This is a genomic window from Rhodococcus sp. WB1, from assembly GCF_001700945.1.
GTDB classification, from domain to species: Bacteria; Actinomycetota; Actinomycetes; order Mycobacteriales; family Mycobacteriaceae; genus Rhodococcus; species Rhodococcus aetherivorans.
The window spans coordinates 737,990-794,522 of record NZ_CP015529.1 but is presented as its reverse complement, the minus strand read 5'-3'; the positions used below and the strand labels follow the sequence as shown (position 1 = coordinate 794,522).

Annotated in this window: 59 protein-coding genes (2 of these 59 cut by a window edge); 14 read left to right on the top strand and 45 right to left on the bottom strand. The window is 67.1% G+C overall.

Annotated features, from left to right (window positions below; all coding sequences use genetic code 11):
• The 5 genes in view from A4U64_RS03710 to A4U64_RS03690 are tightly spaced (at most 39 nt apart) and all read right to left on the bottom strand, a layout consistent with a single transcriptional unit that may run on beyond the window.
• Positions 1–235: the 5' end (the start) of an O-antigen polymerase gene (locus A4U64_RS03710; RefSeq protein WP_157127566.1), read on the bottom strand. 1,265 nt of this gene lie to the left of the window's left edge; only the first 235 of its 1,500 coding nucleotides appear in the window; the start codon lies at positions 233–235; its stop codon lies beyond the left edge, outside the window.
• Positions 235–1,368 (bottom strand): glycosyltransferase, encoded by a 1,134-nt coding sequence (locus A4U64_RS03705; protein ID WP_144415043.1) that lies wholly within the window; start codon positions 1,366–1,368, stop codon positions 235–237. The genes A4U64_RS03710 and A4U64_RS03705 overlap by 1 nt, the downstream gene beginning before the upstream one ends.
• Positions 1,365–2,519, bottom strand: coding sequence for a glycosyltransferase (locus tag A4U64_RS03700; RefSeq protein ID WP_050035766.1), 1,155 nt, complete (start codon positions 2,517–2,519; stop codon positions 1,365–1,367). The genes A4U64_RS03705 and A4U64_RS03700 overlap by 4 nt, the downstream gene beginning before the upstream one ends.
• A gap of 36 nt (positions 2,520–2,555) precedes the next feature.
• Positions 2,556–3,884 carry a UDP-glucose dehydrogenase family protein gene (locus tag A4U64_RS03695; protein WP_050036421.1) on the bottom strand — a complete coding sequence of 443 codons (1,329 nt, stop codon included), beginning with the start codon at positions 3,882–3,884 and terminating at the stop codon, positions 2,556–2,558.
• A gap of 39 nt (positions 3,885–3,923) precedes the next feature.
• Entirely contained in the window at positions 3,924–5,465 is a 1,542-nt protein-coding gene (locus A4U64_RS03690; RefSeq protein WP_231772548.1) for a sugar transferase, read from the bottom strand.
• Positions 5,466–6,268: 803 nt separating this feature from the next.
• On the opposite strand from A4U64_RS03690, the gene A4U64_RS03685 reads away from it, so the two are divergent.
• Positions 6,269–7,213 carry a UTP--glucose-1-phosphate uridylyltransferase gene (locus A4U64_RS03685; RefSeq protein WP_050035767.1) on the top strand — a complete coding sequence of 315 codons (945 nt, stop codon included), beginning with the start codon at positions 6,269–6,271 and terminating at the stop codon, positions 7,211–7,213.
• 31 nt (positions 7,214–7,244) lie between these two features.
• On the opposite strand, the gene A4U64_RS03680 is transcribed toward A4U64_RS03685, so the two are convergent.
• The 4 genes from A4U64_RS03680 to A4U64_RS03665 form a co-directional block, all read right to left on the bottom strand.
• Complete coding sequence (locus A4U64_RS03680; RefSeq protein WP_043797029.1) at positions 7,245–8,564, bottom strand: UDP-glucose dehydrogenase family protein; 1,320 nt, start codon at positions 8,562–8,564, stop codon at positions 7,245–7,247.
• Positions 8,565–8,657: 93 nt separating this feature from the next.
• Positions 8,658–9,905 (bottom strand): mannose-6-phosphate isomerase, class I, encoded by a 1,248-nt coding sequence (gene manA, locus A4U64_RS03675; RefSeq protein ID WP_050035770.1) that lies wholly within the window; start codon positions 9,903–9,905, stop codon positions 8,658–8,660.
• A 42-nt stretch (positions 9,906–9,947) separates the two neighbouring features.
• The gene (locus A4U64_RS03670) at positions 9,948–11,027 is read right to left on the bottom strand and encodes a sugar phosphate nucleotidyltransferase (protein ID WP_050035771.1); all 1,080 of its coding nucleotides are present in this window, start codon (positions 11,025–11,027) and stop codon (positions 9,948–9,950) included.
• Positions 11,028–11,144: 117 nt separating this feature from the next.
• Positions 11,145–11,792: a hypothetical protein gene (locus A4U64_RS03665; RefSeq protein WP_043797025.1), complete on the bottom strand. Its 648-nt coding sequence runs from the start codon at positions 11,790–11,792 to the stop codon at positions 11,145–11,147.
• Between the two features lie 259 nt (positions 11,793–12,051).
• Between A4U64_RS03665 and A4U64_RS28165 the strand changes: the two genes are divergently transcribed.
• Positions 12,052–12,228: a hypothetical protein gene (locus A4U64_RS28165; protein WP_157127565.1), complete on the top strand. Its 177-nt coding sequence runs from the start codon at positions 12,052–12,054 to the stop codon at positions 12,226–12,228.
• A gap of 61 nt (positions 12,229–12,289) precedes the next feature.
• Here A4U64_RS28165 and A4U64_RS03660 read toward each other — a convergent pair whose 3' ends face one another.
• The 5 genes from A4U64_RS03660 to A4U64_RS28455 all read right to left on the bottom strand — a co-directional run bounded on the left by A4U64_RS03660 (position 12,290) and on the right by A4U64_RS28455 (position 14,656).
• Positions 12,290–12,514, bottom strand: coding sequence for a hypothetical protein (locus A4U64_RS03660; RefSeq protein ID WP_144415044.1), 225 nt, complete (start codon positions 12,512–12,514; stop codon positions 12,290–12,292).
• A gap of 256 nt (positions 12,515–12,770) precedes the next feature.
• Positions 12,771–13,625, bottom strand: coding sequence for a hypothetical protein (locus A4U64_RS03655; RefSeq protein ID WP_050035774.1), 855 nt, complete (start codon positions 13,623–13,625; stop codon positions 12,771–12,773).
• 23 nt (positions 13,626–13,648) lie between these two features.
• Positions 13,649–13,801 carry a hypothetical protein gene (locus A4U64_RS28160; protein ID WP_157127564.1) on the bottom strand — a complete coding sequence of 51 codons (153 nt, stop codon included), beginning with the start codon at positions 13,799–13,801 and terminating at the stop codon, positions 13,649–13,651.
• Between the two features lie 163 nt (positions 13,802–13,964).
• Positions 13,965–14,270, bottom strand: a complete 306-nt coding sequence (locus A4U64_RS03650; protein ID WP_043797019.1) for a SelT/SelW/SelH family protein — start codon at positions 14,268–14,270, stop codon at positions 13,965–13,967.
• A gap of 224 nt (positions 14,271–14,494) precedes the next feature.
• Positions 14,495–14,656, bottom strand: a complete 162-nt coding sequence (locus tag A4U64_RS28455; RefSeq protein ID WP_006934360.1) for a hypothetical protein — start codon at positions 14,654–14,656, stop codon at positions 14,495–14,497.
• Positions 14,657–14,788: 132 nt separating this feature from the next.
• Between A4U64_RS28455 and A4U64_RS03645 the strand changes: the two genes are divergently transcribed.
• From A4U64_RS03645 to A4U64_RS03630, 4 genes are read left to right on the top strand one after another with little or no spacing between them, the layout of a single operon-like run.
• Complete coding sequence (locus tag A4U64_RS03645) at positions 14,789–16,762, top strand: hypothetical protein (protein WP_050035775.1); 1,974 nt, start codon at positions 14,789–14,791, stop codon at positions 16,760–16,762.
• Between the two features lie 12 nt (positions 16,763–16,774).
• The gene (locus A4U64_RS03640) at positions 16,775–18,244 is read left to right on the top strand and encodes an archaeosortase/exosortase family protein (RefSeq protein WP_006934367.1); all 1,470 of its coding nucleotides are present in this window, start codon (positions 16,775–16,777) and stop codon (positions 18,242–18,244) included.
• Positions 18,229–19,662, top strand: a complete 1,434-nt coding sequence (locus A4U64_RS03635) for a glycosyltransferase (RefSeq protein WP_029545632.1) — start codon at positions 18,229–18,231, stop codon at positions 19,660–19,662. Before A4U64_RS03640 ends, A4U64_RS03635 begins: the two co-directional genes overlap by 16 nt.
• Complete coding sequence (locus tag A4U64_RS03630) at positions 19,659–21,272, top strand: ArnT family glycosyltransferase (RefSeq protein ID WP_232334164.1); 1,614 nt, start codon at positions 19,659–19,661, stop codon at positions 21,270–21,272. Before A4U64_RS03635 ends, A4U64_RS03630 begins: the two co-directional genes overlap by 4 nt.
• Before the next feature lie 608 nt (positions 21,273–21,880).
• Here the strand turns inward: A4U64_RS03630 and A4U64_RS03625 are convergent.
• The 16 genes from A4U64_RS03625 to A4U64_RS03550 all read right to left on the bottom strand — a co-directional run bounded on the left by A4U64_RS03625 (position 21,881) and on the right by A4U64_RS03550 (position 39,446).
• Complete coding sequence (locus A4U64_RS03625) at positions 21,881–23,266, bottom strand: NlpC/P60 family protein (protein ID WP_232334163.1); 1,386 nt, start codon at positions 23,264–23,266, stop codon at positions 21,881–21,883.
• 49 nt (positions 23,267–23,315) lie between these two features.
• A complete protein-coding gene (locus A4U64_RS03620; protein ID WP_006930733.1) occupies positions 23,316–23,951 on the bottom strand; it encodes a hypothetical protein in 636 nt (211 codons plus the stop codon).
• A gap of 61 nt (positions 23,952–24,012) precedes the next feature.
• Positions 24,013–24,972, bottom strand: coding sequence for an MlaD family protein (locus tag A4U64_RS03615; protein WP_006930734.1), 960 nt, complete (start codon positions 24,970–24,972; stop codon positions 24,013–24,015).
• Positions 24,969–25,964, bottom strand: coding sequence for an MlaD family protein (locus A4U64_RS03610; RefSeq protein WP_084648597.1), 996 nt, complete (start codon positions 25,962–25,964; stop codon positions 24,969–24,971). The genes A4U64_RS03615 and A4U64_RS03610 overlap by 4 nt, the downstream gene beginning before the upstream one ends.
• Positions 25,961–27,052 carry an MlaD family protein gene (locus tag A4U64_RS03605; RefSeq protein ID WP_044475574.1) on the bottom strand — a complete coding sequence of 364 codons (1,092 nt, stop codon included), beginning with the start codon at positions 27,050–27,052 and terminating at the stop codon, positions 25,961–25,963. The genes A4U64_RS03610 and A4U64_RS03605 overlap by 4 nt, the downstream gene beginning before the upstream one ends.
• Positions 27,053–27,054: 2 nt before the next feature.
• Positions 27,055–28,062, bottom strand: coding sequence for an MlaD family protein (locus A4U64_RS03600; RefSeq protein WP_006930738.1), 1,008 nt, complete (start codon positions 28,060–28,062; stop codon positions 27,055–27,057).
• Positions 28,059–29,069: an MlaD family protein gene (locus A4U64_RS03595; protein WP_006930739.1), complete on the bottom strand. Its 1,011-nt coding sequence runs from the start codon at positions 29,067–29,069 to the stop codon at positions 28,059–28,061. The genes A4U64_RS03600 and A4U64_RS03595 overlap by 4 nt, the downstream gene beginning before the upstream one ends.
• Entirely contained in the window at positions 29,066–30,151 is a 1,086-nt protein-coding gene (locus tag A4U64_RS03590; RefSeq protein ID WP_029545647.1) for an Mce family protein, read from the bottom strand. Before A4U64_RS03590 ends, A4U64_RS03595 begins: the two co-directional genes overlap by 4 nt.
• Positions 30,152–30,155: 4 nt before the next feature.
• Positions 30,156–31,034 (bottom strand): MlaE family ABC transporter permease, encoded by an 879-nt coding sequence (locus A4U64_RS03585; RefSeq protein WP_006930741.1) that lies wholly within the window; start codon positions 31,032–31,034, stop codon positions 30,156–30,158.
• Positions 31,034–31,831, bottom strand: coding sequence for an ABC transporter permease (locus A4U64_RS03580; protein ID WP_232334214.1), 798 nt, complete (start codon positions 31,829–31,831; stop codon positions 31,034–31,036). The genes A4U64_RS03585 and A4U64_RS03580 overlap by 1 nt, the downstream gene beginning before the upstream one ends.
• 250 nt (positions 31,832–32,081) lie before the next feature.
• Positions 32,082–33,164 (bottom strand): ABC transporter ATP-binding protein, encoded by a 1,083-nt coding sequence (locus A4U64_RS03575; RefSeq protein ID WP_442971932.1) that lies wholly within the window; start codon positions 33,162–33,164, stop codon positions 32,082–32,084.
• A gap of 523 nt (positions 33,165–33,687) precedes the next feature.
• Positions 33,688–34,740: an alpha/beta fold hydrolase gene (locus A4U64_RS03570; protein ID WP_065922192.1), complete on the bottom strand. Its 1,053-nt coding sequence runs from the start codon at positions 34,738–34,740 to the stop codon at positions 33,688–33,690.
• 78 nt (positions 34,741–34,818) lie between these two features.
• Positions 34,819–36,522, bottom strand: coding sequence for a 4Fe-4S binding protein (locus tag A4U64_RS03565; protein WP_065922191.1), 1,704 nt, complete (start codon positions 36,520–36,522; stop codon positions 34,819–34,821).
• Between the two features lie 432 nt (positions 36,523–36,954).
• A complete protein-coding gene (locus A4U64_RS03560) occupies positions 36,955–37,590 on the bottom strand; it encodes a TetR/AcrR family transcriptional regulator (protein WP_006936621.1) in 636 nt (211 codons plus the stop codon).
• Between the two features lie 343 nt (positions 37,591–37,933).
• On the bottom strand, positions 37,934–39,175 hold the full coding sequence (locus A4U64_RS03555; RefSeq protein WP_065923399.1) for a cytochrome P450: 1,242 nt from the start codon (positions 39,173–39,175) through the stop codon (positions 37,934–37,936).
• Between the two features lie 25 nt (positions 39,176–39,200).
• The gene (locus A4U64_RS03550; RefSeq protein ID WP_065922190.1) at positions 39,201–39,446 is read right to left on the bottom strand and encodes a ferredoxin; all 246 of its coding nucleotides are present in this window, start codon (positions 39,444–39,446) and stop codon (positions 39,201–39,203) included.
• Positions 39,447–39,801: 355 nt separating this feature from the next.
• Here A4U64_RS03550 and A4U64_RS03545 point away from each other — a divergent pair, with 355 nt between their 5' ends.
• A complete protein-coding gene (locus tag A4U64_RS03545; RefSeq protein WP_065922189.1) occupies positions 39,802–40,680 on the top strand; it encodes an SDR family NAD(P)-dependent oxidoreductase in 879 nt (292 codons plus the stop codon).
• 122 nt (positions 40,681–40,802) lie between these two features.
• Here A4U64_RS03545 and A4U64_RS29035 read toward each other — a convergent pair whose 3' ends face one another.
• The 5 genes from A4U64_RS29035 to A4U64_RS03525 form a co-directional block, all read right to left on the bottom strand.
• Positions 40,803–40,931: a hypothetical protein gene (locus A4U64_RS29035; RefSeq protein ID WP_257785078.1), complete on the bottom strand. Its 129-nt coding sequence runs from the start codon at positions 40,929–40,931 to the stop codon at positions 40,803–40,805.
• Entirely contained in the window at positions 40,928–41,407 is a 480-nt protein-coding gene (locus A4U64_RS28450) for a cyclophilin-like fold protein (protein ID WP_065922188.1), read from the bottom strand. The genes A4U64_RS29035 and A4U64_RS28450 overlap by 4 nt, the downstream gene beginning before the upstream one ends.
• Positions 41,408–41,473: 66 nt before the next feature.
• A complete protein-coding gene (locus A4U64_RS03535; RefSeq protein WP_065922187.1) occupies positions 41,474–42,514 on the bottom strand; it encodes an NAD(P)-dependent alcohol dehydrogenase in 1,041 nt (346 codons plus the stop codon).
• A gap of 52 nt (positions 42,515–42,566) precedes the next feature.
• Positions 42,567–43,847, bottom strand: a complete 1,281-nt coding sequence (locus A4U64_RS03530) for a multidrug effflux MFS transporter (RefSeq protein ID WP_065922186.1) — start codon at positions 43,845–43,847, stop codon at positions 42,567–42,569.
• A gap of 79 nt (positions 43,848–43,926) precedes the next feature.
• Entirely contained in the window at positions 43,927–44,949 is a 1,023-nt protein-coding gene (locus A4U64_RS03525) for a zinc-dependent alcohol dehydrogenase family protein (RefSeq protein WP_065922185.1), read from the bottom strand.
• Between the two features lie 151 nt (positions 44,950–45,100).
• On the opposite strand from A4U64_RS03525, the gene A4U64_RS03520 reads away from it, so the two are divergent.
• Positions 45,101–45,994, top strand: coding sequence for a helix-turn-helix transcriptional regulator (locus A4U64_RS03520; protein WP_065923398.1), 894 nt, complete (start codon positions 45,101–45,103; stop codon positions 45,992–45,994).
• 102 nt (positions 45,995–46,096) lie between these two features.
• On the opposite strand, the gene A4U64_RS03515 is transcribed toward A4U64_RS03520, so the two are convergent.
• From A4U64_RS03515 to A4U64_RS03485, 7 genes are all read right to left on the bottom strand, one after another.
• Positions 46,097–46,375 (bottom strand): RNHCP domain-containing protein, encoded by a 279-nt coding sequence (locus tag A4U64_RS03515; protein ID WP_230304521.1) that lies wholly within the window; start codon positions 46,373–46,375, stop codon positions 46,097–46,099.
• Positions 46,376–46,501: 126 nt separating this feature from the next.
• Positions 46,502–46,852, bottom strand: coding sequence for an RNHCP domain-containing protein (locus tag A4U64_RS03510; RefSeq protein ID WP_044475973.1), 351 nt, complete (start codon positions 46,850–46,852; stop codon positions 46,502–46,504).
• 381 nt (positions 46,853–47,233) lie between these two features.
• Positions 47,234–48,295 (bottom strand): beta-mannosidase, encoded by a 1,062-nt coding sequence (locus tag A4U64_RS03505; RefSeq protein WP_065922184.1) that lies wholly within the window; start codon positions 48,293–48,295, stop codon positions 47,234–47,236.
• Between the two features lie 112 nt (positions 48,296–48,407).
• Entirely contained in the window at positions 48,408–49,169 is a 762-nt protein-coding gene (locus A4U64_RS03500) for an ABC transporter permease (RefSeq protein ID WP_006936634.1), read from the bottom strand.
• On the bottom strand, positions 49,166–49,993 hold the full coding sequence (locus tag A4U64_RS03495) for an ABC transporter ATP-binding protein (RefSeq protein ID WP_065922183.1): 828 nt from the start codon (positions 49,991–49,993) through the stop codon (positions 49,166–49,168). Before A4U64_RS03495 ends, A4U64_RS03500 begins: the two co-directional genes overlap by 4 nt.
• Positions 49,994–50,016: 23 nt before the next feature.
• Positions 50,017–50,367, bottom strand: coding sequence for a DUF1048 domain-containing protein (locus A4U64_RS03490; protein ID WP_006936642.1), 351 nt, complete (start codon positions 50,365–50,367; stop codon positions 50,017–50,019).
• On the bottom strand, positions 50,364–50,693 hold the full coding sequence (locus A4U64_RS03485; protein WP_006936644.1) for a PadR family transcriptional regulator: 330 nt from the start codon (positions 50,691–50,693) through the stop codon (positions 50,364–50,366). Before A4U64_RS03485 ends, A4U64_RS03490 begins: the two co-directional genes overlap by 4 nt.
• A 406-nt stretch (positions 50,694–51,099) precedes the next feature.
• Here A4U64_RS03485 and A4U64_RS03480 point away from each other — a divergent pair, with 406 nt between their 5' ends.
• The 3 genes from A4U64_RS03480 to A4U64_RS03470 all read left to right on the top strand — a co-directional run bounded on the left by A4U64_RS03480 (position 51,100) and on the right by A4U64_RS03470 (position 53,874).
• On the top strand, positions 51,100–52,296 hold the full coding sequence (locus A4U64_RS03480) for a fatty acid desaturase family protein (RefSeq protein WP_006936645.1): 1,197 nt from the start codon (positions 51,100–51,102) through the stop codon (positions 52,294–52,296).
• 125 nt (positions 52,297–52,421) lie between these two features.
• Positions 52,422–53,240 carry a hypothetical protein gene (locus A4U64_RS03475; RefSeq protein ID WP_232334162.1) on the top strand — a complete coding sequence of 273 codons (819 nt, stop codon included), beginning with the start codon at positions 52,422–52,424 and terminating at the stop codon, positions 53,238–53,240.
• Positions 53,241–53,283: 43 nt separating this feature from the next.
• Positions 53,284–53,874 (top strand): GNAT family N-acetyltransferase, encoded by a 591-nt coding sequence (locus tag A4U64_RS03470; RefSeq protein WP_065922181.1) that lies wholly within the window; start codon positions 53,284–53,286, stop codon positions 53,872–53,874.
• A 108-nt stretch (positions 53,875–53,982) separates the two neighbouring features.
• Here A4U64_RS03470 and A4U64_RS03465 read toward each other — a convergent pair whose 3' ends face one another.
• The 3 genes from A4U64_RS03465 to A4U64_RS03455 are packed head-to-tail and all read right to left on the bottom strand — an operon-like array spanning position 53,983 to position 55,482.
• Entirely contained in the window at positions 53,983–54,291 is a 309-nt protein-coding gene (locus A4U64_RS03465; protein WP_144415045.1) for a hypothetical protein, read from the bottom strand.
• A 43-nt stretch (positions 54,292–54,334) separates the two neighbouring features.
• Positions 54,335–54,976, bottom strand: a complete 642-nt coding sequence (locus A4U64_RS03460) for an RES family NAD+ phosphorylase (RefSeq protein WP_084648595.1) — start codon at positions 54,974–54,976, stop codon at positions 54,335–54,337.
• Positions 54,973–55,482 (bottom strand): hypothetical protein, encoded by a 510-nt coding sequence (locus A4U64_RS03455; protein ID WP_065922180.1) that lies wholly within the window; start codon positions 55,480–55,482, stop codon positions 54,973–54,975. The genes A4U64_RS03460 and A4U64_RS03455 overlap by 4 nt, the downstream gene beginning before the upstream one ends.
• Positions 55,483–55,732: 250 nt before the next feature.
• Between A4U64_RS03455 and A4U64_RS03450 the strand changes: the two genes are divergently transcribed.
• The 3 genes in view from A4U64_RS03450 to A4U64_RS28680 are tightly spaced (each overlapping or abutting the next) and all read left to right on the top strand, a layout consistent with a single transcriptional unit that may run on beyond the window.
• On the top strand, positions 55,733–56,083 hold the full coding sequence (locus tag A4U64_RS03450) for a hypothetical protein (RefSeq protein ID WP_006936658.1): 351 nt from the start codon (positions 55,733–55,735) through the stop codon (positions 56,081–56,083).
• Entirely contained in the window at positions 56,080–56,241 is a 162-nt protein-coding gene (locus A4U64_RS28685) for a hypothetical protein (RefSeq protein ID WP_232334161.1), read from the top strand. Before A4U64_RS03450 ends, A4U64_RS28685 begins: the two co-directional genes overlap by 4 nt.
• Positions 56,238–56,533, top strand: the 5' portion of a protein-coding gene (locus A4U64_RS28680; protein WP_232334160.1) for a hypothetical protein. The gene runs 196 nt beyond the window's last position; the window shows 296 of its 492 coding nt (coding positions 1–296); it begins with the start codon at positions 56,238–56,240; its stop codon lies beyond the right edge, outside the window. The genes A4U64_RS28685 and A4U64_RS28680 overlap by 4 nt, the downstream gene beginning before the upstream one ends.

The window sequence follows — 56,533 nt, the reverse complement described above, 5'->3', positions numbered from 1 at the left end:
CGCGACTTCGGATGCCCCGCGCTATCTGACGCAGGCAGATGAACGCATTAACCAAGCCAACAACGCTGGCTACATTCAGGTCCTGGACAAGGGTGTACCACAAGAAGAGCACACCCCCGAACGGCAGCAAGATGCTGAAGCCTCCGCCGGTTGCCCGGGTGGGGCCCGGTGCCTCTAAGGGTTCCGGGGATGAGACGACCACTCGCGCGCGTTCGACACGATCCAGGATGCTCATCAGGATGTCCCGTCGCCGGCGAGGAGTGCACGAGCTTGCTCGATTCTCCTCGACCACGAGTGACCATGCGCGAACCTCGATGACATCGCGGACTTCTCGACCGTCCAGTTCCGGAGTACGTCTGCCACCTCAGTCGCGAAGTTTTCGCTTTCAGCGATAACTACCCCTTCGGGGTCAGCGGCGACGACACTCTCAATCGGCGTGCAGACTACGGCCATTCCTGCCGCCATGTACTCGTACACTTTCAATGGGAATACGCCGCTCGTATACTCGTTCATGTGGTACGGGATGATTCCGACCTTAGCTCGACCGCAGACAGCGGCAAGTCGGTCGAGCGAGAGCTTTCCCAGATATTCGACGTTCGGATGGGACAACAATTTCTGCAAGCGGCTTTCGTCTGACACGCCGTCGATGCTCACCGGCCCGGCCAACCTCACTTTGATTCCGCGCTGGACAATGTCCTCCACGAGCTGGAAATTGACTTTGGTGGGTGTGAGGTTCCCGGCGAACACGACATGTTCGTCACGATCACACGACGCGGCTGACGAGAACTTCTCCACGTCAGCGACGTTCTCCCAGATCGCAGGACGGCTACCCAGCCCCGTGAGATGATTCGCAACACCCACGCTGCTCGCGATCACGTGGTCTGCTCGCGCAAGCAGTTGCTCCTCTGCGGCGAGCAACGCTTCTCGTGGTACTCCAGGAAGCGTGTGCAACAGGTCCACCGAGTGGTACACCACCGTCGAGTGGAGGTCCTCGAGGCCGTAGGTCAGGGGCGAGAAGGTCCACAGGACAGAGCCCGGGGCCGGATCCAGCTGACGCGCGAGCGTAGCACCGACGAGTCGCCTGTTGATCGCTCGCACAACACCGACGCCGTGGTACGGGATCACTTTCGGCGAGATGATCCGCACGTTCGAAACGGAGATCTCTCCATCGGAGCGCCGCAGACCCCTCCCGACCCGCGACGCGAGCCGCGCAACGTCCGCTTTGGATGCGGTCGGCGCACGCAATCCCATCGACTCGATATACGAGACGTTTGTGTGTTCGGCCAGGCCGACAGCGATGTACTGCTTGTTCGTCCACACCGAACTGTGAAAGTCCGCTGTGGAGAGCACGGTCACGTCAGGAATCAAGATCTACCACCTAGGCTGGACGTGTACGCCGCACTGTCGGGGAGCCGTTCGGGTCCGATCCATTCAGCGATGCTGCCCTTGAATCTGTGGGTATCGAATCGCATCGCCTGCTCGACACTGGCCTGCGGATCACAGGACGCGGCAACAACAGTCGCCTCACGCAACTCCGTGGCGTCGTCGGGATTGCACAAGGCGCCGGTCGTCCCATCGATCACAGTCTCGGACACCCCGCCAATTCGATTCCCTACCACTCGTGCTCCGGCCGCCATCGCCTCGACAGGCATGATTCCGAAATCCTCGACTGCCGTGAACACATAGACCGCACAACGTTGATACAACGCGTACAGTAATTCGTCACTGACTCGACCGAGGAAATAAACTGGAACAGTGGATGTTTCAGCCATCGCTTCCAGACGTCGCCGGTCAGGCCCGTCCCCGGCAACGACGACCGGGGTGTCCGTCAGCCTACCCGCGTCGATCGCCGCCTCGATGTTCTTGTACCGAACAAGTCTCGACGCTGCGAGTACGAAGTCGAGCGGCAAGGCATCCAGCTTCGCCCTATCGCTTGGAACCAGTTCGTCGGCCCAATCCGCCACGGATCGGATCCGCGCGACATCCACGGGAGGATAGATCACCCGCGCGTCGACCTGCCAACACTGCCGAATCCGCTCGGCAACGAACCGACTGTTCGCTGCAAGATCGGCGCCCTCCCGGGCGCGCGCTCGGTCGAGCGAACGGAACAGCGGCGCGACAGCACGCACGGGCATTGAGGAACCCCGTTCGTCCAACTCCGGCACCCACAGGTAGCGGGCGGGCGTATGGACGTACACAAAGCGATCAATGCTCGGTGCATTGGCGAACCGCACGTGGTGCGCAAAGAGATGACTGCTCACCAATGCCCACTCGACGTCGGAGCAACGCCTCGTACGCCAGATCGCCGGCATTATCGGCAGCGACAGTGCTTTGCTCCGGCGCAGCGGGGTCCGGGCAAGTGCGCTCTCGCGGATTCGCGTGGCGCCGAAACGTCCCGGTGCATCATCCCACAAGCAGATGACCGGCGCCGAGGGCATTAGCTCCGCGAAGGCTTTCACCACATTCTCCGCGCCTCCGGTGCGTTCGATCCATTCGTGTACTATCACACCGCGGTTCATATCCTCACACCCCCGTCATCCGTCACACACCGCTGATCACACTCGACCGAGTGCACGGAAGGTCCATCCTGCGTCTCGCCAGGTCTGCGCTTCGAGGCAGTTCCGTCCGTCGATGATGCTGGGCCGGCGGACCGCCGTCCGTAGAGCTTGCGGATCGAGTGCGACGAATTCCTTCCACTCCGTGAGTACGAGCACAAGGTCGGCGTTCACACACGCCTCGATCGCGGACGTCGCGTAGTTGAGTGTCGGGAAGACAGCGCGCGAGTTGTCCATCGCCTTTGGGTCGTACACGTTGACCGAGGCCCCCTGCAGTTGGATCTGGCCCGCGATGCTGAGTGCAGGGGAATCACGGACATCGTCCGAGTCTGGTTTAAATGCAGCACCGAGCACGGCAACGCTCGTGCCCAGCAGGGAGCCTCCGACGGCTTCACGGGCCAGCTCGACCATTCGAGTGCGCCGCCGCATGTTGATGTTGTCCACCTCGCGCAAGAACGTCAGCGCTTCGTCAGCGCCGATCTCGCCCGCTCGCGCCATGAAGGCACGAATGTCCTTGGGCAGACAGCCGCCCCCGAATCCGATTCCGGCATTCAGGAAGCGGCGTCCGATCCGCGCGTCGTAACCGATGGCGTCGGCAAGCACAGAGACGTCCGCACCGGCAGTCTCGCAGACCTCAGCCATCGCGTTGATGAACGAGATCTTTGTTGCCAAGAAGGCATTCGCCGCGGCCTTGACCAGCTCTGCTGTTGCCAGGTCGGTCACGAGGAACGGGGTATTCACACTCAGCAGGCGCGCGTACACCTCTCGCGCCACCTCTTCAGCTCGACCGGGTCGATCGCGGTCTACGCCCAGGACGAGCCGGTCCGGGTGGAGAGTGTCGCGGACGGCGTAGCCCTCGCGCAAGAACTCCGGATTCCAAGCTACGTCGATCTCCACACCGGCCGGCGCAAGCTGTCGGGCCCGGTGCCCAAGGCGTTCGGCTGTCCCGACCGGAACTGTCGACTTGCCGAAAATGACGCTCGCTCGATCTAGGAGCGGTGCCAGCGTCTCGACGACAGCATCGACGTAGGTAAGGTCGGCCGCGTACTCGCCTCGCTTCTGCGGCGTCCCCACGCCAATGAAGTGGACGTCGGCGAAGGCCGCGGCCTCCTCGTACGAAGCGGTGAACCGCAAGCGGCCGTCCTCGATATTCTGTTTGAGGACCTCCTCTAAACCCGGTTCATAGAAGGGCACTTCGCCTGATTCGAGCTTGGCAAGTTTTGAGGCGTCGACGTCGACACCCAGAACCTCATGCCCGAGCTCTGCCATACAGGCAGCGTGTGTCGCCCCCAAGTACCCGGTGCCGAATACAGCAATGCGACAGCTCATGGAGAACACTCCAACTTTCTCTGGAGAAGGACTTCGGAGTCAGTACGCGCCATCGCTCGCGACGACGGCCTTGATGGTCTTGCCGATGATCAGCACATCCGTAACCATCGACCAGTTCTCCACATACGACAGATCGAGCCGGACCGACTCATCCCACGACAGATCCGAACGACCCGACACCTGCCACAGTCCCGTGACACCGGGACGGACCAGCAGACGCCTCTTTACTCGCCCGTCGTAGTTCTCGACCTCGCGACGCAGTGGCGGGCGTGGCCCGACGACGCTCATCTCGCGACGAACAACGTTGATGAACTGCGGAAGTTCGTCGATGCTATAACGACGAATAATTCTGCCGACACGGGTAATTCGCGGGTCTTCGCGCATCTTGAATAGGAGCCCAGCACCCTCATTTCGATCCAGGAGTGTGGCCACCTGCTTGTCTGCGTCGGTCACCATTGACCGGAACTTGATCATGCCGAACGGCTCGCCGTCGAGGCCTATGCGTTCGGAGCGATAGAACACCGAGCCCTTGCTGTCGATCTTGATGGCGATGGCCACGAGAACGAACACGGGGGCCAGGAGCAGGAGAGCTGCGAGGGAGAACAGCAGATCGAATGCGCGCTTTCCGCTGCGCTTGGCGCCGTGGTAGCTGGGCTTCTCCACGTGGATGAGCGGCAGGCCGGCAACGGGCCGCATCTCCATGCGCGGTCCCGATACGTCGACAACGCCGGTGGCGACGACGAGATCCGCCTCGTACGGTTCGAGTTCCCAGACCAAGTCACGGATGCCTTCGTGCCCAAGGGTTTCGGTTGCCGTCACGACCACCGTGTCCGCGCCCGACTCGGCCAGGGCGTCCACAACAGATCGCTCGTCACCGTAGATGGCGATCTGGCTTCCGTCCACCTCGATGCACTCACCCCGAACGCCGGCATACCGCGGAACGCAGACGCCGACGACCCGGTAGCCGTCGGAAGCCTCGCGCTGGAAGGTCCTCGTCATGAGGCGTACCGCGTGCTCACCGCCGACCACGAGAACGGACGTCTGGAACTCACCACGGCTTCGCTTCTGTGCCACGACGCGGCGCCACATCCATCGGCTGAAGATCAGCAGGATGAGCCCGGTCGGCAGAGCGATTGCGAGGTAGCCGCGCGCCAAGTCGAGCTTGAAGACGAGTGAGATGATTGCAATAGCGCCGAAAAGCCTTAACGTTCCGGTAATCACGCGTTGATACTCTTCGTAGCCACTGCCGATGACGCGGCGTGACCGTGTGCGGAAGAGTACGAGCGTCCCGATCCATGCAACTGCGAGGCAGACCGACACGACGGCGTAGTTCTCTTCGCTGAACGATGTGGCCGCGAGTAAATCCGCTTCTCCGAAGCGCACGACGTGCGCAAGGACGACGGCCAGCACGACCATGATGTTGTCGGTCCAGAACAGACGCGTGACGTATGCGCTCTGCCACGACCGTCGGGTGTTGCCGGAGCGGTGTCCGACTAGATAGGGCTCATGCCGTGCCGGCGCATCCCGTGCGGAGTTGACCGTGGCTTGCGCCCGGTCCGACTGACCCACTGCTGCTTTCATTCTGTTCCCTCCCCGAGCCCGATACGGGCGTGGTGCCCATATCGATGCGATCACCTCAGGCGGAACATGCGTATGCCTTCGACGGTATGCGAATACCTCCCCGTACCGCACACATCTCAAACCTGCGCTTGCCCTCGGTAAGGAACATCTTGGGGCATTCGGCAACGACTTGCATCTCGACGGGTACACGACTGGGACTTGCAATCACGCCCCTTGACCAGCGAAGTTTCGCTACTTCTCAGTAACTTCTCAGCAAGTAGCAGGTCAAGCGGTATGTTCCAGCCAGAAGCGTTCCAGCTGTTCGAATGTGGGCGCTTCAGCGTTACGGTGTGAAACATCACATACCAACCGATGCCTCGCCCGGAAATGTGGACAGTTGGACGCACGACCAGTTTGTTCGAACGTGCAGACAGTAGGCGGCATACGTTGATACAGAACCGGTAATTGCCGCGCAAGTTTTCGGATCCCGGGACAGCGGTTCCTATGCATATTCACCGGCATGCCGGTGCAGACCGGAACCGTGCAGGACGTCCGATGCCAACGACATGACTTGACGTGGAGGAACCTTCGATGAACGTTCGGGGGCGTTCTCGTCCACAGCTCCGCCGTCGCATACAAGCGACGACGAATGTCGCGAATCTCGATCGATGAGTCTAAACTCTGCACAATCGCGCATTCCTGCGGAAACTCTCCCACACCGCGACAGTTCGGCGCGTACCTATTCCGACCGACATTCCTGATGGCGCGGGTACGTCCTACCGATGAGTATCCGATTTGCCCCAATCGAGAGACGAGGTGTCGCCATGGGCGAATTGATCGCCGAGAACCCGAGCGTGTACAAGACGGCGGTGGTGCCGGCTGCGGGTATGGGCACGCGGTTTCTCCCCGCAACCAAGACGGTGCCCAAGGAACTCCTGCCCGTCGTGGACACCCCCGGCATCGAACTGGTCGCCTCGGAGGCTGCCGAGTCAGGTGCGGGCCGCCTGGTCATCGTCACCGCGCCGGGCAAGGCCGGCGTTGTCGCGCACTTCGTCGAGGACCTGGTCCTCGAGAATCACCTGGCGGCGAAGGGCAAGCATCACCTGCTCGAAAAGGTGCGCAAGGCACCGAGATTGCTCGACGTCGAATCCGTCGTTCAAGCCGAGCCGCTCGGTCTCGGACATGCGGTTGGTTGCGCTGAGCAGGCCCTCGACGACGACGAGGACGCGATTGCGGTCCTCCTTCCCGACGATCTCGTCCAGCCCTGCGGCGTCCTCGAGGTGATGGCCCGTGTGCGCGCCAAGCGCGGCGGCACCGTCCTGTGCGCCATCGACGTGCCGAAAGCCCAGGTCAGTTCGTACGGCGTCTTCGAGGTCCAGGAGGTGCCCGGCGTCGCGAACCCGGATGTGATGAAGGTGCTCGGCATGGTCGAGAAACCGAAGCTCGAGGACGCGCCGTCCACCCTCGCCGCAGCCGGCCGTTACCTGCTCGACCGCGCGATCTTCGATGCGCTGCGCCGTGTAAAGCCCGGCGTGGGCGGGGAACTGCAGCTCACCGATGCCATCTCGCTGCTGATCGACGAGGGCCACCCCGTACACGTCGTCGTCCACCGCGGCTCGCGGCACGACCTCGGCAATCCCGGCGGTTACCTGCGAGCGTGCGTCGACTCGGCCCTGGCGAGCCCGGAGTACGGCCCGATGCTGCGATCCTGGCTGACGGACCGGCTCAAGCAGATCGATCCGGACGCTGCGACCGGCGCCCTGCAGTAGGACCCGGCCGCCGGCGGACCTGGTTACTCCGTCATCGGCCCATGCCGCGGTAGCGCCAGCCGTGGGAACGCCAGCGCTGCGCGTCGAGGCAGTTGCGCCCGTCCAGAACGGTGCGCGCCCGAACTGCTGCGCTGATCTCCTCCGGATCCAGTTCTTTGAAGTCTTGCCACTCGGTGAGTACCAGTACAGCGTCGGCACCTCGGCATGCCTCGGGGATGTCCGCCGCGTAGGTGAGGGTGGGGAACAGCCGTCGAGAGTTCTCCATTGCTTTCGGATCGAAGACCGTCACCGCTGCTCCCTGCAATTGGAGCTGTCCCGCCACGTTGAGAGCTGGGGAGTCCCGAACGTCATCGGAGTCGGGCTTGAAGGCCGCGCCCAAGACTGCGATCCGGGCGCCCAGGAGCGATCCGCCGCAGGCTTCTTTCGTCATCTCGACCATCGTGGTGCGGCGCCCCATGTTGATGCCGTCCACCTCCCGGAGCAGGTGCAGAACGTTGTTGGCACCAAGCTCGCCGGCCCGCGCCATGAACGCCCGGATATCCTTCGGCAAGCACCCACCTCCGAATCCGAGGCCGGCATTGAGGAATCGCCGCCCGATCCGGGCGTCGTAGCCGAGCGCATCGGCCAGCTCGACCACATCTGCGCCACTCGCTTCGCAGACCTGTGCGACGGCGTTGATGAACGAGATCTTTGTTGCCAAGAATGCGTTCGCAGCAGCCTTCACGAGTTCGGCCGTGGCAATGTTCGTGACCAGGAAGGGCACGCCCTCCGCGATCTGGCACGCGTAGAAGTCACGCAGTGTCGCTTCGGCTCGCCCGCCGCGACTAGGGTCGACCCCGACGACCAGCCGATCCGGGGCGAGAGTGTCCTGTACCGCGTACCCCTCGCGAAGGAACTCGGGGTTCCACGCCACCTCGACGTCGTCGCCGGCCGGTGCGGCGCTCCTGGCACGCTCTGCCAGTTGCTCGGCTGTTCCGACCGGCACCGTCGACTTCCCGACGATCAGCGTCGGACGGGTCAGGAGCGGGGCGAGCGCGTCGACGACCGCATGCAACTGGGACAGATCCGCGGCGAATTCGCCGCTCTTCTGTGGGGTGCCGACACCGATGAAGTGGATGTCCGCAAAGTCTGCCGCCTCGGCGTAGGACGTGGTGAAACGAAGCCGTCCGCATTCGAGGTTTCGTCGCAATACCTCGGAAAGGCCGGGCTCGAAGAAGGGCACCTCCCCTGCCTCCAGCTTCGCGATCTTCCCGGGGTCGATGTCGACGCCCAGGACGTCATGCCCCAGTTCTGCCATACATGCGGCGTGAGTGGCGCCCAGGTATCCCGTGCCGAAGACTGTGCAACGCATTCTCCCAGAGGTACTCAGCGGGCGTGTTCAGCACACCGATGCACGCTGAGTACTGAACCAACAATGTGTGAAGATTTGGCGCTGTCGGCCCACTCAGGTCGACTCCGACGGAACTGGCAGTGTTGCCGCGAACACCGTCGCGTGAGGACTCCTGGCCTGTACAACGAGTTCGGGGTCCGAGCCCGGAACCCACGCCGCTTCCCCCCGCTCGAGGTTCAGTATCTGATCGCTACACCGCAGCTGAGCTGATCCCTCCACGCAGAGCAGGATCCGTGACGCCGGGCCACCGAATGCAGCAGAGGTCGGTCTCGAAGTACCCGATAGATCCAATTCGGCGCGCACCAACTCGAACTCGCGCACCGGCGGTGCGTACAGGCATTCGTCCCTGTCGATGCGTGCACGTACCCATGGCACGTCCACCGATCCGAAGTCGAGCACGCGCAGCAGTTCCGGCACGTCCACGTGCTTGGACGTGAGCCCGCCGCGGAGCACGTTGTCCGAGTTCGCCATGATCTCCACGGCTGTGCCCCGCAGGTATGCGTGGAGGTTGCCCGCCGGCAGGAACAATGCGTCGCCCGGTTCCATGCTCACCCGGTTGAGCAGGAGCGACGCGATGACGCCCGGGTCCTCGGCGTAGGCCCGGCCTAGGTCGAGGGCGGTGCGTGCGGCAACGGTGAACTCGTCGTCCGAGCCGGCCCGCGCCGCCAGGTAGCGCTCGCACCCGGCCAGAACGGCGTCCGTCAACGCGACGAGAGACTTGGTCGGCAGCGTCATCCACGCGGTGAACAGGGCGCGCAGCCCCGTCGCGTCGAGGTGGTCGCCCAACTCCGACGCGTAGGGAGTCAGTTCGGGGACGCTCAGGTCACGAAGGAACTCGACCGTCTCGGTCGGGGCCCGAAAGCCGGCCAGCGCCTCGAAACGGCTCAGCGCCACGACCATCTCGGGCTTGTGGTTGTCGTCCCGATAGTTGCGGTGCGGTGCGCCCAGTGGAATTCCGGCGTCGTTCTCCCGCGCGAACCCCTCCCGAGCCTGCGCCCGGCTCGGATGCGCCTGCAACGAGAGCGGCTGCTCGGCCGCGAGGACTTTCAACAGGAACGGCAGCCGGCCGTCGAATTCTCGGGCACATTCCGATCCGAGCTGGCCTTCGGGATCGCGAGCAATGAGATCGAGCAGCGACACGGTGGTGCCGTCTTCGTCCACCACGGCCGGGGCCGCCGGATGGGCACCGAGCCACAATTCGGCTTCGGGTTCCTCGGTGGGCGCAGGCCGGCCGGTCAGCTCGGCCAGCGCGGTGTGCGAACCCCACGAATAGTTGCGAACGGCCCCGCGAAGCGGATACATCGAGCTCCTCCCCGGAACCGGATCAGCTTGTCCTACATGTCTCTACACGTCGGTGGAGAACCGGACCCCGCCGTCCGGCAGGACGACTCCCGGCCACACCCGCGCGCCGCGTAGCAGTTCACAGCGGGCTCCGACCTCGGCGCCGTCGCCGATCACGGCGTCACGAACCAGAGCACGCGGCCCGATCCGGGCACCGAATCCCACGATCGAGCGCTCCACCACCGCTCCCGCGTCGATGCGTGCGCCGTCGAACACCGCGACTCCGTCGAGCCGGGCTCCGCCACCGACCACGACGTCGCGGCCGACCACGGTTCCGCCGATCAGCATCGCCCCGGGGGCGACGCGGGCTGTCGGGTGTATGCGGGCCTCGCCGCGCTCACCGTCGAGCGCCGGCGACGGCGCAATTCCCCGGACCAGGTCGGCCGAGCCCTTGACGAAGTCGTCCGGCGTCCCCATGTCACGCCAATACGCGGCGTCGACGTGGCCGAACACGCGGGCGCCGTCGACGAGCAGCGCCGGGAATACCTCCCGCTCCACCGAGACGGGACGTCCGGCCGGGATCTTCTCGATCCACTCGCGACGGAAGACGTAGCAGCCGGCGTTGATCTGATCGGTCGGCGGATCCTGTGTCTTCTCCAGGAACGCCGTGACCCGTCCGTCCGCGTCGGTGGGCACGCATCCGAAGGCGCGTGGATCGGCGACGCGCACCAGGTGCAGCGTCACGTCGGCGTGGTTGACCTCGTGCGTGTGCAGGATCTCGCGCAGGTCGCTGCCGCCGAGAACGTCGCCGTTGAACACCATGACGTTGTCGGAGCGCAGGTGGGGCAGCACGTTGCGGATGCCGCCGCCGGTGCCGAGCGGCTCGGTCTCGGTGACGTACTCGATCTCCAGCCCCATGCTCTCGCCGCTACCGAAGTACTCCTCGAATACCTCGGCCTTGAACGACGTACCGAGCACCACGTGGGTGATGCCCGCGCTCCTGATCCGCGCGAGCAGATGCGTCAGAAAGGGCAGTCCCGCCGTGGGCAGCATCGGCTTGGGCGCCGACAGCGTCAGGGGCCGCAGACGCGTTCCCTTGCCTCCCACCAGGACCACCGCATCGGTCGCGGCTCCTCCGCCCATGTCCCTCCCCTATCGAACGCGCGCGCCCGGCGCGACCGTGCGCGAATGCAACTGCCACTCCCGGGAACCACGCGGTGGCGGCATCCCGTGGAGGATGCCGCCTGCGCGTGCCGAAGGTCAGCTCTGCGAGAGGTCCGGCAGCTGATCGCCGAAGAGATCGATCACGAGACCGATCAGCTCTTCGGGGGTGTCGATGACGTCGTCGGTCTCGGGCGCGGCGTCCGCCTGCGGAACGGTCCCCTCCGACTTGGTCGGGGCGGACTGCGCGGCCGGGGCCGCGGGTGCGGGAGCGGCGCCGTCGCCGGCGACGTTCACGACGATCGGGTTCTGGAACGGCGCGCCGGACTTCAGGCCGACGTTGTCCCACTGGGTGCCGGCGGCGTCCTGGCAACCCCAGTACACGTAGTAGGTGCCGGCCGCGATGGGCTGCGGGCCCTGGGAGACGGGCTGGCCGTCCTGGACGAAGGTGATGGCGGAGGTGCTGGTGTTCTCGACGGAGAACTTCGAGCCGGGCGCCTGTGCATCGGCGCGGCCCGACGGATCGGCGGCGTCGAGCCCGCTCTGCTTGGTCGACACGTAGGTCACGCAGGTGACACCGCCGGCGACATCCACCCCGGCGAAGTCGAAATCGACGGTGATCGAGCCGGGCGTGCCCGACGCCCCCACGGACGGGTTACCTGCCGCGGACGCGGTCCCCGGCGCGCACAGCGCCAGCGCTCCCACCCCGACAACGGCCACAGCGGTCTTCTTCAGAACGGATTGCATCAAAGCTCCCTCGAGTACGGCGATTCCGCGAGAAGTCGCGGCGTCCACTTCGACCCCCCGGTCGGAATGTTCCGAAACACCGTAACCCGAGGCGGCCTCACATGCGAGTTGGTCGGTCTGTTTCGAGCGGCGCCGCCCGCGCCTACACGCCGCGCCTCCAATCTGCACTCTCGGTGTCGTTTCAGCGGACTATTCCAGTCCACGTCCGTCGCCGCGGACGAAACGATGGACTCGGTCGGCATCGTTCAGGGTTCGACGGATGGACATCGTCGTGCGCCTGGTGGTCCTGTGGGCAGCGCTGTCGGTGCTGATCGCAGTTGTGGCCGGTGATGCTGTCCGGCTCCGGGAGGAACGGTCCCGCCCGACGCGCGCCGCCGAAGCGCCGGCCGAGCCGACCAAGCCCGAAACGATCGTCCGGACCTCGGTCGGAGTCTGAGCTCGGCAGCAGCGGCTGCGCGCGCCGGGATTGTGCACGAAGCTGCCGCAGCTCCCGGTCCCTACTCGGCCACGGTGAGGCGCGTCGACTCGGCAGCGCCAATCACCGCGCCCGACGTGGGAAGCGGAACGAGCGCGCACTGGCTGGACCCGGACGTGAGGGCACACAGCGCGGCGGGAAGAACGTAAGGAAGCAGATCGGTACTTCCGGTGTCCGCACTTGCGGTGGCCGGCACGGCGACCGTGATCGCGGCACAGCCCAGGATGCCGGCGAGAAGACGCTTCACGAAGACCTCGATTCGAAGAGGAAGGACCTGACGGTCCATTGAATCGGGCAAATCGCCAAAACATTACGTCTGCGAAATAGCGCTGCTCGAGAGATCGGTACCCGCCGTGCGCTCGCCGGGCTCCTATCCGTGCCCGGCTTGGTCCACCGGCGCCGCTGCGGAACGCAGGAAGCCAGCCGGCACGGTGTACTGATCCACGGGACCGATACCGGATAGTCCACGGTGCGGCCCCACCCGCGGTGCTCGGCCCTCCACGTCACGGCGTAGGTGCTCGCTCCCGCGAGAAGAAGACCGGGACCACGAGAACGACGATCAGGCCCACCCCGGCCAGGACAGCAGACCACGCATTCAAACGACCTTCCCGCTCCTCGAATTCGACACTCTGTTGCGCGGATTCCGCAATCGCCTTGTTTCTCTCGAGAACCGCCCGCCGAAATTCGTCCACTTGGATGAGGAACAGTTCGACCGCTCGGGGCTGCAGATCCGGGTCTGTCGCGGCCGGCACGGCCGGTGGGGTGGGCATGGCAGGAACTTCGGGAGGGCGCGGACTGCTGACGAAGGGTGCGACGATGAAGACGAGTCCCACCGCCAGGCTGAGCACACTCGCTTGAATGAAGTACCGCCGCTGCCCCGTCGCTCGATTGACCCACTCCATGAAGAAGATCAACCGCTGCATCTGGTGATTGTGCAGGGTGCCCGTCGGAGGGCGCAGCGTCGAGCGACTCGCAGGCATGAGGAAGGCCAGATAGAACCCGGAAAAGGCGACGGCCATACCCAGAAAGAGCGGGGCAAAGACCCCGCGCAGGGGTAGCGAATTATCGGTCACCGAAAACGCCACACCCAACACGCCGATATAGATGGTTCCGATGGCAGCGGCGGCGGTCTGCACGAACTTCGCACTGTCTCTACTTCGCTCGAAACCGCCCTTGGATGCGTCGTACAGGTTCTCCTGGAACAGCTTCCGCAGTTCGTACTCGGCAGCCCAGCCGGCCATCTGAAAGTCGGTCGTCGCCTTGTCGAGCGCGGCGCTGCGCTCCGCCTCCTCCGCACGCTCCGCCTCCAGCCGGAGTCTCTCGAGTTCCTGCGAGCGCCTCGCGGCAGGGCTCCACATTCTCACCAGTGCGACCGCGGATCTCAATCCGCGTCCTCGGGCGACTTCGACGGCATCACGTAGCTGTCCGGAATTCCCCACGCCCGCCCCTGGCAGTGCATATGCACGTCGCCTTGGAACTCCTCGGCCGGAAAGAACTCGTTCTCGACCTCGCACCACTTCCGACCGACAGGCATGGCCCGAGTGTGCTCCGAAATCGGTGGACCGATGTTGCACAGCCGCAACGAGTGGGTATCGATACAGAGCACCGCATGCGGACGAAGCCCGATAACACGAGCACGACTGGAAACTGGCCGGGTAGTTCTGCCGGTACCGGCGCCGGATACGGCCGTAGAAATCCTATTCCTGCGCCCGGCGCGCGGCGTCCCCGTGCCCCAGATCCCGCTCGGGATCCACGACGTCCCGCACCCGCTGCTTGAGCGTGACGATGTCGGGAAACCCACCGTCGGTCTTGCGGTCCCACACCACCCGATCACCGGCCGTAACGACGAAGATGCCGCCGGTGCCGGGGATGAGCGCGACCTCGCCCAGATCCGTGCCGAAGGTGTTGAGCAGCTCCTGCGCCATCCAGCCGGCGCGCAGCAGCCAGTTGCACTGCGTGCAGTAGGTGATGGTGATGCGGGGTGCGGTGCGCGGCTCGGTCACCGCCCGAGCGTATCGGTCGGCACGCCGCCCGAAAGGGGTGAGGCCCCGCCGATCGTGGTGGCGAAACGGCGGGGCCTCAGCGCGGGCCGGCGATGGGGGGTTACCGGCCTGCGAGCGTCGCCTTCGCAGGGGGGACAGGAAGGCGACACAGGAACACTAGTCCTCAAGATCGTTACTCGCGAGTACAAACACTAAAGCGCTGGTCAAAAGCATGTAAAGCGATGTCAGGGCTTGTTGGTGTGACGTTCGCTCTCGCGCTCGGCGCGCTGGATCTCGACGAGGGATTCCTCCATGTCGGCCACGCGCAGCACCTTGCCCAGGACCAGACCGACCGCCACCGAGACGAGCAGCCAGGCGCCCAGAACCGCCGCAACCCACCACCACATACCCACAGTGTGTACGAACTTGGTCGCCGATGGGTAACGCGCGGAGGACTGTGAGCGATATTGCGTCCACGCTATCGCGGCCGTGTCGCACTTGTCCCACATTTCGTACCGAACAACCGTAAAGTCCCCGATGTGCCGACCCAGACAATTCGCCGTGCCGGACACGCCATCCTCGTTCCCGCCCTGGCCGCGCTGACCGTGCTCGCCGCTGGCCCTGCCGCCGCGCAGGACCCCGTCGCGCCGCCCGGCGACGTCGTCTTCGGCACGCAGACGCTGGGATTCGGCAACACGGTTGCCTTCCGCGGCCACAGCGACACCGCGACCCTCACCGTCCCGGTGCCGGACGGGCTGCGGCCCGCCGCGCTCGACACGACGGTGCAGATGCCCGCCAACGTCGCCCGCGGCTGGATCGACGTCCAGTCGCAGGAGCTACTGCTCGCCCGCATCGACCTGCCCGCCGCCGGAACCCTCGTGCCGGTCTCGCTGCCCCTGGATGCGGCGCCGATCGCGGACCGCGCCGTCACCGTCACCCTGACCCTTCACCTGCTCCCGTTCGACGGGATCTGCCCCGAGGACTGGACGGATCGCTCGGTGGTGCTGCGCGACGGACGCGTCCGCTACACCGGGGCGGCGACCCCGCCGGCCGTGGTCGCCGACTTCCTGCCGCCGATCCTCGAGTCGCTGGAGCTGGCGCTGCCCGCCGATCCCACGCCCGCCGAGTCGGCCACGGCCCTCGATCTCACCGCGGCCGTCACCGCCCAGTACACGGGCCGGCCGCTGCGGGTGACAGTGCAGACCCTGCCCGGCGACGACGCGGTGCCGCCCGCCCCGGCCGGGCCGTTCACCCGGCAGATCGCGATCGTCGAGACCGACGGCGACGGTGCCGCCACCCTGGTCCAGGTGCCCGGCGGCGGTCCGGCGCTCGCGGTCACCGGCGACGCCGACGCCCTGCGCAACCAGGCCCGCCTCATCACGAGCGACATCTCGTCGGTCGCGGTGGCCTCGGCGGCGACGGCCGGCACGCTGGGCCGGCCGCCGCGGCTGTCCCCCGACGCGACGACGCTCGCCGAACTGGGCCTCGGCGCCCTCACCGACACCGGCGTCGGCGTGGTGGAGGTGCCGCTCGGCATCGACCAGACCCGTCTGGGACGGCCGTCCCACAATCTGCGGATCAACCTGCAGGGCTCCTACACCCCGCTGCCCACGACCGAGGGCGGCCTGGTGTCGGTGACAGTCGGCGACACCGTCGTCGACTCGTGGCCCGCCGACGCGTCCGGCCGTCTCGATCGGTGGATCACGGTGCCGGACAACGTTCTCGGACGGACCACCGACGTGGCGGTGTCCCTGCGCGCCACCGGCGGCACCCACCAGTGCGGCCTGCAGCAGCCGATGACGCTGACCGTCGACGCCGGCAGCCGCGTCACCACCGAGCCCGCCGACCCGCCGCTGCCCGGGGGCTTCCGGTCGCTGCCGCAGGCGCTGCTGCCGAAGGTGAACGTCGCCGCCACCGAGGCCGGGATCGCCGACACCGCCCGGGCCGTCGCGCTCGTGGCCGGGCTGCAGAGCCTGACCTCGGTGCCGCTCGATCCCGACTGGGTGAGCGTCGACGAGGCCGCCACCGGCGGCACCCCCGCCATCGTCGTCGCCGCCGACGGCCGCGTCCCCGACACCCTGGAACTGCCGCTCGCCGGGACACAGGGCCGCACCCTCGACCTCCTCGACCCGGCCACCGGGAACGCCACCACCGTCACCTTCCCCACCGACATCGAGTTCGCGTCGCTGCAGGTGGCGCGCGACGGCGACCGCACGGTCCTCGTCGCCGCCGCCACCGAGGTGCCCGCCGAACTCGACCGCACCCTCGGCTGGCTCGCCGCGACCCCGCAACGCTGGGCCGAACTCGACGGCGACGTGCTGTTCACCACCGCCGACCGCGACCCGGTCGAACTCGCGCTCACCGACCCGGCCGCCGAGCCCGGCACCCAGGAGTCGCTGGGCCGGACGACGGGCTGGGTGCTCGCCGGTGGCCTCGCCCTGCTGGCCGTGGGGCTCGTCGCCGCGGGCGTCACGGCCTTGCGATGGCGTCGCGGCCGGCCGCGCCCGCTCTGATCGGATGTCGCCATGAGCACCGTCACGACCGCCGAGCGCGCCGCACTGTTCGCGCACACCAGCGCACGGTGGACGGTGATCGTCGCCGCCACCGTGCTCGGGTACTGGTCGACGTGGGAGCAACTGCTCACGGAGATCTCCCGCGGCACGGGCGGCGGCTACGTCCTGCTCGTGCCGCCGTTCGCGGTGCTCGCCGCCGAGGGCGTCACCCGGCGCCGCCGCGGCGAGTTGCCGATCCACGACCGGCAGACCGACCGGATCGTCGGCGGCGCCGTCCTGCTGATCGCGCTCGCGGTCAAGTGGCTGCTGCTGCCGCGGTACGGGCCGAACTACCAGATGATGCACCTCGACGTGCTGTCGGCGTGGACGTTCGTGATCGGCGCGTGCGTGCTGCTGTTCGGCCTGCGCGTCGCCTCCCGGTACTGGCCGGTGTGGCTGCTGCTGCTGGGCACGTCGCCGTTGTTCTACCGGGCGGTGCTCGTGCAGCTCGGCGGCACCAAGTTCGCCGCCGGGTTCCTGATGGTGCTGCTGGGCGCGATCGCGATCGCCGTCGCGGTCGGCCGCACCCGGCGCCGCGCGCTGATCGGCTTCTCCGCGACGATGCTGCTCGGCCTGGCGCTGCTGTTCGCGGTGACCACCCGCTACCCGGACGCGCGGGTCGCCGTCGCGCAGATCGTGCCGTCGGGCACGGCGGCGCTCGTCGTCGGCGGCGCGTTCTACCTGTACCGGTATCGCGGCCTCGCGCCGCGCACGCTGCCCCCGAACCCGGTGTCGCCGCGGGAGGCGACGCGCTCGGCGCTGTTCCTCGTCGCCCCGGCCGCGCTGGTGCTCGCCGTGCTGCCGCTGCCGGATCAGCAGCTCACGCCGGTGTCGGTGGGCCCACCGCCGAGCGGCACCGTCACGCAGGTGGTCCCCACCGGTTGGTACCAGATCGACTCCATCGACTACGACTGGCCACGAAGGTATTTCGGCTCCACCGCGCAGCTGCGCCGGCAGATGATCCGGGCCGTCGAGCCGCGCGCCGACTGGGATCGGCTGTCGCGGCCGCGCACCGTCGCCGTGCAGACCCTGCAGGTGCGGCGGGTGGGGGTGTTCGAGGTGTATCCGGTGCAGACCTCCTACGATCTCGGGCGGGCGCGGGTGAGCCCGAAGATCCGGGTGGACCTCGGCCACGGCGTGCAGGCCGACTTCTTCACCGTCGTCGACGACGAGTTGCTGCTCACCTGGAGCCTGATGAACTTCATCTGGACGCGCGGCGACGCCCTCGCGCAGCGGGTGAGCCTGCTGACCGTCGACAACCACGAACTCGATGCGCCGTTCCCGCAGCCGACGCCGAACATGGCGTCGAACGGCCGGAATCTGCTGTCGGTGTTCCTGCGCGGGCGGGCGTCGGTGGAGGATTCCGATCCCGAGTACAAGGACTTGGACATGCTCACCGAGCTGGGCCGTGATCTGGTGGAGGCGCAGTGGCGCGGAATCTAGTCGACGAGGAGTTCAAGGCCGCCGCGCTGCACGACGCGGTGTACGGACTGCGGGAGAAGCGGCCGCTGTCGTCGGCGTCGGTGGCGTTCGTGCCGTGGCAGAAGTGGCTGACCCTCGGCCTGGTCGCCGCGGCGATCGTGGCGCTGGTGTTCGCGACGACGCCGACGCTGACCGTGCTGATGGCGGTGTGCACGGCCGGGTACATCGCGACGCTCGCGGACCGGCTGCTGCTGTTCTCCCGCGGCCTGGCGCGCGACGCGATCCTCACCGTCGACGACGACGTGGCGCGGGCCGTGCCCGGGCACGCGCTGCCGACGTACACGGTGCTGGTCCCGGCCTACAACGAGCCGGAGGTGGTGGGTGATCTGATCGCGGCGATGGCCGCGCTGGACTATCCGGCCGAGAAGCTGCAGGTGCTGTTGCTGCTCGAGGAGGACGACGCCGTCACCATCGCCGCGGCCGAGGAGGCCGGGCTCGGCGAGAGCGTGGAGATCCTGCTGGTGCCGGCGGCGGACCCGCGGACCAAGCCGAAGGCCTGCAACTACGGGCTGCACTTCGCGACCGGCGACATCGTCACCATCTTCGACGCCGAGGACCTGCCGGAGCCGCTGCAGTTGCGGCGCGTGGCGGTCGCGTTCGACCGGCTCGGCGACGACGTCGCGTGCGTGCAGGCGAAGCTGGCCTTCCACAACGGCACCCAGAACATGCTCACCGGCTGGTTCACCGCCGACTACGCGCTGTGGTTCAACTTCGTGCTGCCCGGCCTGATGCGCTCGAATTCGCCCATCCCGCTGGGCGGTACGTCGAACCACATCCGGCGCGCCGTGTTCGACGAGATCGGCGCGTGGGATCCGTACAACGTCACCGAGGACGCCGACCTCGGGGTGCGCATCGCCGAGTCGGGCTACCGTACGGCCGTATTGGACTCGACGACGCTGGAGGAGGCGAACAGCGATCCGATCAACTGGATCCGGCAGCGTTCCCGCTGGTACAAGGGATACCTGCAGACATGGCTCGTGCACGTGCGACGACCCGTACAACTGTGGCGGGGCATCGGTACGGTCGGGATGCTCCGGTTCACGACCCTGCTCGCCGGGACGCCGATCATCGCGTGCCTGAACATGGTGTTCTGGTTGATCACCATCGCGTGGCTGCTCGGGCAGCCGTTCCTGATCGAGGAGATCTTCCCCTGGTACGTGTACTTCCCCGCGCTGATCTCGCTGGTGTTCGGTAACTCCGCCGTGCTGTACATGAACCTGGTCGCGTGCCGGGAGACCGGCAACTCGGCGCTGTGGCTCGCGTGCCTGACGGTGCCGGTGTACTGGCTGATGATGTCGGTCGCCGCGATCAAGGGCACCTATCAGCTGATCCGCAATCCCTCCTACTGGGAGAAGACCTTCCACGGGCTGTCGTCATGAGGGGCGACTCGGCCCGGGTGTTCTGGCTGTCCTGCCTGCTCTATGCGGCGGTGGGGCTGTACCTGTCGCTGGATGTGGCCTATTTCCAAGGTGATTCGCTCAGCCGCGTCGCGGCCGCGCGCAGCACCCTGCACAGCCGCGACCCGCACCTGGCAGCCATCGGGTTCGTGTTCACGCCCCTGACCGCGCTGATGCAGTTGCCGCTCGTGGCGCTGTCGGACTGGTGGCCGGCGCTGACCCGGTGGGGCCTCACGGCCGTGGTGATGTCGGCGCCGTTCATGGCCGGGGCCGTCACCCAGGTCCACCTGTTCGCCCGCGATCGCGGCGCGTCGCCGTGGCTGGTGTGGACGGTGACGGCGCTGTTCGCGCTCAATCCGATGATCGTGTACTACGGCGCCAACGGCATGAGCGAGGCGCCGTTCCTGATGCTGCTGTGCTGGGCGACGCGCCGGCTGGTGCGGTGGATCAGCACCGACGACGTGCACGACCTCGCCGTCGCCGGGATCGCCGTCGGGCTGGCGTATCTGGCGCGCTACGACGCGCTCGCCGTCGGCGCGGCCGTCACCGTGCTCGTCGTCGCGGTGACGTGGTGGCGCACCCGCGTGTGGCGGGCGGCGCTGCTCGACGCGATCCTCGTCGCCGCCCCGGTGGCGTTGGCGTTCCTCGTGTGGGCGGCGACGAGCTGGCTCATCACCGGCGAAGCGCTGCAGCAGTTCTCGTCGTCGTACGGCAACGCGGCGATCCTCGAGCAGAGCGGCGGCGGCTCCACCGGGGGCCTGGGGGCGCTGGCGTTCTCCGTCGCCGAGATCCTGGTGCTCGGGCCGGCGCTGCCGCTGCTCGCACCCGTCGTCGCGGTGCTGGCGTGGCGCCGCCGGGACCTCGAGCCCGCCGTGCCGTTCGTCGTGCTGGGGGCGGTGCTCGCGTTCGCCGCCCTGTCGTACTTCCGCGGCATGACGTTCCCGTTCCTGCGGTTCTACCTCGTCGCGGTGCCGCTGGCGGCGATGTGGGTGGTGCAGCTCGCGCCCCGTGGCGGGCAGCTGCGGGCGCGCCGGCTCGGCGCGCATGCGACGGTGCGGCCGCAGGACCGCGGCACCCTCGCGCCGGTCGGGGCGCTCGCGCTCGCGGTGTCGGTGCCGGTCACGTTCGTCGCGATGGGCAACGCGACGCTGTCGCAGGAGCAGCACGCGCTGCGCACCGTGCTGTTCCCCGATCCGGACGACACGTCGCAGCTGCGGGACCAGGAGAACCGCATCATCGCGTCGTTCGGCACGGAACGTCGCATCGCGGACCATCTCGACGCGCTCGACCTGCCCCCGGGTTCGGTGGTGATGGACACCGTGTACGGGTTCGCGGTGCTCACCGCGACCGACCGGCCCGAGCAGTTCGTGATCCCGTCCGACGCCGACTTCACCCGCATCCTCAACGATCCGGCCGCGAACGGCGTGCGGTATCTGCTCACCGTGCCGAACGAGGGTCGCGGCGTCTCGGATGCGGTGAACCGCCGCTACCCCACCGTCTTCGAGACCGGCGCCGACATCGCGACCCTCGATCTGGAGATCCCCAACGACGGCGACAACCAACCGACCTGGCGTCTGTACCGGATCGGTTGACGCACCCGCAGGCCGCGTGCCACCATCGCTGCACCGACCCCGAAAACGGGGCGACCCCGGCCGGTGCGCCAACACCGAACCGGGGTCTGGGCACACGACAGATAGGGACTGTCATGCACCGTGAGGTGGATTGTATCCACACGCCGATCCCAGGCGTACATCCCCGGGAGTGGCCGGCGCCGCGCGCCGCGCACCCCGTCTACCGGCCCGGCGCAGCGTCCCGCGCCGCCGACGTGACCCGGACGAGTCCGCCGACGTCCTGACCCGTTCACCAGCCCTCGCACACGACTGTCACCAGCCGTGCCCGGGGGCCACAGGTGTTTTCCCTGCGTGCGTGCGAGGGCCGTTCCGGTGACCGAGGCGCACGCGGTCACGTCGTTTTCCGTGCGGGTCCGACGCTAACCAACCGCATCCGGCATTCCACCGTCCCGGTGAACGGCACCGGGCACCCGATCGAGCACGGGTCGACACGTCCGACCGGGTCCAGCTCAGCCGCTTGCCTTTTCGGCACGCGGCCATACGTGCTGGCCGAGACGCGGTATCGGGGCATGGTCCGTGGGTTTGCTTGGGGAAGGGGCCGACAAGTCAGCGACCCGTAGGGTCTCCGTTCAGAGCAGGCGCCGGGCCTTCATGCCGGGGAAGACCGCGCCGACGCGCACCACGTCCCCGAACGTCGGGGCGTGCACCATCTGACCGCCGCCGATGTAGATGCCCACGTGCCCCGGCCCGTCGGACTGCCAGTTGCCGAATACCAGATCCCCCGGCCGGGCCAGCTGGATCGGGATCTCGGTGCCGACCCGCCACTGCGTCTGCGAGGTGCGCGGCAACCTCACCCCGGTCGCCGCGTACACCGCGTACGACGTCAGGCCCGAGCAGTCGAACCCGCCCCCCGACGGACCGTTGACGTTGCCGCCACCCCACACGTACGGCAGCCCCAGATACCGGAACGCCAGGTCCACCACCCGGTTGCCGGTCTCGGTCATCCCCGGCAACCCGAGCCCGAAGAACGGCGAGAGCAGCCGCGCGAACACCATCTCCGTCGCCCGGATCTTCGCCACGTACGGCTTGGTCTGGTTCTCGTAGTCCGGCGACCCGGACGGCATCCCCCCGGACCGGCGCACCGCCCCCAGCCCGGCGTTGTACGCCGCCAACGTCAGGTCCAGGGTGTCCCCGCGCACCACCCCCTGCGCCTTCCACTGCTCGATCTGCCGGTAGTTGTCGCACAACAGATTCCCCGACGCCATCACCGGATCGGCGATGCCCAGCACATCGGCCCGCCCGTCCCCGTCGGCGTCCTTGCCGTAGGCATCCCAGGTTCCGGGCATGAACTGCCCCGGCCCCTTCGCCCCCACCGGCGAGACCGGGGCGCTGGGCCCGTACCGGAAGCCGTTCTCCGCCGAGTACAGCGCCGCCAGCACCGGCGCGCCGACCCCGTCGCACAACTGGCCGGCCTTGCGCAGCCACGGCGCAAACACCGCGATCGCGCCGATCGGCGCCAGGTTCGTCCCGGGCAGGATCGCCGGGATCGACGGCAACGTCACCGCGCCGCCACCCCACGCCGGACCCGGCGCCCACGCGTCGCTGCCCGTCGCCCCGGTGGCCGGCGCCCCGAACACCGACGGCCGTCCCGCCGGCGCGGCCGGCGCCGGCACCGACGGCACCTGTTCGAGCACGGCCTGCACCGGGTTCTCCACCGGCGCCGGCGGCGGTTCGAGCACCGCGGCCGCCTCCGCCGGCAGGTGCGGCATCAGCGCGTCCTTCGCCGCCGACGTCGCGTCCGCCACGGCCTGCTCCGCCGCCGGACGCATCGGCTCGGGCAACCCCGCCACCAGATCGGCGACCTGCCGGTCCAGAGTGCCGGCAGCCTCCTGCACCGCCTCGACTGCCACCCGGGCCTGGTCCTCGAGCGGCTGCGGCAGATCCATCCCCGAGACCACCACGCCGACCGCGGTTCCTATCGCCATCACCATGCTCGCCGGCTCACTCGACGACATCTCCGACCTCCTTCCACCGACCGCCGCCACCGACAATGCACGGCGCCCCTCACCTGGGTGTATTGCCGTCGCCCAGAGCCGATCCGACACCGCTGATTTCGGCGATCTTCCACTCGTCGCGGCTGTCCATGCTCAGCTTGTACGTCGCCGTCGATTGGATGCCCTCGGGGGCCTGGGCGTTCTTGGTCACCACACTCACGAAGCAATCGACCGTGTAGATGCCGTCCGGACCGGCTTCGGCTTTGGCCGTAATCGGCTGCGCCGTCGACGTCCACTGAAGCGGAACGATGATCTGCTCCATCGAGGTCGCCGCGCGAGTGAGCCGCTCCGAGAGTTCGGGGCTGGTTCCGGTGGTCAGCCGGGTTCGCCAGGTCTGCAGGTCGCGGAAGTCCATTTCGGCAGCACCTGTCGCGTATTCGAGCGCGGCCTGTTCGGCACGCTCGAGCGCGGCCGCCTCGGTGCGAACTCGGTCGAGTTCGCTTGCCTTGTCGCTCACCTGCCAGCCGAGGAGGGCCACGGCGGCGCACAGTGCCACCACGAGTCCACCGATGAGTATCTTCCCGGGTTGTAGCCGCACCGTGAACCCGGACCGCTGCGAATCCGCCTGCTCCCGCGGAGGGACACCGTCCTCGGCCGTACTGCGGTCGTTCTTATCGGTGGACTGATCGGAGGTGATCATCTGCATGGTGCGCCTCATTCCTGTTCGTATCGATCTGATGGGATGACGTGCCGGGACCGTCGGACGGTCAGTTGCCCGGCGCCTGCACGTGCACGGTCACTGCGTCCCCCGACGATGTGGAGGTCAGGGCATTGTCGAGCAGACGGCCGACGTCGATCGTGCGGACCGCCCTCGCGCCCTGAGAAACCGAAGGCAGAAGATCGACGCCGATGACCTCGAGGTCCGCGGCCGTCGCATCGAGGAACTTCTGCAGTTCACCGATGAACGGACTGGCACCGTGCGCGATACCGGCATTCAGCGGCCCACGATCGGCAGCGAACTTGATGCCGGCGAGCAGATCGCGGAACCCGCTTCCGAACTCGGCGAGGTGCGGCTCGGCGTTGTGCATCCCCAGGGGAATCGTCGTGCTGTCCAGCAGCAACGGTTGAACGGTCCGCAGCAGCGTGGTGAAACTGTCCGCGTTCTGGGCGAACGTGGCTGCCATCAGTTCCCCCGCCCGCGAAAGATTGCCCAGCACACGCGGATCGTCGGGCAGAGCGACATCCAGCGCCTCGAAGATCTGGCGCACGCCCTCCGGATCGACCTGCGTGAGCAGGCGGGTGAGGCGCTCGGACAACTCCTCGAACGTCGTCGGCACCACAACCTGGGTGGACGGCACGAACGCGCCGTCGTCCAGATACGGTCCGGCCGCCGACGCCGGCCACACGGCGAGATACGGTTCGCCGAGCGCCGACAGATTGTCCACGCGGAACGCACTGTCGGCGGGGACGGGATGGTTCCGGTCGTACTTCCACGACACGTCGATCGCGTCCGCTGATGCGGTGATGTCGGTGATCTCGCCGATCTCCACCCCGCGCAACAGCACCCGCGAGCCCTCCACCAGGCCGTTCGTGTCGGGGACCTGCACCCGTGCCGTGTAGACGTCCTCCATGAACCCTGTCCGCAGGCCCAACTGAGTCATGTACAGGAACGAGAGCACCGCTATCAGACCCATACCCACGATCGACCGCGCTGTACGCCGGCTCACTTCACAGCTCCCAACATGCGCAGGATGTTCTCGGCATCGGCAAGCAACTGATCACCGTCCGCCGCTTCCACCGAGACGATGTCCACCGAGGGATTCTGGGCAAACGGAATCAGTGTTGTCCGAAGGAAATTCGACACTTCTACGGTGGTCGAGGGCCCGCCCCGGGAGACGTCGGTGGTGTCGGCGAGCGATTCGAACATCGGGATCAGCCACAGTCCACCCTCGTACAGGCTTCCGACGGAAGGAAGGATCTGACCGATGTGCGACACGACATCCACCGCGAGCCGCCGCCAGTAATGCACGGTCGACGAGTCGAAGATCGTGGCGAGCGAGTCCGCATTGGCGTCCACGGTGACCGCAGTTGCATGCATTTCCACGAGCAGCCGGTCGATCTCGGCCGTCCGATCGCCGAGGTCGCGCAGGTCCACCGACACGATCGACGCAAGTCGTTCCACTTCCGGGACGGGCGGCATCACCGCGTTCACCCGGGCCATGACGTCCTCGACCCTTCGGATGCTGCCGCCGTTGACAAATGTCGCGAGCACGGCCATGGTGTCCTCGAGCTGCGGCGGCGACGTGGTCCGGCTCAACGGGACGGTGCTTCCCTCCTCGAGGTATCCCCCGACGACGGCGTCGGGGTCGCGGACGAGGGCGACATAGGTGTCACCCAACAGGGTGTTCTGCCGGACGATGGCCCTCGCGCCCGCAGGCACCCGCGTGTCCTGCCGGATCCCCGCGACGACGGCGACGCTGTCGTCCGCCACGTCGAGCTCGCGGACCTCACCGACTCGTACGCCGTCCATGATCACATCGGCTCCGGCCGGCAGATTCATGACGCTTTCGAACTCGAGCGAGATCTCGTACCCGTCCCCGACGCCACCGCGGACCGACGGCAGGTCCTCCGGCCGCAGCGAGCATGCCGAGGCGACGAGCGTCAGCAGCAGCGCTGTCGTCACCCGCGCCGTCCGTCCGAGGTCGATCCGTGTCTTCACTGTGCAGCCCCGTTCAGGAGGACGAGATCCATCAGACCCGTCGGCGAAACGCGAGCTCCTGATTCGGTCGGTGTGCAGCTACCCGGCCGGACGGTGTCGAGGAGTGCGCACAGCCGGTCGGCGTCCTCGTCGCTCAGTGTGATGGTGGGGGGCGTGTACTGCATCGTCAGCCCGCCGGCGTTCCGCGTCTGCTGATCCGCGACCGCCGCGAGCGACGGCACCGTCGCAACGAGGCTTTGGATCTCGCCCGTCCGCCCCGCGGCGAGTGCGATCGCGTCGGCGACCTGACCGTGCACGAACGGCCAGATGTCCCCGCCGTACTTGCGTTGGATGTCGTCCAAAGTGGCGACAAGCCAGCCGATTCCCACGCACACGTCGATGGTTCCGGGCCACAGGTCTATTCCCGCCACCGCCACGTCCGGCATCTGCTCCACGACGGACTTGATCGCTGCCCAGTCGGCGAGAGCCTGCTCGCTCAACGGCGCCATGTTCGCGATGGCAGTACCGATGTCGGCGACGAACTTGTCGGGGCTTTCCATGGCATCGGCGGCATGCAGCATCATCGACCGGGCGTTGTCGCCCTGTCCACGCAGAGCCTGGTCCAGGCCCGCGACGGCCATCTCGACGGTGTCCGCGCTCCCTTCGGGAGAAAGGGCCTCGATGAAGTCCGCCGCCGACCCCACGACCTCGGAGATGGCCTTGGGAGTCCGGCTGTTCTGCAGCGGAATACAGGATCCCGGTTCGAGCGTGGGGCCGGATGTGTCGTTGCCCACGAGCTCGAGGCTGCGGTCGGCGAGAATCGACTTGGATCGGGTCACCGCTTTGACATCGGCGGGAAGCGGGCGATCCCCGTCCGTCGAGAACGTCACCTCGACGTGACCGCCCTTCTCCACGATCGACTCGACCCGTCCCACCGGGAACCCCATCCGGGTGACCGGATTACCCACATACAGCCCGACCGCGTCCGGCATTTCGGCGCAGTACGACGGGGCGGGTTCGGCTCCGGCCGTGCGCGCGGCGGTGAAGCCGGCGCCGACGACGGCGGTCACTGCCAGGCCGATCGTTGCTACCTTCTTGACCTTGTTCATCGTCAGCACTGCCGTCCCGGAACCGGAATACAGATGTCCGATGCCATGAGCGTTCCTCCGCTGATCGTGGCCAGCCCCTCGGGCGTGAGCCAGTTCGCCAATTGCTCCCGGGCCGCAGTCAGGGCGTCGATCGAGGGCCCCATGGACGCGTTGAATTCCTCGATCATGGCGCGCACCTGAGTGATGGCCGCCGCGACCTCGTCCCGGTGGTCGAGGTAGTACTCCTCGTACGGTGCCACAGTCATCAGCACGTGCCCGAGCAGCCGGTACGCCTCGTTGAAGCCGGCATGGTTGGTGTTGTACGTCGAGAGCACCATGTCCATCTCACGGATCAGATGGAAGACGAGCTCGCGATTCGCGTTGAAGGTCTGCAGGTACTCCGAGGCGAGTCCCGTGACCGTCCGGACCTGCTCACGCTGCCGGTCCATGACACGTGCGATCGCCGTCATCCCCGAGATGATCGATCCCACCGAGTCCGGGTTCTGCTGTAGCGCCTCGGCGACCTGGACCAGATTCGCATCGATCGTGCCGCCGTCGACGTTGTCGGTGGTGTTGGGGGCCGCCTGGAGTACGTCACCGATCGAGTACGGGACGGTCACCTGTCCCACAGGAAGGGCCCCCTCGTCGAGCGGTCTCACGCCGAGCGGGACAAGCGTGATCGCGTAGCCCCCGACCGGGGTCAGCATCCGGACCTCGACCCGCGACTCGGTGCCCACCAACACGTCGTCCTCGACTTCCATCGAGACCCGGACGGTCGACTGTCCGAGCTCCATGTCCGTCACCTTGCCGACCGACACCCCGGCGATCCGCACGTCCTGGCCGACCGAGATGGCGGACGCGTCGGTGGTCTCGAAGGCCACCACCTTCCTGCCCGGGGGACTTATGTAGAGCACGGTCGTCGCGACGAGCGCGAGGACGGCCACGGCTACCACGCCGGCGCCGATGCGCATGTCGTCGGCGAGCCACGTCGCCAGACGGGCAGTACCGAACCGTGTCCGTGCGGACTTCACCGTGCGCTGCATACCACTACCCCGCTACCGTTGAGGAGAACGTCGACTTCGGTCGGCAGCTGGGCGACACCCTTGCTGCATCCTTCCCATCCGGGGGAATCCCCGACCGGGATCTGCAGTCCCGCCACCGAACTCGGTAGCAGCCGGAGAGCTTCCGCTGTCTCCTCGAGCGACGAGAACGCTTCGGCCACCATCTGCTCGACGTTCGCCCCCGGCTGCAGGCTGTAGGCGTCGAGCAGCCGTTTGATCGGTGTCAGGAACTCAGGGCCGTACGTGGCGGTCTTCGGAAACTCGTCGAGAACTGTCATCGCCTTCGCGATCGGGAAGCTCATCGAGCGGAGGAACTCCACGACCTCATCCGACCGGCCACCCATGGAGTCGGAAATCCGCGCGAGATTGGTCGTCAACGTCGCGATGACCTGTTCCCGGTCGGCCGCGAGATCGGCGAGCTTCTGCGCGTCGTCGAGCATCGGCTTCAGTCCCCCGCCGTCTCCTTGCAGCAGGGCGATGGCGTTCTCGGTGAAGGTGTTGATGTCCTCGGCACTCATGGTGTCCAGCACCGGCTGCAGACCGTTGAACAGCTCGGTGATATCGAACGACGGTCGGGTCCTGTCGAGAGGCAGAGTTTCGACGGGGACCCCGGAATCTTCCCCGAAGTCGGCATCCACATACCGCACGCCGGTGAGGTTCTGGTACTTGACCGCCAGAGTCGTGTCCGCGGTGAGAACGTATGGCTCCTGCAGCGAGAAACGGACCTCGGCGATGGTGCTGCCCTGGCGAGTCACCAGGTCGATGGCCTCGACCTTGCCGATCCGGACCCCACGCGTGCGAATGTCACCGTTGACCCCGAGACCTGACACATCGGAGAACTCCGCGGTGTAGGTGCGGGTGTCACCGGCCACGGGACTGCGCATGGCGCTGATCACCAGCACGAACAGCAGAGCCGAGACAGCTGCTGCTATCGCGAGTTTGAGGACGGTCGCGAGGAAGACGGCACGCGCGTTCATCGCTCTCCCCCGTTCGGTTCGGCCGGCGCGGCGGCGATCCCGAGCGGGGCCGCAAGCGCCGGAAATCCGTCGAGCACGACGCGCAACCGGAGGCGTTGCCCGTCTGGGGTGTCGACGAACGCGGAGTCGAATCGACCAACGATCTCCCGCGCCTGCTCCGGCGTCAGGCCGCCGTTGACGAGGTGCGGGAAGACATCCGACACTTCCACGACGATCTGCGTCAGCGGTGTCAGTTCCTCCCCGTGCGAGGCGAGCAGGGCACCGGCTTGGCCGAACAGCTGATTGGCGGCCAGCGTCAGGCCGGCGTTCGACTCGTCGAAGACGGCATCGTCCACACCAATCGAGCCGTCCGGCAGGCGGTTGTAGACGCTGTCGTAGATGTACATCAGTGCCTCGATCGCCTGATCGCTGAATCCTGGTGTTGCCGCGAGGATGTCGTTGAATCTCGTCATCAGCTCGCTCGGTGGCGCCTGCTGCGCCTGTGCGACACGGTCGGCGACCAGCACACCCGTCTCGATCCACGGTGCCAGTCCGTCGAGGTAGTGCACCGACTTGTCGAGCGACGTGACCATCCGGTCGGTCAGGGTTCCGTCGATGGTGAGCGAGCCCTGCTCGATCATCGTCGACATCGTGAAGTCGCCTCCTGGCGTCCGCTGCACTTCGGTGTCGGGCTCGAGGGGGTCGCCGCCGGGCATGACGACGATGTTCACTGCGGATGTTCCGAAGTAGTTCTCGGGACGGAAGTCCACCTCGAACGAGTCCGTCAGCCCGGCGACCTGGTGCTGATCGAGGACGAGCCGCATCTGCACCGAGCCCGCCTCGGTTCGGTCGAGCCGTTCGACCAGACCGACGCTCTGTCCCCGCAGGACCACCTTGGTTCCTTCCGTCACCCCCGGACCGACATAGGGGACCTCGACCCCGACGGCGAGCCCGTCCGGCGCGGTCATGCGTGGATACAGAGACGCGGTGGCGGTGACCACCACACCCGCCAGGCCGATCACTGCGACGCCGGCGACCGCCAATACTCGGGACTGATTCGCTGCGGATCCCCGCAGGAAGTCCTGGTTCCTGGAAGTGCTCATCCCATCATCCCTTGAAGACCAGTTCGGGGCTCAGACCCCAGATGGCGACCGTCATCAGAAAGTTCAGGACGACGATCGCGACGAGGCTCGCGCGGATCGCACGTCCGGATGCGGCTCCGACCCCAGCCGGACCCCCGGATGCGAAATACCCGTAATAGCAATGGATCATCGTGACGACACCACAGAAGATCAACGCCTTCACCACGGATGCGGCCAGGTCGGGCACATTCAGGAATTGGGCGAAGTAGTGGTCGTAGGTGCCCTCCGGCTGTGCGTGGAACGTCTTGACCACCAGACCACCGGTGACGAAGCTGACGACGAGAGCCATGAGGTAGCCCGGAAGCACGACGAGCATGCTTCCGATGAGCCGCGGTCCGACCACGAAGGGGATGGCTTGGAGTCCGATCGACTCGGTGGCATCGATTTCCTCCGAGATCCGCATCGAACCGATCTCGGCCGTCATGCGGCATCCGGCCTGGGCGGCGAAACCGATTCCCGTGATGATGGGGGCGATCACACGGACGTTGCCGAACGAGCCGATGATGCCGGTCAACGCGCCGAACCCCAGAAGGTCGAAGGCCATGAACGCCTGGATCGCGACGACGGCGCCCACTGCGATGCCGAGGAAGAACATCAGGCTGATCACGCCGCCGTCCACCACCAACGACCCGTTGCCCCAGGCCATGTTGTTCATCGTGGTGAGAGTTTGCTTGCGGTAGTGACGGGCAGTCTTGGGCAGCAGGTAGACGGTCTTGCCGACGAAGAGCGCGATCTGTCCGACTTCCTCGACGCTCGCCCGGATCCGGCGCGTCGCCGTGCCGGTGATGCGTACGGGGAACGTCGGCGCGGTCGCGCCGCGATGTGCTGGAGTATTCGTCGCCATCATGCCAACCGTGCCGGGAAGAACATCATCTGCAGCTGGCTCACGACAAGATTCGCCGCAAAGATGCAGAAGACGCTGAGCACGACCGACGCGTTGACGGCATTGGCAACGCCGGTCGGCCCGCCCTTTGCCTCGAGTCCCCGCAGTCCGGCGATCAACACCACCATCGCGGCGAAGATCACCGACTTCAGCACCGAGAACGCGAGATCCGTGGGCGTGGCGAACGCGCCGAACGACTGCCAGAAGCTGCCTGGGACGACGTCGTTCACGTTCGCGGAGATCAACAGGCCCGCCGAGACTCCCGCTGCGATGATGATGATGCACAGCATGGGAGCGATCGCGATCATCGCAAGGAATCGCGGGACTACGAGTCGCTGCACGGGGTCGATACCCATGACCCGGATCGCTTCGATCTCTTCGCGGATCGCTCGCGCGCCGAGGTCCGACGCGATAGCGGATGCGGCCGCACCGCTCATGAGCAACCCGGCGGCCATCGGCGCTCCCTGACCGACGACCCCGAGGCCGCTCGCCGCGCCGGCCAGTGAGTTCGCACCCACCTGGTTCATGATGCCGCCGACCTGAACGGACACCTCGGCTCCGATCGGGACGGCCATCAGCAGGGCGGGCAGCGCCGTCACCTTGAGTAGCTTCCACATCTGCTCGACCACCTCGCGTACCGACAGTCTCAGTGCAATGGTGTCCTCGATGCAGTAGCGCACGACGTTGCCACCGAGCCTCGCAGACCGGCCGATGGTTGCGAGGCTCTGGGTCGGTTTGTTCGTGACGTAGCCGCCGATCTTCCGGAGTACGACGTTCCGCCGCCAGGGGATCGGCTCCTGATCCCGACGCTCCGGCGGCGTCTCTGTCTCTACCGGCAGCGCCGGACCCGTCCTCACCGCTCCCCCATCAGGGGTTCGACGGCAGTCGTCCTACAGTCCCGCCTTCTCACAGGTCGGTACCTTTCTCGTTCGTGGCCACCCGGGGTGGCGCAACAGTTGCCGGCGTGAACTCGCCGCGGCCGGTCTCGACCGTGCGACTGGCGCCGCGTCACAGCGCTACTCGTGGGAGCACCGTCGTCGGGGCCTCTGATCCGATGAAATCGGACATTGTGTTCTCGTGTTCGAAGGATTCGAGGATGGCCTGCTGGGCGGCCTCGGGCAGGGTGTGCAGGATGTGCCGCACCCGCTCCTGCCGGCGGGCGACGGTCTGCCGCTCGGGCATCCCCGGGGTGGCCTTCATCTGCGGCACGATGCCCTCGACGTCCTCCACCCCACCGGCGTGGTGCCCGGCGTCGACGAGGGCCTGCTCCTGCGCCATCGTCGCCTCGTCCTTCTCCTCCGACATCCCGATCGGCCCGATCATCGTGCCGCCCAGGAACTGCATGACCACCGGCTCGTCACTGGTGAGCAGCACCTCGCGCGGACCGAACATCACCAGCTCCCGGCGGAACAGCATCCCGATGTTGTCCGGCACCGTCCGCGCCAGGTTGATGTTGTGCGAGACGATCAGGATCGTCGCGTCGATCTCGGCGTTGATGTCGATCAGCGTCTGGCTGATGTAGGTGGTGCGCACCGGATCCAGCCCCGAGTCCGGCTCGTCGACCAGGATGATCTGCGGATCGAGCACCAGCGCCCGCGCCAGCCCGGCCCGCTTGCGCATGCCGCCGGAGATCTCGCCCGGCAGCTTGTCCTCGGCGCCGAGCAGACCGACGAGCTCGAGCTTCTCCATCACGATCTTGCGGATCTCGGACTCGGACTTCTTGGTGTGCTCGCGCAGCGGGAACGCCACGTTGTCGTAGAGGTTCATCGACCCGAACAGCGCACCGTCCTGGAACAGCACCCCGAACAGCTTGCGGATCTCGTAGAGCTCCTTCGAGGAGCACTGCAGGATGTCGGTGCCGTCGATGACGATCGAGCCCCGCTCCGGCCGCAGCAGACCGATCAGCGACTTGAGGAACACCGACTTGCCCGTACCCGACGGGCCCAGCAGCGCCGACACCTCACCCGCCGGCAGCGTCAACGTCACGTCCTGCCAGATCCGCTGAGACCCGAAGGACTTCGTCAACCCCTCGACAGCTACTTCGACTCCCACGATTCTCCTCCCGTTCGCCGGCACGGCCTCCGAACGCATTGGTCACGATTGCAGGCTGCCGATTGTCTCGTCCCAATTGGACTCCCCCGGAGTGCTTATCGATCGAAACGCTCTTCGAACACTCCGGCGGGATGTGTGATCCAGACCTCGATTGCATGTAACTATGAGTCAGACTACGAAAATTGTCAATTGTTGGTCGCCGACGGCAGGCCATCCCGAACTAGTCCAATAAGTCTCTGCCGGAGCTGAATTGACCGGCACACCGCGAGCGGCACCTTCGTGCAGAACGACATCGGCTTGGCCACCACGGTATAGACGGAAGGCAACAGCAATAATGCACTCGCACAGCGCGATCGAATGTCATCTGTCCTTGTCGGAACGTTCAGCAAGCCGTCGCCGACCTCGATGAACCACAGCGCCGGACAGAGCGCGATCAATTATCCTGCAAACAAGGCATTATCGGCCGGCGTGGGACATCCCCGCAGAGGCCAGACGGGCATGTGCGCCTACGTAGCCCGTTCGCGGAGATGCCGGCAATCGAAGGAAATCTCGTCGCGGTTGTTCACCCGGCGCGCCTCCTGCCGGCGTCGTGGGCGAACCCGCGCTGGATGAGCCGGTCCAGCGCACCGACGACGACCTCGGGGAACTCGAGCTGGACCAGGTGCCCGGCCCCGCGGACCCGCTTGAACTCGACGTCCGGCAACGCCGCCGCGAGCTCCTCGGAGCCGGAGAACGGGATGATCATGTCGGCGTCCCCGCACAGCACCAGCACGGGCACCTGTCCGAGCACCGGCAACGCCGCCGACTCGTCGTGCAGTTCGAGGGTGCGCAGGAAGTTCACGATGGTCAGCACCGAGGTTTCCGCCAGCATCCGGTCGGAGAACTCCACCAGCTTCGGGCTGACCACCGTCCCGTAGGACGCGGCGCGCAGGATCGGCGCGATGATCGCCTTGGCGGCCCCACGGGCGTACTGCACGAACCCCGGCGCGGTGCGCGCCAGATGCCGGAACGCGTCGATCACCGGGTTCTCGAGGTTACGGCCGATGCCGGTCTTGGTCAGCCCGGCGGCGGTGGTGGCGAGCAGGCCCACCCCGACGATGCGTTCGTCGAACAACTCCGGGCGCTGGGCGGCCAGGGCGATGGTCGTCATCCCGCCCATCGAGTGCCCGACCACGACCACCGGGCCGGTGGGGACGACGGTGTCGATGACGGTGCCCAGATCGCGGCCGAGCTGAGCGATGGTGCAGGACTTCGACGTCGACACGGCGGATTCCCCGTGGCCGCGCTGGTCGTAGAAGACCATCCGCACGTCCTTGCCCCACCGCTCCTGCAGGTGGCGCATCTGCAGATGCCAGGACTGCATGCGCAGGCAGTACCCGTGCACGAACACGATCGTCAGCGGCGCCAGGGCCGAACCCACCTCCCGGACGGCGAGGTCGACGCCGTCCTCGGTACGGACGGTGCGCTTGGGCAGCGCGAGCATCGCGTCGAAGTCTTCCTCGCCGTAGATCTCGTGCGCGGGCAGGCCCGCGGTGCGCACCGCGTACAGCCCCGCGTTCGAGCCGAGCGTGGCCAGGCTCGCACCCAACAGCCCCAAACTGCCCAACAGCGTCATCGCTGCTCGCCTCCTCCGCCACCGACGTAGGTGCGAACTGCACGGGCCGGTGGATTGTGTCCCTGGTGGTCTCGTTCGTCAGGTGACAGCGACCCGCTCGGGTTCGCGGGTGCCGGCACGAACCTTGGACCCTTGCGCTACGTCCACCATGTCGTCTCTGCTCACGATCTTGACCCTGGGCCGTCCCGCACTTCTTCCCAGGTTCCGCTCGTGGTTGTCGATGTTCTTCCACCCCTTCAGGTCGAGCCGCTGAGGTTGCCGGAGGGCGACGAGATCGTCGAACTCGGCCGTTCCCGCTCCGGGAGTCGCCAGGCGGCCACCGACGAAGTCGGCAACGATGCGGCGCGCTGTCTCGATCGAACACAACTTGTTCGTTCCGATCACCCCGGTCGGTCCGCGTTTCAGCCATCCCGCCACGTACGCCCCGCGCACGGCCTGCCCTGTTCTCGGATCGACGACAGCTCCCGCATCGTTGGGCAGCACCCCGCGCACATCGTCGAAGGGCAGATTGCCGACCGTGGCGCCACGGAACCCGATGGAGCGCAGAATGAGTCCCGACTCGATGGTCTCGTAGAAGCCTGTGGGTTCGACCGTCGATCCGGCACCGTCGAGTGCGGCGACGTTCCGCTCGACACGGATGCCGGTCGCTCGCTCGGTACCCAGTATTTCCACTGGGGTACGGAGGAATTGGAGATGAATCCGGCGGTTGCCGGTGCCGGATTCAGTCGTGCCGTAACCATCGAGGACCGCATGCCTCATACGCGTGAGAGAGTCCTCTGCGTCCTTGCGATGCACGATCTCGGAGGTTGTGACGTCCACGCCGGCAAGGTTGCCGAGACCGATCAGCTCGGGGGTGCTGAAGGCGGCGCTGTCCGCGGCACGCCGCCCGAGCACGATCACCTCTCGTATTCGGCTTGCGGCAAGTGCTTCCAGGGCGTAGTCCGCGATGTCGGTCTTCATCAGGCGACTGACGTCACTGACCAGTATGCGCGCGACGTCGAGTGCTACGTTTCCGTTCCCGATCACGACTGCCCGGCTGCTGGAGAAGTCGAATTCGGCACCGGCGAAGTCGGGGTGGCCGTTGTACCAGGCCACGAATTCGCGAGCGGAGTGGACTCCCGGCAGGGCCTCTCCGAGAATTCCGAGGGCGCGATCGCCCGCAGCTCCGCTCGCGTATACGACCGCATGATGATGGGCGAGCAGTTCCTCGTGCGAAATATGCCTTCCGATTTCGACATTGAGGTACGCAATGCAGTTCTTCCGCCCTAGCGTCCGCGCGAAGGTCCCGACTACGTTCTTGGTTCGACCGTGGTCCGGTGCCACCCCGTAGCGGACGAGGCCCCCGATTACCGGCAGCTTCTCCACCACGGTGACCAGCACGTCGAGGCCTTTGGTGGCCGTCAGCTCGTCGGCGAGGTAACAGGCGGACGGTCCGCTTCCGACAATTGCGACGCGGAGCGTCTCGGACGCGGACCGGATCGTCGGCCGCTCCGCCCCGGGAAGTCCGATTTGCCTCGGTTGTATCGGATTGTCTTGGTAGTAGGCGGCGTTCAGGCCCGGAAACGCCTGCATCTCGGGCGTCATGTCCCCTTCCGGAACGATGGCGTCGACGGGGCATTCGTCCACGCACGCGCCGCAGTCGATGCACGTTGCCGGGTCGATGAAGAGCATCTCGGTGCGAGCGTAGGCCCGCTCGTCCGGCGTGGGATGGATGCAATCGACTGGGCACACCGAGACGCAACTGGCGTCGTTGCAGCATGGCTGCGTGATTACATGAGCCATTGGCGACCTGGCTTTCTGTCGGGCCGACTCGACCGCGACGGCAATGCCGTGAACAACAGGTGACAGATATCATATTTTGTCATTTGACCGAACGTCAACCCACGTGGGCCGGGACCTTTTCATCCGGAGCCGAGGGCCGGCTCGGTCGTGCCGCAGCACTCCGCGCCCGCGGTGCACGCGAAAGCCGGGTGACGCCTCTTCCCCGCCGGGGCTCTCACGCCACCCTTCCAGCCGAGACGTGGCTCGCTCTTACACATGACAATTTTCGTATTTCGTTATATCGCGTGGGTGCGAGCCACGCAAGAGGGACTTTCGCCTCTTGCGGGGTCGCTTAGAATTCGGGCCTGCTCACCGAGCGGCACTCCGGGGCGGACACGCGAAAGGCCCCGAAGCGCAGCGCGCCTCGGGACCCCTGCCGACAGTATTCGTGGTTCAGTTCAGACGAGCGTCGGCCGCAGACGTATCGGTGACGATTCCCGGCAGCATGAACTTGGTCAGCAGTCGTCGATGGTCGGCATCGTCTCCCTGGTCGAAGTCCATTCGTCCGACCAGTATCAGCTCTACCAGAGTTATCCACTCGGCGATCTCGTCGTCGGAAACCCCTTCGCGGACCTCCCCGCGCTCGCGCGCTTCGTCCATCAGCGGCGCCCACATCTCGTGCGTGAGCCGCTTGGCCAGGCCGGAGCTGCCGAGTAGCGCCGTCGCCATGTCCATGTGTTCGGGGCTGACGATCAACCGAATGATCGGGTCCTTCCGCCCCCGGTCCACCAGAAAGATGAGACCGTCGACCACCTGCTCGGCGAAGGTCTTCCGCTTTCGCAAATACGCACGTGCCTGGTCGAACAAACGGCGCGAGCGGACTTCGATGACTGCTGCGATCAAGGTGTCGCGATCGCGAAAATAGCGGTAGATCGTTGGCCGGGAGACGCCGGCCTCCTTCGCGACATCGTCCATGGTGGTCTTGACCACCCCGTACCGCTGGAAGGCCGTTTCCGTGGCCTCGAGGATCTGAGCACGCGCCTCCTCGGCGTCCTCACTGAGGACACTCCCGTTCCGTCGTCGCGCCATGCCGCCTCCCGCAAACTCGGCGAATCACCGATAAATTCGTGTTCATGATACAAGGGCCGGATTTCGTCCGCTGTCCCCACCTCATGCCTCTGCCGACCGTGGCGCAGGCGTGCGGACGAGCCGGTTCCCCGTCGCGGCGGCGCACGACGGATCAGTGAGCGGTTCACACCCGAGGCCGGTGGACATCTGCCTCGAATTGCAGACCGGAGGTGCTGTGGATATCGGTTCTGTGTTCGCAGCGACTCATTCGTTCCGGGCGTGCGGCGATGTCGATCGGTGACGTTCGAGCGGCGGGGCATGCGTGCGCATACCCCGCCGCTCGAGCGCCGACGTCGAACCGTTCTTACGCCTCCGGTGTGAATCGGATGGGCAACCGCATGCACCCCCGCACCTGGGTGGCGTGCAGGAGAGGCGGCTCCTCGGAAATCAGGTCGTAATCGGGAATCCGTCGGTGCAACTCCTCGAGGGCGAGCGACAGTTCGATTCGCGCCAGGTGGGAGCCCAGGCACCGGTGGGGACCCGAGCCGAAGGAGAGATGCCGATTCGGGTGACGTTCGAGCTGAAGCTCATCCGGGTCGTCGAATTCCTCGGCGTCACGGTTGGCCGAACAGAGCATGAGGATGAGCTGATCACCCTTCTTGATCTGCACACCACCGAGTTCGACGTCGCGAGTCGCACAGCGCCCGGGCACCACTGCGGCCTCGATCCGAAGGATCTCTTCGACGGCACTGGGTATCAGCGATTCGTCGGCGATCAGGGCTTCGCGCTGGTCCGGATTGTTGACCAGGTGAATAACGCTCCACGCCAGCGAACCCTGCACCGTGTGCAGTCCCGCGATGAGCAGCAGGAAGAACATGCGGTTGAGCTCTTCGTCGGTCAGCAGCCGCTTTCCGTCTTCGAGCTCGACCTCGGTATGAATCAGAGCGGACGTGACGTCCTCGCCGGGCATCTTCCGCCGCTGGTCGACCATGTTCTGGAAGTAGCCGAGCATCTGCATTCCGGCGGCCGCGCGCGCCTGCTGGGACTCCTCTTCGCCGGCACCCGGCTTCCCCATCAGGATGGTGTCGGTGGCCTCGGTGAACATCGGCGCGTCCGCGAGTGGCCAGTCCATCAGCGCCAGGAACACCCGGGCCGGCAACTCGTGAGCGAATTCGGAGATGAACTCCGCCTGTCCCCGGGCGGCGAATCCGTCGATGAGTTCGTTGATCACTCCACGGATCTGCTCGGTCAGTGCCTTCATGCGATTGGGTGAGAACAGCGGTTGCAGCGCCGTGCGATAGCCGGTGTGCTCCGGGGGATCGAGCTCGATCGGGATGAACTTGCCCATGCCGCCCGGTCCGGTAACGAGGTTGTTCGGGTAGCTCGAGAACGTCTCGGGATCGCGCAGGACTTCGTGGATCTCCTTGTAGCGCGTGACGATCCAATGTCCGCCATGCGCTGTCGAGTAGACCACCGGGCCCTTCGCCGCCAATTCGGCGGCCTTGTCCTGAACAGTGTCGACCGGGCCGGCCAACGACGGATCGTAGATGTCGAAGTCGACGACGAGCTCGTCAGGAGCGGCGCCGGCAGCTGTCGTGCTGGTCATGGTGAGTTCCTCGATCACAGTAGGGTCAATTGAATTCGATGCTCAGGGCGCGTTCCGGGCATACCAGGGCCGCCGCCTCGGCGGCGGCGATTTCCTGATCGGTACTCAACAACGCCTTCAGCACGACCGGATCTCCCGCGTCGTCGCAGTCGAGTATCTGCGGAGAACGGCCGTAGCACAGTCCGTGTCCGGCGCAGGCCGAACGGTCCACCACCAGTCGCGGCACTGCGGCTCCGCTCGGTGGGGCAAACCTGTTGTCGTGCAGTGTCATATGAGCTCCTTGCTCGAACAAGGGCCGCCTCCCTGCACGGACGGGTGTCGGCAGAGGACAGCAGGAGGTCTCACGGGAGCGACGGGGCGCGTGATAGCCATCCGGCGCGACCGGCCTCTCTGTGACTCACATTACGACCAGTTACATAATACGTCAATCGATATTTGTCATCTGTTGACTGTCCGTGCCACGGCTCCTATAGTTCGTGACACGTTCCACACAAAGCACCCGTGCGGACTCCCTCTCCCCACGCCTGGCGACCACCTCGTCCTCGTCGCCCGCAGCTCGGGGGCCATACGCGCCCAACAACTTCCGTCCATACATCGGACACGAACCAGAACGGGAAAGGACCATCATGGGACGCCTCCAAGACAAGGTCGCCCTCATCACCGGAGCGGGGTCCGGCCTGGGACGCCAGTGTGCTCAGCTCTTCGCTTCCGAAGGCGCAAAGGTGGCGGTGGTCGACATCGACCCCGAGCGCACCAAGGGAACCGTGGAACTGGTCGAGCAGCACGGCGGCGACGCCATCGCAGTGACCGCGGATGTGCGCAGGGAACAGCAGGTGATCGACGCCGTCGCGGCGACGGTCTCCGCCTTCGGCAAGCTCGATATCGCCTTCGCCAACGCCGGTGTGGTCTCCCGCGGTGGCGTGCCCTCGGTCGCCGGGGGTGAGCAGGTCGAATTCGAGGATCTGACCGATGCCGACTGGCAGGACGTGGTCGGCGTCAACCTCTCCGGTGTTTTCTACACCGCCAAGGCTGCGGTTCCCGCCCTTCGGGCCAACGGCGGCGGTGTCATCCTGGCGACCTCGTCCGCCTCCTCGTTCGTGGCGTACCACAGCATTGCGATGTACTCGGCCACGAAGGCGGGGGTGAACGGCCTGGTTCGGGGACTGAGCCTGGACCTGGGCAAGTACGGCATCCGGGTCAACGCGATCGCTCCAACGCACGGCATGTCGCCGAACTTCCTGGCGCCGGCCGGAACCCCGGTGGTGGGACAGTCCTACGAAGAGGTCGCCGGCCCCTGGGATCCCGGCATCTCCCCCATCCCCCTCAAACTGAATCGGCCACCGTCACTGATGGACAACGCCCGCGCAGCGTTGTTCATGGCCTCCGACGATTCGGCCTACATCTCCGGCGTCACGCTGCCCACCACGGACGGTGGCACGCTCGCTCGGGTCAGCATGTGGTTCCCCGAAGACCAGGGCACCCCGACCCTCGACACGGACGCCTGAGGCCGAAGGCGGCGAAGGATGGGACTGTGCGGTCCCACCCTTCGCTCCTTCGGAATCCCACTGCGTGCCCTGTGCGAGCACCCGCAGCAGTGCGGACAGCCCGGCGGCCGAACCGGCGACCCCTACGTGGAGTCCAGGTATGTCGTCACAACCAGGATCAAGATGGCAAATCCGAAGACCACTACGTCCTGACGGCGGGTACGGGTCTCGGACTGACGCTCCGGGCCTTCCACGTTCTTGCGAATGCTCATGGGCCGCTCCCCTCCTGGATCAGTCCCCCACGTACTCGATTCGCACCAGGAGGCCCCCCGGTCTGCTGCCCGATGACGTCCACTCCCCCGTCGAGGGTTCCCAGCCTCACGATGCCGTCGTGGTAGCTCTGGTCGCCGTAGTAGAGGACGAGGTCGTTCCACGGCGCGTAGTAGCCGATGCCCCCCGGGGCAGGGTCTGCGCCGGGTGGGGCGCCGGTGATCGACAGGGACGTGGGTAGCTCGGCGACCTTTTCCACGGATCCGAAGTCGGTCATGGTGAGGGTCAAAGGGAGCTGCGCGAGGAGGTCGCGACCGGCAGGGGTGTCCGACAGGCGTTGCCCGTCGACGATGAGTGCGATACGGATGCGGTCCCACTCGTCGTCGACGGTGGGCTCCGGAGGACTGCTGCACGCGGCTGCAAGGGTTACGAGAGCCAGCGACAGCGACACGTGCACTGCACGAAAGCGGGTGTCCATCGGGCTTCCTTCGGCGTGGTGGTTCGGGCGCGCCCGTGCATGCGCTCAGGTACTCCGGGCTGCAGATCAACCGAGGGTGGCGGTGTCGATGACGAACCGATAGCGGACATCGGACGCCAGGACGCGCTCGTAGGCGTCGTTGATCCGGTCCGCGGGGATGACCTCGACGTCGGCGCCGATGTCGTGTGCGGCGCAGAAGTTGAGCATCTCCTGGGTCTGGCGGATGCCACCGATCATCGAGCCGGCGTAGGAGCGGCGGCCGCCGATGAGGGAGAAGACGTTCAGGCTGAGGGGTTCGGCCGGTGCACCGACGTTGACCAGGGTGCCGTCCACCGCGAGCAGACCGAGGTAGGCGTCGACATCGATGGCGGCACTGACCGTGTTGACGATCAGATCGAAACGGCTCGAGAGCTGCTCGAATGTGGCCGGATCGCTGGTGGCGTGGTAGTGGTCGGCACCGAGCCGCAGGCCGTCCTCCCGCTTCTTCAACGACTGGGACAGCACCGTCACCTCGGCTCCGAGGGCGTGGGCGATCTTGACGTCCAAGTGCCCCAGACCGCCGAGACCGACGACGGCGACCTTCGTGCCCGGTCCGGCGTTCCAGCGCCGCAACGGCGAGTAGGTGGTGATGCCGGCGCACAGCAGCGGCGCAGCGGCCGCGAAGTCGAGCGTCTCGGGCACGGAGAGCACGAAGTCGGCGTCGACGACGACATGGGTCGCATAGCCGCCCTGGGTGGTGGTGCCGTCCCGGTCGACGCCCGCGTAGGTGGGGACCATGCCGTCGAGGCAGTACTGCTCGTCGCCGTTGCGGCAGTTCACGCACTCGCGGCAGGAGTCGACCATGCAGCCCACTCCGACGCGGTCACCGACCCGGTGGCGGGTGACGTCGGCACCGACCTCGGCGACGAGACCGACGATCTCGTGGCCGGGGACGAGCGGGTAGGGCTGGGGTCCCCAGTCGCCGCGGACGGTGTGGATGTCGGAGTGGCAGATGCCGGCGTACTTGATCTCGATGAGCACGTCGTTGGGTCCGACGTCCCGTCGTTCGATGACCGTCGAGGCCAGCGGCGCGGATGCGGACGAGGCTGCGTAGGCATGGACACGCATGGAGGCTTCTCCTCTGAGTGGAATTGCGGTGGTTTCGGGCCGGGCTGAAGGTTCAGGCGAACGCACGGTGTTCCGGCGTGCCGGCTGTCGGTGGGCGGAGCAGGACGTAGCCGACGAGGCCGAGCAGGGCTGCCGTGACGGTGACGACGCCCAGCGGCACCGCGGTCTCCGGGCCGGCCAGCCCGACGAGGGGTGCGGTGACGCCGCCGAATGCGAACCGGGCCAGCCCCAGCAGCGAGGCGGCCGAACCGGCCACCTCGGGGTAGTTCTCCAGCGCGAGGGACGTCGACGGCGGGGTCGTGACCGCCACCCCGCTGACCATCGTGAGCAACGAGACGACCATCGCGGCCAGCGGCAGGTGTGCGGTGGCGGTGAGCAGCACGCCACCGGCGCCGGCCACGACCATGATCAGACCGGCGACCAGGGTGCCGTAGACCGACCACCGCTCCGCGATGCGGCCGGCGAGGAATCCGAAGACCATGAATCCCAACGAGTTCAGCCCGAACGCATAGGAGTAGCCCTGCGGCGACAGGCCGTAGATGCCCTGCAACACGAACGTCGCGCCGCTGAGATAGGCGAACAGGGCGGCGTTGACGAACCCCGTGATGAGGACCGCGCCGAGGAAGACCCTCTCCGAGACCAGCCGGCGGAACACCCGCCCACTGTCGGCCAGGCCACCGGCTCGTCGACTACCCGGTGGCAGCGTCTCACGCAACACCCCAGCACTCGCGACGAGGATCACCACGCCCACGACGGCCAGGAACACGAAGGTGCCCCGCCAGTCGGTGATCTTCGTCAGCTGCCCGCCGACGACCGGACCGATGATCGCGGCCAGTCCGCCGAGGACGGTGAGCCGGCCGTAGTAGCGCAGCAGCCGGGCGCCGGAATACAGATCCCGACCGGCGGCCTGGGCAATGACGATGCCGACCGCACCGGTCAGCCCCTGCACCAGGCGCGCCGCGACGAGCATCTCGATGGTCGGGCTCACCGCACACCAGGCGGACGCGGCGATGAAGGCCCCGACTCCGATCAGCAGCGGACGACGGCGACCGAACCGGTCCGACAGCGGACCGGCGACGACCTGCCCGAGCGCGAGCCCGAGCAGGCAGGCGGTGACGGTCAGCTGTGCCGCGGACGTGCTCGCCCCGAGGTCGGCGGTGAGCGCGGGCAGGACCGGCAGGTACAGGTCCATGGAGATCGGGCCGAAGACGGTGAGCAGGCTCAGCACGACACCCAGTGCCCGGCCCGGCGGGGCGAGGTTCGAGGCGCGGGCGACCTCGCCCACGGTGGTCCGGCTGTCGTCGCGTCGGACGGAGGTCAGGGAGGCAGGCATGAACGAACGGTTCCTGATGAGTCGGGCGTCGGCCGCGCGGCAGACTCGGACGGTGGCCACCCACGGGTGACGATGGAGGTCAGGGGCGGAGCAGGACCTTGATGGCGCTTCGCTCGTCCATGGCCTTGTAGCCGTCGGCGGCCTGCTCGAGGGGCAACTCCATGTCGAACACCTTGCCCGGGTTGATTGTTCGGCTCCAGATCAGGTCGATCAGTTCGGGCAGATACTGCCGGACCGGGGCCGGACCGCCGTGCAGGTGCACGTGCGAGAAGAACAGCTCCTCCCCGGGCAGCTGCACGTCGTGGGCGACCCCGACGTAACCGACGTGCCCGCCGGGCCGGGTGGACCGGATGGCCTGCATCATCGACTCCTGGGTGCCGACGGCCTCGACGACCGAGTGCGCGCCCCGCCCGCCGGTGAGCTCCTTGATCCGGGCCACGCCCGCGTCACCTCGTTCGGTGACGATATCGGTGGCACCGAACTCGCGGGCCAGCCGCTGCCGGGGTTCGTGACGGCTCATCGCGATGATCCGCTCGGCGCCGAGCTGCTTCGCCGCGAGCACCGCGAGCAGACCGACGGCGCCGTCGCCGACGACTGCGACGGTCTTGCCCGGCCCGGCCTGGGCGGCGACGGCACCGAACCAGCCGGTGCCGAGGACGTCCGAGGCGGCCAGCAGAGACGGGATCAAGTCGGGTTCGGGCATGCCCGGAGTGGCCACGAGGGTGCCGTCCGCCAGCGGGACCCGCAGGAACTCTGCCTGGGAACCGAGGCTGCCCATGATCACCCGGTGGACGCACGAGCTCTGATACCCGGCGCGGCAGATCTCGCAGGTGTTGTCGGACGCGAAGAACGAGCCGACGACGAAGTCGCCGACCTTCACATTCGCGACGTCCGCTCCGATCTCCTCGACGATGCCGACGTACTCGTGACCCATGGGGATCGGGCCGTCGTAGGTTTCGACACCGCGGTAGGGCCACAGGTCCGAGCCGCACACACATGCCGCGGAGAGCCGGAGGATCGCGTCGGTGGGTTCGACGAGGGACGGACGGTCGCGTTCCTCGACACGGACGTCGCCCGGGGCGTACAGGATTGCTCCACGCATGACGGTGCTCCTTGTTCGCACGAGATCTGATGTGGGTGTCCCGGCTGTTTTCCGGGCCGATTCCATGGAACACCGCGCACCACCCGCGCGGGAGGTCGCGTTCATGGGGGGGTACAAGCACAACCTCCCACGACGCCGCACCGGACGTACCGTGGACGGCGTGGACAACCGCGCCGATATCCGCAGCTTCCTCGCCACCCGGCGGGCCCGGCTGACCCCGCAGCAGGTCGGGCTGCCCGCCGGCGGCGGGCGCCGCCGGGTCCCCGGATTGCGGCGCGAGGAGGTCGCTGTGCTGGCCGGGGTGAGCACGGAGTGGTACACCCGCCTGGAGAAGGGCCACATCGGCGGCGTCTCCGAGGACGTCCTCGAGGCGGTCGCCCGGGCACTGCAACTCGACGAGGCCGAACGCACCTACCTGTTCGACCTCGCCCGCGCCGCCCGGCCCACCCACCGCCCACCCCGCGCCCGCAAGCAGGCCCAGGTGCGGCCGAGGGTGCAGTGGATGCTCGACTCGATGACCTCCTCCGCCGCGTTCGTCCGCAACGGGCGCATGGACATCCTCGCCACCAACGCGCTCGGCCGCGCGCTGTACTCGCCGATGTTCGCCGACGACCGCAGAACCGCCAACATCGCCCGCTTCCAGTTCCTCGATCCCGGCGCTCGCGACTACTTCCCCGACTGGGACGGCGCCGCAAACGTGACCGTGGCACTGCTGCGCGCCGAGGCCGGCCGCGATCCCCACAACAAGGACCTGCGTCAGCTCGTCGGTGAACTCTCCACGCTCAGCGACGAATTCCGCGCCCGGTGGGCAGCACACAACGTCCGCATCCATCACGCCGGGAACAAGCAGTTCCACCACCCGGTGGTCGGCACGCTCGACCTCGTCTACCACTCCCTGGACCTGGCAGCGGACGACGACTGGGTCCTCGATCTGACCATCTACACCGCCGAACCCGGAACCGACTCCGAAGACCGGCTCAAGCTTCTCGCCAGCTGGGCCGCGACTCATCTCCCGGCCCACCCGGCGACCGAACCGTCCAGCTGACACGGACGGACGGCACCCGCGACGTTCGGTCGATCCTGCCGTCCCCGCCGGCAGACAAGGCCTTCCGCAGCGAGATGGAAAGCGCTCCCGGGGCGTCGGCCTCTACCCGTCGAGGAGCACGCCCGAGGCCGAGATCGGCCGCAGCACGATCCGGACGAGCGCAAGCGGGTTGTCGTCCCCGGCGCAGCGGTTGGCGTCGAGCGTGCCGCAGGTGCGGCACCGGTGGATGATCACCCATTCCCCACCCCCGCGCACGGTCACCGAGATGGGCTCCATCCGGCCCCCGCAGCCGGCGGCCCGGTCGCCGGGCACACGATCGACGTGCCTACTGGACAGGCAGTGCGGGCAGTGGTTGCGGTGCGCGGTTCCGGGCGCCTGCATCGGCACGTCCAGACCGCATCCGAGGCAGCGGAACGATGTTCCGTGCCGCGCGGGTGCGTCGCGATGTGCCGGCTTCGGCCGCTGCACTCGAGCTGTTCGATTGTTCCTGCGGGACACCGAGCGCTCCTACAGTTGTGCGAGATGCTCGAGCGGGAACGGCGGTTGCGCCAGCGGTTTCACCGCGATGCGGAGCAACAGCAACTGGTTGTCGTCCTCGACCACCGGGCACGCGTCGAGGCCACCGCAGGCGGTACAGCGGTGGATGAGCATCCACTCTCCGCCCCGGAGCACCGCGATCGAGATCGGGTGCGTGCGTGCTCCACACCCGGCGTCCGGTCCGGGTCGGTGCTTTCCGGCGAGGCAGTTCGGGCAGTGCGTCCGTGCTGCACCGGCAGGCGTCGCGGCAGGTACCGTCAGCCCGCACCGGATACATGTGAACGTGGAAAGGTGCGATATCGATGTGCCACTGTGGGACACTTGGGTTCTCCTCTGTGAGATCAACTGTGCTGCAATGTGTGCCGAGCACTGTCGATCCCGCGAAGACCTCACACCGGACAGGCGATCCGATGGTGGGTGCGGATCACCGGTCCGAGCGCTTCACGGGATCGTGAAGGAGCTCGGCGGCTGTCCGGGGCATAATTCACCACTTTCCATCCGAGTTCGACCGGCCTCTCCGCCGGACGCAGCAGACAATATTCACCACGGGGTGAACCCGCAAACGAATTACTGCGAGCGACCGTGTTCCGGTTCCGTATCCGACTGGCGGACAGTTCCGTTCGAACGGTCCGGGAACGGTGGTTCGATGCTGGACGGCTACCGGGCGCACGTCCCTCCACGCGGCGATCGACGCGGCACGGGTCAGAAGGTCCGGTGCCGGGCGAGTACCTCGAACGCCGGGTCGCCGGGGCCGATGTCGTACGTGCACTCGCCGCCGCGCGGGTCGGGCACGAACGCCCACAGCAGCGCGCCGGCGGCCCCGGCCTCGCGGTAGCCGGTCAGGGCCGTGTCCACGCGTTCGGCACGTTCGGGCAGCGGCAGACAGCTCCCGGCTTCTATGCCGAGCTCGGCCACCAGGATCGGCTTGGTGACCTGCCCGAGCCGCACCGGCAGCCACGCCGCCTCGTCGTAGTCGTGGTACTGCAGCACGTCCACGTACGGCGACTTCGCGAGCTGCGCGTAGCCGTCCCCGGCGCTGCCGCACTGGTCCCCGCCGATCAGGCCGAGGGTGATCGGGTGCCGCGGGTCCGTCTCCCGCACGATCCGGCCGACCGCGTCGGTCCACGCGCGCAGCAGCTGCGCCGAGTCGGGTGGGCAGGAGCGCCGCGGCAGGCTGCACGCGGCGTCGCCGCACACGCCGGGCTCGGGCTCGCCCAGCAGGTCCCACGCGGCGAGCGCCGGCGACACCCGCCACCGGTCCACGGCCAGGCGGACCCAGTCGCGGTAGCTGACCGCGAAGGGGGCCCGGCGCGTGGTCCAGCCGTGTTCGTACCAGGCGCGGTCCTTGTACAGCTCGTTGCCGCACGCGCCGTCCTGCGGGGACAGCACCGGCATGACGAGCTGGCCGTGCCGCTCGGCGGCGGCGAACACGGCGTCGATCGCCGCGAAGTCCAGGGTCCCCGTGACGCGGTTCAACGCCAGCGCCTGGAAGGCGTTGAACCGCGTCAGCGACGACGGCGGCAGCGACGAAAAGTACGCGTCCAGGTCCACCTGCGCGCCGCAGCCACCGTTGACGTCCCAGTCGGAGGCGAGCTGATAGGCGTTGAGCCCGGTCGGCCACCAGGGCTTCCCGTCCAGAATCAGGCCCCGCCCGTCGACCGTGACACGCGCCGGCGGCGCCGGCGGTGGTGGGTCCGGCGGTGGTGGGGACGCGCACGCGGCCGCGCCGACCAGACAGGCGACGACGACGGCGGCTGCGCGCATGGGCGAACGGTAGCCGCTGCCCGGCCGGACGGGAAGGCGGGTTGGCCACGGCGCGCACGTCGGCGGGGTCGGGTGAGCTCGTGGCCCACCGCTCCCCGCCGCGGCGCCCGTCCTAGCCGATCCTGCGACGGTACGTGACCATGGCGAAGATGTACGCGACGACGAGGATGCCGACACACCAGGCGAGGGCGATCCAGATGTCGGCACCGACCGGCTGCTGTGTGAACAGGTCGCGGATAGCGTCGACGATGGCCGTCACCGGCTGGTGCTCGGCGAAGGCGCGTACCGGGCCGGGCATGGTGTCGGTGGGCACGAATGCAGAGCTGATGAACGGCAGGAAGATGAGCGGGTAGGAGAACGCGATCGCGCCGTCCGCGGACTTCGCGGAGAGACCGGGGATCACGGCGATCCACGTCAACGCCAGGGTGAACAGGATCAAGATGCCGGCGACCGCGAGCCACGCCGGCGCTCCCGCCGCCGAGCGGAAGCCCATGAGGAGGGCAACGAGCACGATGACCACGACCGAGGCCAGATTGGCGACCAACGAGGTCACCACGTGCGCCCACAGAACGGACGAGCGTGCGATCGGCATGGACTGGAATCGCTCGAAGATGCCGCTCTTCATATCCAGGAAGAGCCGGAATGCGGTGTAGGAGATGCCCGAAGCAATGGTGATGAGCAGAATGCCGGGCAGCAGGTAGTTCACATACGAATTCGACCCCGAGTTGATCGCGCCGCCGAACACGTAGACGAACAGCAGCAGGAAGGCGATCGGCATAATCGTGGTCGTGGTGATGGTGTCCGGGCTGCGCGTGATGTGGCGCAGAGAGCGCCCCAGCAGGACGGCGGTGTCGCCGAAGAAGTGCTTGGTCATCGTTGTCCCCTACTCTTCCGTTCCGGCGCTGCGTCGTTGCCGGCGTCGCCGTCCTTGCCGTCGGCACCGACGACGGCAAGGAAGACATCCTCGAGGGTCGGCCGCTTTTCGACGTATTCGACCGTGGCGGGCGGGAGCAACTGCTCGAGCTCGGTGAGGGTGCCGTTCACGATGATCCGGCCCTCGTGGAGGATCGCGATCCGATCGGCGAGCTGTTCGGCCTCCTCCAGGTACTGCGTCGTGAGCAGCACCGTCGTGCCGTGCTCGGCGAGTTCCTCGATGGCCTGCCACACCTCGAGGCGCGCCTGGGGGTCGAGCCCGGTCGTCGGCTCGTCGAGGAAGATGACCGGCGGATCCCCGATGAGACTCATCGCGATGTCGAGGCGGCGGCGCATGCCGCCCGAATACGTCGACACCTTCCGCGCGGCCGCGTCGGTCAGTGAGAAGCGCTCGAGCAGATCATCCGCGATCCTGCCCGGATCCTCGACGTGCCGCAACCGCGCGACCAGCACGAGGTTCTCACGTCCGCTGAGGATTTCGTCGACAGCGGCGAACTGTCCCGTGAGGCTGATGGACTCTCGCACATCCGCAGCCTGCGTAGCGACGTCGAAGCCGTTGACGCCGGCACTCCCTGCATCGGCCTCGAGCAGCGTGGACAGGATTTTCACGACCGTGGTCTTGCCCGCCCCGTTGGAGCCGAGCAGGGCGAAGATGCTGCCCCGCGCCACGTCGAAGTCGACGCCGCGCAGCACCGGCAGGTCCTTGAACGACTTCTCCAGGCCCTGCACGCGGATCGCGGGCAACTGCACCTGATCGGTTGCCATCCGGATATCCGTTCTCTCGTGCGTCACGATTCGGGGCCCGCAACGCGATCGATGGTGTCGGTCAGCCGTTCCCGTTCCTTGCTGATCCACTGACCCTCCGGGTAGTTCCGGAGAAATGCCTCGGCGAACTCGACCGGGTCCTCCCCGACGACGGCGCGGATCGGCGTTCCGTCCGCCGCGCTCTGCTCGAAGAGATCGGCGAGGTCCTCGAACATCGAAGCCGCGCTGGCGGGGTCCCCCGGCCCGAAGTGCATCAGGTACCGCTCGAGCGCATCGATCGCCGTGCGGTAGTCCGCGGGAAGCTGTTTCGTGCGCGCCTTGTATTGCCGCCATCGCCGCTTGTAGCCGATCATCTTCGAGATGGACATGGTCATCTGTCTCCTTCGCGGAGCTGTTCGAGCCGTTCTGCGAGGAAGCTCCATGTCCCCCAGAACTCTTCGAGGTATTCCTGTCCCTGCACGTTGAGCGAATACACCTTGCGCGGTGGCCCTTTCTCGGACGGCACCTTCTCCACGTCGACCAGGCCTCTTTTCTCGATCCTGACGAGCAGGGCGTAGATGGTGCCTTCGGCGATGTCGGAGAAGCCCTGCTCCCGCAGCCATGCCGTGATCTCGTAGCCGTATGCGGGCCGGTTGGAAACGATCGCGAGGACGATGCCCTCCAGCGTTCCCTTGAGCATCTCCGTCATCTGCTTGCTCACGGAACACCTCCTCAACTACTAAGCGTTACTGACTACTGGTACATAGTAACGCTGAATAGCGGCGGCGCAAGCCCCGCGCGTCGCGGCTCTCCGACCGACGCCGCAACCACTCGATCACCAGGACCTGGGGGAACTGCCCCGGAAACCCAATGTTCAAGTGGCGGCCATGCCGCGGAGATCCGAAGCCACGACACTGGATGAATCGAGTGCCGATCGATGCAGAGGAGGCACTGACAGGACAGAGGTGGCGGCCCACCGCCCCACCACGCACCCTCTCGGGTATGGCGCTACTGCGCCGAGTGCCCCCGCGCGCCGCACATCGCGGCGGTGTCTGTGCGGGTGCGCCGACGCCAGGAGTTCCGTTCGACCACGGTCACAGCACCGCACCAGCACGAGGAGGCCCGAGATGCTCGGACCGAAGTTGCCCATGCCATCGTTGCCGACCCTCCCGCTGCCGGGCCGCTCCCCGGCGAGCAGGCCACCCGCGGACGTGGTCGTGCTCGACCACGACCAGGTCGAGGAACTCGGGCGCGAACTCGATGCGCTGCGCGCCCGCATCACCGCGGACCTCGGCGCCCAGGATCGCGACTACCTCTTTCGCGTCATCAAGGTGCAGCGGGGCGCCGAGGTGGCCGGCCGAGTTCTGATGCATCTGGGGGTGTTTCCGCCGGCGTGGCTGGCCGGCGTGGGCGCACTCGGGATTTCGAAGATTCTCGACAACATGGAGATCGGGCACAACGTGCTGCACGGTCAGTACGACTGGATGCGCGAGCCCGGCGTGAACTCCCAGGACTTCGAATGGGACATCGTCTGTCCCGCCGACCAGTGGAAATACTCGCACAACTACATGCATCACACCTACACGAACATCCTCGGGCGGGACCGCGACATCGGGTACGGCATCCTGCGGATGGACCCCGGTCAACGCTGGAACCCGTACTACCTGGGCAACCCGCTGTATGCGCTCGTGCTGATGCTCACCTTCGAGTGGGGCGTGATGCTCCACAACCTCGAAACCGACCGCGTACTCCGGGGCCGACGCCCGTGGCGCGACATCGCACCCTTGGTCCGCGGCTGGTGGCGCAAGGCCCGCCCCCAGGTCCTCAAGGACTACGTGGTCTTTCCCCTGCTGTCCGGGCCGCTGATGCTCCCGACACTGGCCGGGAACGCCGCCGCCAACCTGGTCCGCAACATGTGGGCGTTCTCCATCATCTTCTGCGGCCACTTCCCGTCCGGCGTGCAGACCTTCACGGAGGACGAAACCGCCGACGAGACCCGCGGGCAGTGGTACGTGCGGCAGATGCTCGGATCGGCGAACATCACCGGCGGCCCGCTGTTCCACATCATGTCCGGAAACCTCTCGCACCAGATCGAGCACCACCTGTTCCCCGATCTCCCGGCGCACCGGTACCCGGCGATGGCGCCCGAGGTGCAGGCTCTGTGCGAGAAGTACCGCCTGCCCTACAACACCGGCGGGCTGGGCCGCCAGATCGGCTCCGTCTGGGTCAAGATCGTCGTGCTCGCGCTGCCGCCGGCCCTGACGCCACCGGTCCCGGCACCCGCAGTCACGATCGAGCGGCGCACCACGAGAGCCGGCGCCTGAGCAACGGTTCGCTGCAGGGCGCGTGCTCAGCCGGCAGGGCGTGTGGTGAGCCGGCAGGGCGTGTGCTCAGCCGGCAGGGCGTGTGGTCAGCGGGCAGGGAGCCGACGTACGGCAACATGTCCGGCATGTGCTCGGATGCCGCGGCGAACCTCCTCGACACCATTCCGGGACGCATGCTCGTCCAGTGGTACCTGCGCGCCTACCGTGACGCGGATCCGCGGCCGTCCGTCGCCGCATTCGTCGACGCCGACACCCTCGAGGACTTCGTCGACGACCTCGTGCTGATCATCGGCGAGTACCTCTACGGCAACGGCGCCAACGACGTCCTGGACATGGCCCTCACCGCACCGGCGACGATCGAGATGGCCGAGGCGATCTGCGCCGCGCTGCGTCACCCGCGCCGGAACACCCTCGACTCCCCGCAGACCCACGAGGGCACGATCACCGAGCTGAGTCTGCCGCGGGTGCGCAACCGCAAGCGACCCGGCGCGCTGCCCGACGGCGCGTTCTGGACCGCGACGCCCCTGCACGACGGGGCGAGCGACACGTGGAGCGCCAGCGGGGAGAACCTGCGCGGCCTGAAGGATCCCGCCCGCTACACCGTGCACTTCGATCCGGACGTCGCGCGGATCGTCCGGATCGACACCGCCGGCGACTGGGCGGCCCTGATCGCCGACCATCCGCTCGAGTACCGCGGGGCGCGCGTCCCGGACTGGCCGTCGATCGCCGAGGAGTGGGACGCCGTGCACCTGTCGGCCCTCGGCCTGCTGTGCGCCCACCCCCGGCTGTCCGAGGTGCCGTACGACCGGTACGAGGCCGGCGGCTACCGGCACAGCCAGTCGGGGCCGTGGCCCGGGGTGGGCGACTGGTCCACGGTGAGCACCGCGTGGCTGCGGATCCCCGAACGGTTCGAGATCCGGCCCACCACCCGGGCCGCGCGGTAAACGGTTCGCGGCCGGACCCGGCGCGGCTCTACGGTGGGTCGCGATGACCGAGATACGTCCCGCCGAGCCCGCCGACGTCGACCGCGCGACCCGCACCCTGGCGCGCGCCTTCGCCGACTACCCGTTCACCCGCCACACCGTCGATGCCCGTGACCACCTGCGTCGCGTCGAGGAGTTGCAGCGGCTGTACCTGACCGAGATCGGCCTGCGCTGTGGGCGGGTGTGGGTGGCCGACGACGCGTCGGCCGTCGCGGTGTGGACCACCCCCGAGTCCACCGGAATCCCAGAGGCTTTCGAACGCATCTCCGGACGCGTCGCCGAGCTGTCCGGTGATCGGGCCGACGCGGCGGCGGCCGCGGAGGAGGCACTGTCGCCACTGCGGCCCGTCGGGCCGGTGTGGTTCCTCGCGACCGTCGCCGTGGATCCGGACCGGCAGGGCTCGGGCCTGGGCGGCGCGGTCCTCGAACCCGGACTCAGGGAAGCCCGCGAAGCGGGGGTGCCCGCGTACCTGGAGACGTCGTCGGAGCGGAACGTCGCGTTCTACCGCAGGCTCGGTTTCGACGTCGTCGGTTCCGTGACCCTGCCCGGCGACGGGCCGCGCACGTGGGCGATGGTCCGCAACCATACGCAGTAGGTGGCGGAGTTTCATCACGACGTCGAGGACCTCGCCGGGTAACGCTAGAACATGATGTGCATCATCTCTCGAGAATGGAAAGCGGCATCAATCCCGAGACGGTTCACCTCAGTTGTCGCGGACCTGCTTCCTCCGAGTTCCGGGCCGGCCACAGTCGGATTGCTCTGAACGGTTGACCAACACGTCGGCGCCCATGAATGCCACAGGCTGATGTTCGCTGTCGAATCCCACACATCCCCAGGAAGCAAGCAGGTATTTGCCGACGAACCGTCCCGAGCCGGCCATCTGCTTGACGAGGGCGCTGACGTCGAACTCGGAGTCCATCCAGCGACCCACACCGGGCGCTGAGTACCACCGCTGCACTTCGTCAATGATCGACTCGGGAACGCAACCAGCTACCGCGAGACGCGATGTCATAGTCATCAACCGTAGGACCCACGTCCGACATTCGCGAGGAGGGTCAGAAGCTCCTGGGGATGTCGAGGACCACGATCCCTGCCTCTTCCTCCAGCGCCTCCCACAGGTCCGGGCGGTCGAGCAGGTTCTCGGTACCGAGCACCGCGAAATCGCTGGGCTCTTCGTCTGTGCCGGTCTGATCGCCGCTGGCCGCGAATACCGCGATGCACGCATCGACGTGCTTGAGATCGTGCCGTGCCAAATACCGAATGCCGTCGAACCCCGCTTCGTGCAACGCCTTTGCCCACTGCTGGGTCAGCGGATCGTCGGTGGTGGTGAACATCTCGGAGGTCAATCCGAACTGGATCGCCCGGTTGGAGGTCGCGTCGGCGAGACGCAGATCCCTACGGACAATCACCGTTGAAATGTCCCGCTTGACGAGTTCCGGACGTGGGATGACGTAGATGCCGCTCCACGCCTCGAGCAAGGTGATGAGCTCGGTTTCCGCGGTGTAGCAGGTTCCCTCGGACCCGGTGAGATCGAAACGGCCGCCCCCATTGCTGCTGAACCACCACGCCCCCAGGCCGGCGGCATGACTGCGGTAGATCGTCGTACGGGCAGCCGGCCCAGTCTCAGGGAACCGTCCCCGGAGTGTGTCCGGGGACGGTGGCGGTTTCAGGTGTTGTTGTGCGCGGGAAACATTCACGAAGCGAGCCGTTCCGACGCCTGGCGGGCGAGCTTCTCGACATCAGCACTGTCACCGTCGAGCAGGGCCTGCCGCGGTGTCCGGCCGTCGAGTTCGGGTTGCGCACTCGACATCCACGACGCAATCGTCCACGGTTCGACGTCGGCATGGGCCCAGGCGCCCAGGACGTTCTTGATCCCCGCGATCGGTCGGTAGCCGGCGGCAGTCTCGGTGAAGCCATCCGACCAGTAGCCGGCAGTGCCCTCCGCGGCGGTCAGGCGCAACACGCGATTGTCCCTGACCCCCTGGCTGAGCGCCTGCTTCGACCAGCCGGTCACTTCGAGGGTCTGCTTGTGGGTCAGGATCGGGCCGATGTGCTTTTCCCACGCTCGGCGCGCTTTGAGGCTCGACAGCATACGTCTCACGCCGTCGGCCACGTACCGCGCGTCGTCGTCGCTGAGCTCTTCCGCGGCCATCCCGCTGGCGTCCAGCTGGTCGTCGACAACCTTCTTCAATGGAGTGCTCATACCTCGATCGTCCTCGGTCAAGTAGGTCAAGTAGGTCAAGTAGGTCAAGTAGGTCAAGTCAAGTAGGTCAAGGGGACGTGGGCTGCACGTTCGGCGAGGCCGCGCCGTGGTCAACCCCTCACCGAGCCCCCGACCTCCGTGTCCACTGGTTCAGGGGAATCTCAGGCAGGCCGCTGCGCCGGCGACGCGCGGCATCGGTCCCCCGCGGTCGCTACCCTGACACCGCACTCGCGACAAGTATGGAGGACCAGTGAGGCGCCTGACCGGTCGGTGGCGGATCGTGGAGATGGACCTGTGGGACCGCGACGCGATCGACCTCGTCGAACCCGGTTTCATCGAGCTCGCCGCCGACGGGACCGGCCAGTTCGGCTTCATCGCCGTCCGCGGCTGGATGGACTGCCGGACCATCGAACGCGACGGCCGCACCGCCGTGGAGTTCAGCTGGGACGGCGACGACGAAGGCGACCAGGTCAGCGGCCGCGGCTGGGCCGCCCTGGCGCAGGACGCCACACTCGAGGGACACCTGTTCATCCATCGGGGAGACGACTCGGGTTTCCGGGCGGAGCCTTACGACCGCGCCGATCGGCGGGAGGGGCGATGAGTGAGTACCAGCACTACGAGTTCCTCACCGTCGACCGGCCGTTGGACGAGCGTCAGCAGGCCGAAGTGCGTTCCCTGTCCACCCGCGCGAGGATCACGGCCACCAGCTTCGTCAACGAGTTCCGCTGGGCAGCTTCCGGGACGATCCGAACCGGATGATGGAGCGCTACTACGCCGCGCACCTGTACCTGGCCAACTGGGGAACACGGCGGATCCTGCTCCGCCTTCCGCGCGGCCTGCTCGACCTCGACGTCGTCGGGGACTATTGCGTCGACGAGCGGGTAACTGCCTGGACCACGAGCGAATTCCTCGTGCTGGACCTGACCAGCGAGGACGAGTCCGGCGACGTCGATCCGGACGCCGGCGCACCGATGTCACCCGTGCCGCCCCGGACTGGCCACCCTCAGCGCGGCGCAGCGCGCCCTGGCCGAACTTCTCCGCCTCGACGACG

Coding starts and splice junctions, on each gene's coding strand:
- A4U64_RS03700 (WP_050035766.1), bottom strand. CDS start 2,519: ATGAACCGCGGTGTGATAGTACACGAATGGATCGAACGCACCGGAGGC.
- A4U64_RS03695 (WP_050036421.1), bottom strand. CDS start 3,884: ATGAGCTGTCGCATTGCTGTATTCGGCACCGGGTACTTGGGGGCGACA.
- A4U64_RS03690 (WP_231772548.1), bottom strand. CDS start 5,465: ATGAAAGCAGCAGTGGGTCAGTCGGACCGGGCGCAAGCCACGGTCAAC.
- A4U64_RS03685 (WP_050035767.1), top strand. CDS start 6,269: ATGGGCGAATTGATCGCCGAGAACCCGAGCGTGTACAAGACGGCGGTG.
- A4U64_RS03680 (WP_043797029.1), bottom strand. CDS start 8,564: ATGCGTTGCACAGTCTTCGGCACGGGATACCTGGGCGCCACTCACGCC.
- manA (WP_050035770.1), bottom strand. CDS start 9,905: ATGTATCCGCTTCGCGGGGCCGTTCGCAACTATTCGTGGGGTTCGCAC.
- A4U64_RS03670 (WP_050035771.1), bottom strand. CDS start 11,027: ATGGGCGGAGGAGCCGCGACCGATGCGGTGGTCCTGGTGGGAGGCAAG.
- A4U64_RS03665 (WP_043797025.1), bottom strand. CDS start 11,792: ATGCAATCCGTTCTGAAGAAGACCGCTGTGGCCGTTGTCGGGGTGGGA.
- A4U64_RS28165 (WP_157127565.1), top strand. CDS start 12,052: ATGGACATCGTCGTGCGCCTGGTGGTCCTGTGGGCAGCGCTGTCGGTG.
- A4U64_RS03655 (WP_050035774.1), bottom strand. CDS start 13,625: ATGTGGAGCCCTGCCGCGAGGCGCTCGCAGGAACTCGAGAGACTCCGG.
- A4U64_RS28160 (WP_157127564.1), bottom strand. CDS start 13,801: ATGCCTGTCGGTCGGAAGTGGTGCGAGGTCGAGAACGAGTTCTTTCCG.
- A4U64_RS28455 (WP_006934360.1), bottom strand. CDS start 14,656: ATGTGGTGGTGGGTTGCGGCGGTTCTGGGCGCCTGGCTGCTCGTCTCG.
- A4U64_RS03640 (WP_006934367.1), top strand. CDS start 16,775: ATGAGCACCGTCACGACCGCCGAGCGCGCCGCACTGTTCGCGCACACC.
- A4U64_RS03630 (WP_232334164.1), top strand. CDS start 19,659: ATGAGGGGCGACTCGGCCCGGGTGTTCTGGCTGTCCTGCCTGCTCTAT.
- A4U64_RS03625 (WP_232334163.1), bottom strand. CDS start 23,266: ATGTCGTCGAGTGAGCCGGCGAGCATGGTGATGGCGATAGGAACCGCG.
- A4U64_RS03620 (WP_006930733.1), bottom strand. CDS start 23,951: ATGCAGATGATCACCTCCGATCAGTCCACCGATAAGAACGACCGCAGT.
- A4U64_RS03605 (WP_044475574.1), bottom strand. CDS start 27,052: ATGAACAAGGTCAAGAAGGTAGCAACGATCGGCCTGGCAGTGACCGCC.
- A4U64_RS03595 (WP_006930739.1), bottom strand. CDS start 29,069: ATGAACGCGCGTGCCGTCTTCCTCGCGACCGTCCTCAAACTCGCGATA.
- A4U64_RS03590 (WP_029545647.1), bottom strand. CDS start 30,151: ATGAGCACTTCCAGGAACCAGGACTTCCTGCGGGGATCCGCAGCGAAT.
- A4U64_RS03585 (WP_006930741.1), bottom strand. CDS start 31,034: ATGGCGACGAATACTCCAGCACATCGCGGCGCGACCGCGCCGACGTTC.
- A4U64_RS03575 (WP_442971932.1), bottom strand. CDS start 33,164: ATGCGTTCGGAGGCCGTGCCGGCGAACGGGAGGAGAATCGTGGGAGTC.
- A4U64_RS03570 (WP_065922192.1), bottom strand. CDS start 34,740: ATGACGCTGTTGGGCAGTTTGGGGCTGTTGGGTGCGAGCCTGGCCACG.
- A4U64_RS03565 (WP_065922191.1), bottom strand. CDS start 36,522: ATGGCTCATGTAATCACGCAGCCATGCTGCAACGACGCCAGTTGCGTC.
- A4U64_RS03560 (WP_006936621.1), bottom strand. CDS start 37,590: ATGGCGCGACGACGGAACGGGAGTGTCCTCAGTGAGGACGCCGAGGAG.
- A4U64_RS03555 (WP_065923399.1), bottom strand. CDS start 39,175: ATGACCAGCACGACAGCTGCCGGCGCCGCTCCTGACGAGCTCGTCGTC.
- A4U64_RS03550 (WP_065922190.1), bottom strand. CDS start 39,446: ATGACACTGCACGACAACAGGTTTGCCCCACCGAGCGGAGCCGCAGTG.
- A4U64_RS03545 (WP_065922189.1), top strand. CDS start 39,802: ATGGGACGCCTCCAAGACAAGGTCGCCCTCATCACCGGAGCGGGGTCC.
- A4U64_RS29035 (WP_257785078.1), bottom strand. CDS start 40,931: ATGAGCATTCGCAAGAACGTGGAAGGCCCGGAGCGTCAGTCCGAGACC.
- A4U64_RS28450 (WP_065922188.1), bottom strand. CDS start 41,407: ATGGACACCCGCTTTCGTGCAGTGCACGTGTCGCTGTCGCTGGCTCTC.
- A4U64_RS03535 (WP_065922187.1), bottom strand. CDS start 42,514: ATGCGTGTCCATGCCTACGCAGCCTCGTCCGCATCCGCGCCGCTGGCC.
- A4U64_RS03530 (WP_065922186.1), bottom strand. CDS start 43,847: ATGCCTGCCTCCCTGACCTCCGTCCGACGCGACGACAGCCGGACCACC.
- A4U64_RS03525 (WP_065922185.1), bottom strand. CDS start 44,949: ATGCGTGGAGCAATCCTGTACGCCCCGGGCGACGTCCGTGTCGAGGAA.
- A4U64_RS03515 (WP_230304521.1), bottom strand. CDS start 46,375: ATGCAGGCGCCCGGAACCGCGCACCGCAACCACTGCCCGCACTGCCTG.
- A4U64_RS03505 (WP_065922184.1), bottom strand. CDS start 48,295: ATGCGCGCAGCCGCCGTCGTCGTCGCCTGTCTGGTCGGCGCGGCCGCG.
- A4U64_RS03500 (WP_006936634.1), bottom strand. CDS start 49,169: ATGACCAAGCACTTCTTCGGCGACACCGCCGTCCTGCTGGGGCGCTCT.
- A4U64_RS03495 (WP_065922183.1), bottom strand. CDS start 49,993: ATGGCAACCGATCAGGTGCAGTTGCCCGCGATCCGCGTGCAGGGCCTG.
- A4U64_RS03490 (WP_006936642.1), bottom strand. CDS start 50,367: ATGACCATGTCCATCTCGAAGATGATCGGCTACAAGCGGCGATGGCGG.
- A4U64_RS03480 (WP_006936645.1), top strand. CDS start 51,100: ATGCTCGGACCGAAGTTGCCCATGCCATCGTTGCCGACCCTCCCGCTG.
- A4U64_RS03475 (WP_232334162.1), top strand. CDS start 52,422: ATGTGCTCGGATGCCGCGGCGAACCTCCTCGACACCATTCCGGGACGC.
- A4U64_RS03470 (WP_065922181.1), top strand. CDS start 53,284: ATGACCGAGATACGTCCCGCCGAGCCCGCCGACGTCGACCGCGCGACC.
- A4U64_RS03465 (WP_144415045.1), bottom strand. CDS start 54,291: ATGACATCGCGTCTCGCGGTAGCTGGTTGCGTTCCCGAGTCGATCATT.
- A4U64_RS03455 (WP_065922180.1), bottom strand. CDS start 55,482: ATGAGCACTCCATTGAAGAAGGTTGTCGACGACCAGCTGGACGCCAGC.
- A4U64_RS28685 (WP_232334161.1), top strand. CDS start 56,080: ATGAGTGAGTACCAGCACTACGAGTTCCTCACCGTCGACCGGCCGTTG.